This is a genomic window from Streptococcus downei MFe28, assembly GCF_900459175.1.
GTDB classification, from domain to species: Bacteria; Bacillota; Bacilli; order Lactobacillales; family Streptococcaceae; genus Streptococcus; species Streptococcus downei.
Genome location: NZ_UHFA01000002.1, coordinates 173,014 through 230,368, shown reverse-complemented (window position 1 = coordinate 230,368; position 57,355 = coordinate 173,014). Strand labels below are relative to the sequence as shown.

The window sequence follows — 57,355 nt, the reverse complement described above, 5'->3', positions numbered from 1 at the left end:
GAAAAATACGAGGTTGGGAGCCCTGTTGCCTCAACCTCATTTTAATGGCAGGTAAGGGCTCAAGCTTACCTGCTCGCCCCTAGGGCCCAAGCATAAACCCAGAAAGCCAATTAACAAATTTATAGGAGATGAAGACATGACCTTTGATAAAAAAGCTGTCGTCTATCAGATTTACCCCAAGTCCTACAAGGACACCACGGGAAATGGTATCGGCGATTTGAGGGGAATTATTGAAAAGCTTCCCTATCTAGCAGAATTGGGAATTGACATGATTTGGCTCAATCCCTTCTATCCCAGCCCCCAGCGCGATAATGGCTATGATATTTCCGACTACAAGGCGGTCAATCCTCTCTTTGGAAGCATGGCTGATTTTGAGGAATTAGTGGAAAAGGCTAAGTCCTATGGCATCGGCCTCATGTTGGACATGGTGCTCAACCACTGCTCGACCGAGCATCCTTGGTTTCAAAAGGCCCTAGCTGGAGACTCATACTACCAAGACTTCTTTATTCTGAGGGAGCAGCCGACCGACTGGATTTCTAAGTTTGGTGGCTCCGCTTGGGCTCCTTTTGGTACTACTGGAAAATACTACCTCCACCTCTTTGATAAGACCCAGGCCGACCTCGACTGGCGCAACCCCCATGTTCGGGAGGAACTCTTTCAGGTGGTCAATTTCTGGCGTGACAAAGGGGTCAAGGGCTTTCGCTTTGATGTCATCAACCTGATTGGCAAGGACCAAGTCCTAGAAGATTGCCCTGTCAATGATGGCAAGCCAGCCTATACCGACAAGCCCATCGTCCATGACTACCTGCAAATGCTCAATCAGGCTAGTTTCGGTCAGGACCCAGATGCCATGACAGTTGGAGAAATGAGCTCCACCACTATTGAAAATTGCCTGCTCTACTCGGGCCAAGATCGCCATGAATTGTCCATGACCTTCAATTTCCATCACCTCAAGGTGGACTATGAGGATGGGCAAAAATGGACCCTAGCCGACTTTGACTTTGACCAGCTCAAAAAGCTTTTCCACACCTGGGGAGAGAAGATGAGCCAAGGGGGCGGTTGGAATGCCCTTTTCTGGAACAACCATGATCAACCGCGGGCTCTCAATCGCTTTGTTGATGTCAAGAACTTCCGCAATGAAGGGGCCACTATGCTGGCAGCCTCTATCCATCTCTCACGGGGCACCCCCTATATCTATATGGGAGAGGAAATCGGCATGCTGGATCCCGACTACCAGTCCATGTCTGACTACGTCGATGTTGAAAGTCTCAATGCCTACCAGGAAATCCTAAGCCAGGGCAAAACTGACCAAGAGGCCTTTGCTATTATCAAGGCCAAATCGCGTGACAATGCTCGCACGCCTATGCAGTGGGATGCCAGTCCTAATGCTGGCTTTTCCTCAGCCCAACCCTGGCTCAAGGTCGGCAAAACCTACCAGTCTATCAATGTTCAAAAGGAAAAGATAGGGAAAATTTTCCCCTTCTATCAAAAATTAATCGCCCTGCGTAAGGAACTAGCCCTTATTTCAGAAGGGGACTACAAGTCAGCCTATCAGGACCATACCCAAGTCTATGCCTTTGAACGCCAGCTAGGCCAACAGAAGCTTCTGGTCCTCAATAATTTCTTTGCCCAGCCTACTAGCCTGGACCTGCCAGACGATTATCTCCAGGGTCGCATCCTCATCAGCAACTATCCAGAAGTCAAACTGACCAAGACTCTGACCCTAGAACCCTATCAAACCTTGGCTATTTTGGTGGATTAGAATTAGATTAGATAAAATTCCTAATGCTGGAAAGAAGAAGCAAGAATTATCTATTTATAATGATTCTAAGCAAGGTTTTTACACTCAATCGCTATTTATAATAATTCTAAATAAGCCTCCAACTAAATAAGGTAACTAATCACCTAAGTCTCTCTTGCTAGCCAATAGCTCCCTTAAGCATTGAGTCCTGCCTTATGTTCTCACTTCTATTATTTGGTCTCGGCCCAAGTCCAAGTAAAACGCAAAAAAATTTCATATATGCGAGAAGAAAGCAAAGAATTTTATAAATGCGAATATCAGCCCTTGGGGCTGTTTTTTGATACAATGGAGGCGTTGTAAAATAATAGTTAGAATAGAATCTAGGAAAGGCTACCTCTAAGAAACTCGTCTTCAAAATTTCCAAGGCCGACTTGACAGCATTTGAGAAGCCGAAAGTGTGAGGAATTTAGAGGTGCCCGAAAAATAAAAGAGAGGAGCAGACTATGGTACGTTTGCAAGATGATTTTTTTGAAGCTGTTAATGGGGAATGGGAGAAAACTGCGGTGATTCCTGATGACAAGCCCCGCACGGGTGGTTTTTCTGACCTATCCGATGAAATTGAGGAACTGATGTTGGCCACCACTGATGACTGGTTGGCGGGGAAGAATCTCCCCGAGGACCAAGTCTTAGCCAACTTTGTCAAGTTCCACAGACTGGTAGCTGACTATGATCAGCGTGACGAGCTGGGCGTGACTCCTGTCCAAGCCCTGATTAAGGAATATCAGGCTTATAGCTCTTTTGCGCAATTCGCTAAAGAAGCTGGCAAGCTAGAAATGCTAGGCAAGCCTAACCTCTTACCTTTTGGTGTTTCCCCTGACTTTATGGACGCTAGGACCAATGTCCTCTGGGCTCAGGCACCTAGCACCATCCTGCCAGATACAACCTACTATGCCCCAGATAATGAAAAGGGCAAGGAGCTTCTAGCCCTTTGGCGTAAGTGTCAAGAAGACCTCCTACCTAAATTTGGCTTTTCAGAGCAAGAAATCAGCGACCTGCTGGACAAAATATTAGACTTGGATGCCCAATTGGCCAAGTATGTCCTCTCTAATGAGGAGTCTTCTGAGTATGCCAAGCTCTACCATCCATACGCTTGGAGTGATTTCACCAAGTTGGTTCCAGAATTACCTTTGGACGACATTTTCAAAGATATTCTGGGTCAGGTTCCTGATAAGGTTATTGTCCCTGAGGAGCGTTTCTGGACCGACTTTGCCAAGGATTACTACAGTCAGGCTAACTGGCCAGCTCTTAAGGCTGTCCTAGTACGTTCGGCAGCCTTCTCCTATAATTCCTATTTAACGGATGAAATTCGGGTCATGTCAGGAGCCTTTGGTCGTGCCCTCTCAGGTACTCCACAGGCTATGGATAAAAAGAAGGCCGCTTATTACCTGGCTCAAGGCCCTTACAATCAAGCCATAGGCCTTTGGTATGCGGGCCAAAAATTCTCTCCAGAAGCCAAGAAGGATGTTGAGGCCAAGGTAGCCACCATGATTGAGGTCTACAAGGAGCGTCTGGCCAAGAATGATTGGCTACAAAAGGCGACGATTGACAAGGCCATCACCAAACTAAATGCCATTACCCCTCATATTGGTTATCCTGAGAAATTACCAGAGACCTACCAGAAGAAGGTTATCGATGAGAATCTGTCCCTTGTCGAAAATGCCCAAAAGCTAGCGCAAATCTCTATTGCCCATGCCTGGAGCAAGTGGAACCAACCGGTTGACCGCAGCGAGTGGCATATGCCTGCCCATATGGTCAATGCCTACTATGATCCCCAGCAGAACCAGATTGTCTTTCCAGCAGCCATTCTCCAGGCGCCATTCTATGCCTTGGAGCAAAGTTCCTCGGCCAACTATGGTGGTATCGGAGCTGTTATTGCCCATGAAATTTCCCATGCTTTTGACACCAATGGGGCTTCCTTTGATGAAAATGGTAGCCTGAAAAATTGGTGGACCGAAGCTGACTATGCCGCCTTCCGAGAGCGCACCGACAAGGTGGTTCAACAATTTGATGGCCTAGATTTTGCAGGCGGTAAAATTAACGGTAAGCTGACCGTCTCGGAAAATGTTGCAGACCTAGGTGGCCTGGCCTGTGCCTTAGAGGCAGCTAAGAAGGATGCTGACTTCTCAGCTGAGGACTACTTTATCAACTTTGCCACCATTTGGCGGATGAAGGCCCGTGAGGAATACCTGCAACTCCTGATTTCCATTGACGTGCATGCCCCTGGCAAGCTCCGCACCAATGTCCAAGTTGCTAACTTTGATGAATTCTTTGACACCTTTGCGGTCACAGAAGGCGATGGTATGTGGCGAGTACCAGAAGATCGCGTGATTATTTGGTAATTGACCTCAACTGCTTAAGTTGATATTAAGCGAGCTCCGCTATACTATAGTCAATCCTAAATAAACTTTTCTTTTTCATAATCTCCGAGAAGAGGTCCGGTAAAGCTGGGCCTCTTCTTTTTGTGATTAAGGATATAAACTTTCCCTGGCGAGACTCCGCTACGCCAGGATCCGTCAGTCTAAGCTCACTAGGTATCGCAGACTGTCGTATGATTTCATAATCTCCGAGAGGAGGTTCAGCCTAGCAGGACTTCTTCTTTTTTGAAGAATAACACTAATTAGTGCTATCCTAGAGGCAATCACCCCCTGAAGCTGGCCCAATACAAATTCGCATTGAAAGACTGTCTGTAAAACATGGAGGTGCTTCTCTATCAGAAAATGGTGCCTAGAAAAAGGCTCAGCCACCTAGCTGAGCCTTGTCTATTTGAAATAGGGATTATTGATTAAGTTCATCAACGATATCTTTTACCATTTTGTTGTAGCTGTCAATTCGAGGAAGCTTATACTGACTTTGCAGGCTAGCAAGGTCACTTGAGTTAGAAGCATCGTAGTGACTGCCATCAGAAAGATTGACTTGGTAGCTACCATTTTCATAGGTCGTTAAGGAAGAACCTGTTGCTGTCGTAATGAAGTAGGTCTCATCGCTGTAGGTCCTAGCTTCAGCACCATTCTTTCCCTTATAGGAATAGGTATTGTCTGTATAGGTTACCAGCGTGCTACCGTCTGAATAGGTGGCCTTGAAGCTACCATTTTCGGCGACCTCTACCTTGGTACCATCTTTAGTGGTGTATTGTCCCGGACTCGCTGTCACAATGGCTGTGGTCAAGGGAGTGCTGGCCACTTGCGATTCGCTTGAAGCAGAAGTTTCAAGGGTTTGCGAGCTGGATGGTTGAGAAGTCATCCCTAAAACGTTCATTTTCGCCCGATTGGGATTGATAATGACAGCTAATATAGTCGCTAGAGTGGCTAATAATGTCAAAACTGTTAATTTTTTCATAATCATAACCGTCCTTTAAGCTGTATTATAGCAGAGGAACAATCGAAAAACAAGTCTTTCCTCCAAAAAATTTAGTAAAATTTAAGGCGGAAAATCCAAAAATGAAACACCCAAAACAAGAGTCTGGGTGCTTCCAGAGAGGCGGTAGACGGATTTGAACCGACGATCAAGCTTTTGCAGAGCCGTGCCTTACCACTTGGCTATACCGCCTAATAACGAAGACTATTTTATCCTAAAAATATGACTTCGTCAAGTGGCTGATGGGAGCGAACCTAATTGTTCCTACCACCTCTGTTTGATTAATTTTTCTTCTCTTTGCTAACCCAGGTCCCTTCTCCTTGGTGGATGGCAGAGCTCAAATGATTTAAGGAAGTAATAACGGCCTTACGTTTGGGATTGTTTTCTGCGAAAAGGATGGCAGAAGAAACTTTAGGCAACATACTGCCAGCGGCGAATTGTCCCTGATCAATGTAAGTCATCAATTCATTAGTTGTTACGTCTTTTAGTTGGGTCTGATTAGGCTTATTATAATTGATATAAACGTAATCAACCCCCGTTAAAATAATCAGTAAATCGGCATCAATGAGGTCAGCCAAGGTCTGGCTGGCAAAATCCTTATCAATGACAGCCTCAATTCCTTGTAAATCTCCTTCATTATTGCGGACAACAGGGACGCCACCACCACCAGCTGCAATAGTAACGACTCCCTCCTCTAAGAGTTCTTCAATAATCGAACTCTCCCGAATAGAGATGGGTAGAGGAGACGGAACCACCTTGCGCCATCCTCGTCCAGCCTCCTCTTTAAAAGTGGCTCCACTTCGTAGGGCTTCTTCCTGGGCCTCGGTTTCTGATAGAAAGGGGCCGATAGGCTTACTAGGATTGGTAAAGGCAGGATCTTTGGCAGAGACCTCAACCTGTGTGACTAAAGCGGCTACCTTCTTGTTGATTTCTCTGCGATCTAATACGTTGTCCAAGGCATTTTGCAACCAATAGCCAATTGCCCCTTCGGTCATGGCCCCACAGGTATCCAAAGGCATGGCAGGGTTATTTTTAGAGTTTGCCGCCATCTGTTGCAAGAGTAAGTTGCCCACCTGAGGGCCGTTACCATGGGTTATGACCAGCTCATAGCCCTCCTCAATGAGGTCGGCAAGGTATTCCGCAGAGCTAGCTATTGCCTTTTGTTGTCCAAGTGCCGAGGCATCATCCCTTAGGATGGCATTACCGCCCAGAGCAATGACAGCTTTTTTTCTTTTCATAGCCTTTCTCCCCCATTTGAACTTTTGATAAATAGTGACTTGTAAGAATCAGACAGCGGGTTCCTGCTGGGTGATACAGTGGATATTTCCCCCACCATAAGCAACCTCTTCGGTTCTGACCCCAACAACCTTATAGTCTGGAAACATAGCCTGAACTTGCTGAACAGCCAAGTCATCGTTAGCGTCGCCGTATTGAGGCAGGATAATACCACCGTTGACAATGAGAAAGTTCATATAGGAGGCTATAGAAATTTCGCCTTCTTCACGTGGCAGAGTTCCTTCGACCAAGTCAATGGTATCAGCATCCTTGAGGTAGCAGGGTTCTTGGGTGACACAGAGCTTGTGGATTTTTAATTTCCTACCCTTGGCATCTCTTGCCTGACTGAGGGTGGCATAGGCTGCCTGAGCCTCCTTATAGAAGGGGTGAGTTTTATCCTCGGTGTAAATACAAACCACTTCACCAGGACGGATAAAGCAAGCGACATCATCAATGTGGCCATTGGTTTCGTAAGGGTCAATCCCGTCCTTGACCCAGATAATCTTTTCTAGGTTGAGGTGTTCTTTCAATTTATCTTCAATTTCTTCCTTGGTCATATCTGGATTACGACCAGGACTGAGTAGGCACATTTCTGTTGTGATGAGGGTTCCTTGACCATCAACGGTAATGGAGCCACCCTCTAACACGAAACCATTAGTTCGATAGGAATCCACACCTTCAATCTCGCAAATTTTTTGAGCCACTTGGTCGTCCTTGTCCCAAGGGAAATAGAGACCATCTACTAGGCCACCCCAAGCGTTGAAGGTCCAGTCGTTTGCTCGAATTTGACCTTGGTCATTAACGACAAAAGTAGGTCCAGAATCTCTTACCCAAGAGTCATCGCTAGCCATTTCAACAACCCTGATTTGACTGGGAAGTTGAGCTCTAGCATTTTGATATTGGCTAGGATTGACACACATAGTAACTGGTTCAAATTGACTGATAGCCGTGGCGACATTGACGAAGGATTTTTGAGCAGGCTTAGCTCCCCACCGCCAGTTGTCGGGTCGCTCTGGCCAGACCATCCAGATTTGTTTTTGTGGTTCGAATTCAGCTGGCATACGAAAGCCATCTTGCTTGGGTGTGCTATTTTCAATACGTTTTGCCATAATAGTCTCCTTTCGACTACTCATATTCAAAACTAACTACTTCTTAATTTTTTTAACTAGAATAATTCCCTCGCCGATAGCAATACAGATAATAGAACCGATAGTAATCGGAAGCTTGCCAGTCAATTCCTGGGCAGATAAGGGTAGGGCGGTGAAAACTAGAGAAATCAGGATAATCACCATTGGTAATAGGACTAAAAGCTTTAGGAAATTATCTTTACCACCAACCTTGAAGGGCCGGGGCGTGTCTGGGTCAATTTTTCTAAGCCTGTAAAAGGCTGGAAAGACAGGAACATAAGAGAGTAAGAACATAACCAGATTGAGAGAGAAGAATGCCCAGAACAAGTCTTGGTTAGGAAGAAAAGGAGCAATAACGACAACTAGACTGGCTACAACCCCATTCATAATGGCAGAGCCAATGGGCATCTGATTCTTTTGATTACGTTTGGCAAAGACTTTTGGCATATCCCCATTTTCGGCCGCATAGCAGGCCGTATTGTTGACCCCGAGGGACCAAGACAGCATATTACCAAAGAGGGTCAGCAAGAAGAGGAAGGCCATGGAAATAATGAACCAGCCTCCACTTGAATTTGTCAAGAGCTTAAAGCTGTCAATCATACCACTACTAGTTGAAATTTCCTTGGTGGGAACAGCAACGCCGATACCAAAAGCGGAGAAGATGTAGATGGCAGCGATGACCAAGCCACCAACGATAATAGCCTGAGGAATTTGTTTCTTAGGTTTCTCCATACCCTCAGCGAAGGTACAGATGACTTCAAATCCCAAAAGGTTAAAGATGATAACAGAGATAAATGAGAGGCTGTTAAGATCGAAGCTAGGCAACAAGGAGGACAAGGTCATCTTGTTGGCCATTCCCTTGGTCAGAGCAACATAGACCCCTAGACCACCAACAAGGAGGGCCAAAATCATCTTAATCACAGCAGATCCATTGAGAATCCAGATACTATCACTAACCGGATAAAAACTAATCCAAACGATAATCCAGATGAAAATCAGCTCAGTAATGATGCTAGCCAAGGTGGAGAAGTGGTAGCCCGTCATGGTTTCAATTAAAGTTGGGGTCATAACGGCTAGTGAGGCCAACCAAAGTGGGAAATTAATCCAATAGTACCCAGATACTCGAGAGCCCCATTTATGGCCAAAGGCCTTGGTCACCCAGTCGTAGATTCCTCCTTCACCGATATAGGTTGTGCCAAGTTCTGATGAAATCAATCCGTAAGGCAGTAAGAAAGCGATTAAGAGGAAAATCCACCAGAAGAACTGGGAGTTTCCGATGGCGGCAACAGGGGCAGCCGCCTCAGCTACAAATACGACACAAATAACAGATAAGACGGCACTAAATAAGCTAAATTTTTTCTTGCTTTCCATAGTTCTAGTCCTTCCAAAAATAGGGGAAAAGAGAAGGAGGAATAGGCAATGGTCACTCTCCCTTCTACCCCCAATCAAGCCTTTAAGAAGCGTTCAAGTTCGCTTTTGGCTTGAGCTTGTTTGTCCAAATCATAAGGGTTTTTATCGTCATAATCTCGCAGAAGATAAACGAGAATGCCACGAATTGACGTTAGTCGATTTCCGGCTTCGTCGAAGCAAATAGAGTTTAGACCGTCCATGACCTCATCGGTAACTTCCTCTCCTCGGGTAGCCGGCAGGCAGTGCATGAATTGACAGTTTGGACCAGCTTTTTTCATCATGGCTGCATCAACCTGATATTTAGGATAGAAAATCTTCAGGCGCTCTTCTTCGGAAAGTTCAGCCTCATAGAGGCCATACCAGACATCGGTGTAGAGGAAGTCAGCGCCAATAATAGCGTCTTCGTCGTCTGTAACGGTATACTTACCACCTGAAATAGCACAAATTTCGTCTAACTTAGCCTTGTGCCTATCATTGAGTTGGAAACCCTCTGGGCCGAAATGGACAAATTCCATACCCATCTTAGTAGTAATCAGACCTAAAGAGAAGCAAACCTGAGTTGCATCTCCAACAAAGACCACCTTACAATCTTCGAGTTTTTTACCTGCGGGTAGGTGCTCAATCATGGTGCAAAGGTCCCCTAACTCTTGAGTGGGGTGGTTATAGTCTGACATGCCGTTAATGACAGGAACGGAAGAAAACTTGGCAAGGTCTTCAACACTCTTGTGGCGCTCAACCCGAGACATGATAATATCGGTCAGGCGAGAAACCACTTGCGAGGTATCCTCAATGGTTTCATGACCACCCAACTGAATTTGTCCGGGAGCCAAATATTGTGCATGTCCCCCTAGCTGAGTCATAGCCGTTTCAAAGGAAACACGAGTCCTTGTAGACGATTGTTGAAAAATCATCGCCAAGGTCTTATTTTTCAACAACGGAGGATAGTAGCCATTCTTGATACAATCCTTGAGCTTAAGGGAGAGTTCAACGATATCTAGCAATTCTTCCTTGCTGTAGCTTTCGGTTGTAATGTAATCTCTTTTTTTAACCATCTGAAGAGACCTCCTATAGTTATTTTGTTTGTTAATCCCAGTCTAAACAAGATTGCAAGAGGTTACAATAAACCAACTGGCAACATTTGGTTATAAAAATGTAAACTTCTTCTAATCGCCTGGTTTTATTGGCTCTATATGATGAAAGTAAGAAAGAGTTTAGATAAGTTTAGACTCAGGGTTTAGAGGGTAAATGCAAAGGCGTGTGCTATACTAAACCTGAGATTAGGAGAGAAGATATGGCAATTTTAAATTATTTATACAACAGCCTTTTGCTGGTTTTCTATTCGGTGACCATGGCTCTGGCCTATAACTATGCCTACAAAGAAAAGAAAGAGTCCCAGGGTCAGTTTTTCTTTGTTCTAGGACTCTATCTGCTCTTTTTCATCTTTGATAATGTCATTGTCTCTCTTACTGAGGTTTTTACCAGTTTTGCGCATATCTATAACAAGGAGTCTATGGGAATGCCCTTGGTTAAAACCTTGATTTATACGGTCAATAATTTTTGCCAGCTCTGGCTATTAAGGCGCTTGGCAGGGAAAACCATTCACCCTTCACAATGGCTAATTTTGATTTTTATCACAAGCTGGATGGTCGTGATTCCTCTTTTTAGCAGTAGTGCCTTGGCGGTCTATCTCTATTACCTCCCCAATCAATTACTCCTACTTTATCTAGCTGGGCTGGCTTGGCATCAAAAAAAGAAACTGAAGAAAGCGCAGTCGCTGGTGTCCAAGTATTTAACCTGGATAGGCTTCATCTGTCTAATATTTGGGCTCCTGATTTTACTGGAGGATAGCTTCGTGATTTTCCGTGTTGATAGCTACCACTCCTTGAACGTCAAAATTCAAAATCGCAATTTTTCCCAAGATATTTTCAATCTCTGCGTCTGTCTACTAACCATTCGCTACTTCCTGCTGGACTATCCCAAGAAAAAACTGCGAAATGAAAAGACTAACAGCCTGTTAGCAAGAAAAGAAGAGGCTTTTTTCAGTCATTACCGATTGACTCAAAGGGAGTGTGAGATTTGTCAGCTCTTGCTTGAACATAAGAATAATCAAGAGATTGCGGACACCCTCTTCCTCTCCATCGGGACGGTCAAAGCTCATATTCATAATATCTATTTCAAGATGGCCATCCACCAGCGGGATGAAATTTATGTCCTTTTTGACAACTTTAAAAGCACCAGTCATTCATTGTAGGAAAGACTCATAGTAGTGAGTATCTTTCTGGCCTGAACAAAATATTAATCAAGGCCTTCAAATGTCTTGCGAAAGCTGAAATAGAGTATTATAATGAACCATCACTATTTTTAGGAGTTTAATAATGCTTGAACGATTAAAAGCCCTCTTTATTGGGAGTCCTCTGATTTCTACTAGTGAGGGGGATGATAGTCATCTCCTGTCTAAAAGGCAGGCCCTAGCCATGCTGTCTAGCGATGCTTTATCTTCAATTGCCTATGGACCAGAGCAGGTTATTCTGATTTTAGCAGCAATTTCTCCATTGGCGATTTGGTGGTCTCTGCCAATTGGACTTATGGTCTTGGTGCTTTTAGCCAGCCTGACCATCTCCTATCAACAAGTTATTCACGCTTATCCCAAGGGAGGAGGAGCCTATGTCGTCTCATCAGAAAATCTTTCCCCCAGCTGGGGCCTGATTGCCGGAGGTAGCTTACTGGTCGACTACATGCTGACGGTGGCTGTCTCAGTATCCTCTGGTGCTGATGCGATAACGTCGGCTTTTCCTGCTATTAAAGAGCACAATTTAGCCCTTTCGATAGCTTTGGTTTTGGTTCTAATGGTGATGAACCTCAGAGGGCTAAGAGAATCAGCTAAATCCTTGATGATTCCAGTCTATCTCTTTATTATCAGTATTTTGTTTTTGCTAATTTATGGTGCCTATCAGATTATAACGGGACATCTCCCTTATACGGCAACTGCCCATATTGGACAAAGTGTCTCGGGAGTAAGCATTATTCTCCTGCTTAGGGCTTTTACAAGTGGTTCAGCCTCTTTAACAGGTGTTGAAGCCATTTCTAATGCTGTTCCTTTTTTCAAGAATCCAAAGGAGAAAAATGCTTCAACAACCTTGAGTTTAATGTCTTTAATTTTGGGTTTGATGTTTGCTGGTATTAGTCTTCTAAACTTCTGGCTGGGGATTCTACCTTCCCACCACGTAACAGTTCTAGCTCAGATTGCCAGAAGAGTGTATGGCAACTCGGCCTTGGGTAATGCTCTCTTTTATATTTTTCAGTTAGCGACAGCTTTTATCCTTGCCGTTGCCGCAAACACAGGTTTTTCCGCCTTCCCTATGCTCTCTTTTAATATGGCAAAAAATAAATATATGCCCCATCTGTTTATGGAAAAAGGAGCCCGCCTCGGTTATTCTAATGGGATAATTACTCTGGCCTTGGGGGCTATTGCCTTGCTTTTTATCTTTGATGGTTCTACCGAGCGACTAATTCCCCTCTACACTATCGGTGTTTTTATTCCTTTCGCTTTATCACAAACCGGAATGGTGATTCATTGGAAACGAACCTTAAAACAAGGCTACCTGTGTCATTCTTTGGCAAATATTCTAGGGGCTCTTATCTGTTACGGTATTGTGCTCATTTTGCTGGTTTTTCGGTTGGGAGATATCTGGCCCTTTTTCCCAATTATTGTTGCCTTGTTAGTTCTCTTTAATACCATTAAACGACACTACACCAATGTTGCCATGCAACTGCGGATAACAGATGAGGTGAAGGCCATTCCGTCCTATCAAGGGAATACTGCTTTGGTACTTGTTGGTAATATGACTCAGGCTAGTATCCCTGCTATCAATTATGCCAGCAGCATTGGACAAAAGGTTTTAGCCATGCATGTAGCGACCTTGGAAACTAAGGAGAAGGACGAAGAGCTGGAGGAGGAATTTAAACGCTATTTCCCCGATGTCCCTTTAGTGATGATAGATTCTGATTATCGCGATATTGTTAAGCCAACAACCCTATTTGTTCAAAAAATGTTAGAAGAAACAAAGAAAAATGAGCATACTTTGACAGTAGTGATTCCTAAGTTTATTCCTAAACATGGCTGGCAGAACATCCTCCATAACCAAATGAGTCTTCGTTTGCGGGCAAGTCTGCGTTGGCATGAGGATATTGTCATTGCGACCTATTCCTATCACTTAAAGAAATAAGCACTGAGTCGGCTTTTCGCAAAATCATCTGACCATGGCAGACGCTTGCAAAATTTAGGGATTTCTGCTATCATAAAAAGGTCGCAGTTTGCGATAATACTCATCTTGGACGAATCGTGGGTCTGTTGCCCCAAGGGGTTGATCGGCGAGTTGAAATCTGAGAGAGGAAAAAAACAAAAGGAGAAACTACTCATGTCAGTAATTTCAATGAAACAATTACTTGAGGCTGGTGTTCACTTTGGACACCAAACTCGTCGCTGGAACCCTAAGATGGCCAAGTACATCTTTACCGAACGTAACGGGATCCACGTTATCGACCTGCAACAAACGGTTAAGTTGGCTGATCAAGCTTACGAATTCGTTCGTGATGCTGCTGCTAACGATGCTGTTATCCTCTTTGTCGGTACTAAGAAACAAGCTGCTGAAGCTATCGCTGAAGAAGCTACTCGTGCTGGTCAATTCTACATCAACCACCGTTGGTTGGGTGGTACCCTTACTAACTGGGATACTATCCAAAAGCGTATCCGTCGTTTGAAAGAAATCAAACAAATGGAAGCTGACGGTACTTTCGAAGTCCTTCCTAAGAAGGAAGTTGCCCTGCTTAACAAGCAACGTGCTCGTCTTGAAAAATTCTTGGGCGGTATCGAAGATATGCCACGGATTCCAGACGTTATGTACGTTGTTGACCCACATAAGGAACAAATTGCTGTTAAGGAAGCTAAGAAACTTGGCATCCCAGTTGTGGCTATGGTTGATACCAACACTGACCCAGATGATATTGATGTTATCATCCCAGCCAACGATGACGCTATCCGTGCCGTTAAGTTGATTACTTCTAAATTGGCTGACGCTATCATCGAAGGTAAACAAGGGGAAGACAAGGCTGTCGAAGAAGAACTGGCAGAAGCTGCTTCAACGGAATCCCTTGAAGAATTGGTAGAAGTTGTCGAAGGCGACAACAAGTAAGGAGAACGTTAAAAAATCCGTAGGAAAATAGGGAACGGACCTAAGTGTCAAAGAGACACTAGGAAGTTCATCTTTTTCGCTAGGATTTTAGTTCGACTACAATTATTAGGAAATAATAGGTAGAGGTTAGCACTATAAATGGTAAACTTTTGCCTATCCCTACTAAAAGTAAATAAGTGTAAAACCACGAAAGGGGCGGGGCCTAGCCCTCGTCCCTTTCTTTCATCATATAAATTTTGGAGGAAGAAAACTCATGGCAGAAATTACAGCTAAGCTGGTTAAAGAATTGCGTGAAAAATCAGGTGCAGGCGTTATGGACGCTAAAAAAGCCTTGGTTGAAACTGATGGTGACATGGACAAGGCCATCGAATTGCTTCGTGAAAAAGGTATGGCTAAGGCAGCTAAGAAGGCTGACCGTGTCGCTGCTGAAGGTTTGACTGGCGTTTATGTTGCTGGGAATGTGGCAGCCGTTGTTGAAGTCAATGCTGAAACAGACTTCGTTGCTAAGAACGCCCAATTCGTTGAATTGGTTAACGAAACAGCCAAAGTCATCGCTGAAAACAAGCCAGCTAACAATGAAGAAGCTCTTGTTCTAACCATGCCTACAGGAGAAACTTTGGAAGCTGCTTATGTCAATGCGACAGCAACTATCGGCGAAAAGATTTCCTTCCGTCGTTTCCAAGTTTTGGAAAAAACAGACGCTCAACACTTCGGTGCTTACCAACACAACGGTGGCCGCATCGGTGTTATCTCTGTTGTTGAAGGTGGCGACGAAGCCTTGGCAAAACAAATCTCAATGCACATCGCTGCAATGAGTCCAAAAGTTTTGTCTTACAAGGAATTGGACGAGCAATTCATCCATGACGAATTGGCTCAAATGAACCACAAGATCGAACAAGATAACGAAAGCCGTGCTATGGTTAACAAACCAGCCCTGCCATTCTTGAAGTATGGATCTAAGGGCCAACTGACTGACGAAGTTTTGGCACAAGCTGAAGAAGACATCAAGGCTGAACTCAAGGCTGAAGGCAAACCAGAAAAAATCTGGGACAAGATTATCCCAGGTAAGATGGACCGCTTCAAGTTGGACAACACCAAGGTTGACCAAGAATATACCCTTCTGGCTCAAGTTTACATCATGGACGACAGCAAGACCGTTGAAGCCTACCTTGAATCTGTCAATGCTAAGGTTGTTGACTTTGCCCGCTTCGAAGTTGGTGAGGGAATTGAAAAAGCCACAAATGACTTTGAAAACGAAGTAGCCGCAACCATGGCTGCAGCCTTGAATAAGTAAGGGAGTGGGATAGAAGGGATTTGACTTTGTCAAAACCTTCCTTCCCCCTCCACTCTTTAATTTCAAGGTGTCAGGCTAAAACAGTCCACCGGACTGTTTTACCACCCCCGCAAGGCCGACTAGGCTTCTGCTGTGCCACGAAGTGGTGCAAAGAGGCCAATCAGCTACTGCGCCTAGCAGATGTACACCAGTTCCGCATGGGGCTGGTGTTTTTCTTTTTCCACGGGGTTGTAGGCGAACTCAATTCCTAGTTATTGTGCAGCTTAATCCTAATCTAATAACTTTTAATCCATGTTCAGTTGCGACAAGACTGGGTTTCAAGCCTAGTCTTTTTTAGTGCTCTGTCAAAGACTTTTGACAGAAAAAAAGTCTAAGTCAAAAGAATTTGATAGACAGCAAGATAAGAAACTGAGAAAATAGAATCAGAAAGAGAGGTAATGATGGCGGTAGGTCAACAATTACAATCGGCACGGTTGCTTAGCGACTTGACTCAAGAAGAGGTAGCTGACAGCCTTGGAGTATCGCGACAGACAGTGTCAAACTGGGAAAGGGGAAAAACCTATCCTGATATAGTCAGCTTGATAGCCCTGAGCAATCTTTATCATTTGAGCCTGGATCAACTGGTTAAGGGGGATGAAGCCATGGTGAAACATCTCGAAAAAACGACTGATTTAGTGACCAGTAACCGAAACTTAATCTGGTTACTAGGTCTTTATTTGCTCCTATTTTTCGGACTCCTATTTTTAGCTTTAATTTTTAAACATGATTATCTAATTATTCTGGCCGTCCTGATCCTACTCTTAGGAATGGGAGCTATCTTTTATCAAATTATTAGAATGATTTAGGGGGTGATTTTATGTTTAGTGGTCATATGTGGGTAATTATCGGGGCAGCTATCTTTTTACTAGGTTTTGTCAGCTTCAATATTCAACTTTACCAATTGATAAAATTGGATGCCCAGGCCAGAGGTATGGACCATCCTGAAATCTGGGTGCTATCGGCGTCTGGTCGGGGTGGCATTGTTGGCCTTCACCATTATTTTGTTCAACGTAGGGACTATCCAGCACCAAGGAGTCAAGAATTGGCCGAGCTTCAAAAGAAAAAGAGACTAGCCTTACTCTATTTAATTATCGGCTTGCTTGGGGGATTACTGATGACTATCGCTTCCCTGCCTAGCAAGGGATAAGGACCTTACCGCCACTTCGCTGGTATGTGATGGACTAGATGCCAAAGCATTAAATCCATCATCACAAATCAGCCACTGCGTCAATGTGTGTGATGTTGAAAAAGTAGCGAGGCTAGCACTTTTTAATTGTTTCAAGCTCTTCTTATGACGGGACGTTTTGCTAGTATTAGCTAGAACTGAAGGGCTTATCATATTTTCTGATAGGTTGGTTTGTCCAGTAGATAATGCTGGCAGACAAAGTTGGCTAGGGGAGAAGTCCACTCTTGGTGTCTGCTCCTTATTGAGTATTAGGTGATTTAGCGCTTAGAACGTATGCCTTCTTTGATTTTAGCTTTCAAAATTTCGCCTTTTAGGGTATAATAGTCAAAGTTAGTCAAAGATAAGGAAGGGTAGTTTATGCCTGTAAGAAATACTTCGGACAATATCGAAGAATATATCAAGAATATTTTGGCCCAGTCGGGTATTGTGGAGCTCAAGCGCTCCCATCTGGCGGACTCATTTGATGTGGTGCCCAGCCAGATTAACTATGTCATCAAGACTCGATTTACTGAGAGTCGGGGCTATGTGGTAGAAAGTAAGCGAGGAGGTGGCGGCTATATCCGCATTGCCAAGGTCACTTTTTCTGACAAACACCACCTGCTCAATGCCCTGGCAGGCTCAATCGGTGAAGCCATCAGTGGTCAGGTCTTTGATGACCTCATTCAACAGCTCTATGATCAAGATATTATTAGTGAGCGTGAGGGCAATATCATCCTGGCCTCATCCTCCGATGAGGTTCTGGGAGAAGATGCTCCTGGTATTCGTGCCCGCATGCTGAAAAAGATTATTCAACGCCTCGATAGAAAAGGAAATCCAGATGACTGATTATTCCCTGAAAATGCAAGAAATATTTAGCCGTGCCCAATATCAGGCGGCCCGCTACCAGAGTCAATTTTTGGAAAGTTGGCACCTGCTCTTGGCCATGGTGGACACCGATGAGACAGTGGCTCATCTGGCACTTATGGACTTTGCGGATAAGATTGATTTGGATGAGTATGAGGATGCGGCCATGCTGGTCATTCGCCGTAAGCCTCTCAAAAGGGCTAAGAGCCAAGAGATTTTGCCGGCTTCAAGGGCACTAGAGAGAATCTTAACCTATGCGGCTCGTATTGCTGAAGCTGTCAAGGCCCCTCAGGTCGGTAGCGAACACGTTCTCCTCTCCATGATGTTTGGTCGGGATAATTTGGCGGCTCGCATTTTGGAGCAGGTCGGTTTTCATTTTCAAGATGAGGGCAAGGATAATCTTCGATTGATTGACCTACGCAAAGTTATTGAGCGCTACTCAGGTTTTTCCAAGGAAGATGTCAAGGCTATTTTTGACTTGGCCAAGCCCAAGAAGTCTGGCAATGGCAACTTTAACAATATGATGGCAGGCCCTCAGCCAACGGCAGGAGACCTGGCTGACTTCACCCGAGACCTGACGGATCTAGCGGCTCAAGGACAACTGGAGACTGTGGTTGGTCGTGACGAGGAAATTACTCGCATGCTACAAATTCTTAGCCGCAAGACTAAGAATAATCCTGTCTTGGTCGGTGATGCCGGTGTTGGTAAGACGGCTCTAGCCTACGGCCTAGCCCAGAGGATTGTCCAAGGAGAAGTTCCATACGAACTGGCCGATTTCCGAGTTTTGGAATTGGATATGATGTCGGTGGTAGCTGGCACCCGTTTCCGGGGAGACTTTGAAGAGCGGATGAACCAAATCATTGCGGATATCGAGGCCGATGGCCATATCATTCTCTTTGTTGACGAGGTTCACACCATCATGGGTTCTGGCAGCGGGATTGATAGCACCCTGGATGCCGCCAATATTCTTAAGCCAGCCCTTTCTAGAGGGACCCTCCACATGATTGGAGCGACAACCCAGGAGGAGTATTCCAAGCATATTGAGAAGGATGCAGCCCTCTCCCGTCGCTTTGCTAGGGTTTTGATTGAAGAACCGACAGTTGATGCTGCCTACCAGATTCTCTTGGGACTCAAGGAAAGCTATGAGAGCTACCACAATGTCACCATCTCTGACCAGGCAGTCTTAACGGCCGTCAAATCAGCCCACCGCTATTTGACCAGCAAGAACTTGCCGGATTCGGCCATTGACCTGCTGGATGAGGCCAGTGCTATGGTGCAAAATACGGTCAAGCGTTCCCTGCCAACCTTCCTCAGCTCTGCTGACCAGGCCCTCTTGTCAGGAAATCTAGGAGCGGTTGCGGATCTGCTTCAGGAAGAGGATCAGCAAAAGGTTCGCCAGCCTGTCGCTGTCAAGGAAGAGGATATTCTCAGGACCCTCAGCAAACTCTCAGGCATTCCTCTTGAGAAGATGACCCAGGCTGATAATCAACGCTACCTCAATCTAGAAAAAGAACTCCACAAGCGCGTGATTGGCCAGGATGATGCCGTTTCAGCGGTTTCTCGTGCCATTCGGCGCAACCAATCAGGTATCCGAACAGGCAAGCGACCAATTGGTTCCTTCATGTTCCTAGGGCCAACTGGGGTTGGTAAAACCGAGTTAGCCAAGGCCCTTGCTGAACTCCTCTTTGATGATGAGTCGGCCCTGATTCGTTTTGATATGTCTGAGTACATGGAAAAATTCGCGGCTAGTCGCCTCAACGGAGCCCCTCCAGGTTATGTGGGCTACGAAGAAGGCGGTGAGTTGACCGAGAAGGTTCGCAACAAGCCTTATTCGGTTCTCCTCTTTGATGAGGTGGAAAAGGCCCACCCTGACATCTTCAATGTCCTTCTCCAAGTCTTGGATGACGGGGTCTTGACTGATAGTCGTGGGCGCAAGGTTGATTTTTCCAATACCATCATCATCATGACTAGCAACTTAGGGGCAACTGCCCTGCGCGATGATAAGACGGTTGGTTTTGGCGCCAAGGCCATCAGTCAGGATTATCAGGCCATGCAGAGTCGGATTATGGAAGAGCTCAAGAAGGCCTATCGACCTGAATTCATCAATCGGATTGATGAGAAGATTGTCTTCCATAGTCTGACACCTGACCATATGCGTCAAGTTGTCAAGCTGATGGTGAAGCCTCTCGAAGCTAGCCTAGCTGAAAAGGAAATCAGCCTCAAGGTTCAACCAGCTGCCCTCAAGCTTTTGGCAGAGCAGGGATATGACCCAGAAATGGGAGCTCGCCCCTTGCGCCGAACCATTCAAACTGAAGTTGAAGACAGATTGTCCGAATTGCTCCTGTCAGGCCAATTAAAGGCCGATTCCAAACTAAAAATTGGCAGCCACAAGGGCAGTCTGAAATTTACCATTGATGACTAGAAAAAATGGGAGTGGGACTCAATCATGATTTCGGAGAAATCAATTTCCCCTTGCTCTCTAGTTTTAAGGCTTCAAGAGAGTTGATACAGTAGTCGCTATTTTGCGAACTACTGTCCCCTCCTTACTAAGTTCCCCATTCAAACTCGACAAGAGTTTGAATGGGACCTGTCGTAGGCTGTCTAGTCCACTGGACTAGACACTCCCGCCTCCGCACAGTTGACTTGGACCTATCCCTTGCCAAGCAAGGGATAAGGATATTACCGCCGTTTCACTGGCATGTGAGTGACCAAACACTAAAGTGTCAAGTCGCTCATCACAAATCAACTACGGGGTCAAACTGTTTGATGTTGAAAAAGTAAGGAGGTTAGGACCTTTTGCCCCAGCCTCATGATGAAATAAGCGAACACTGGAGAATTCTGCAGGACAGAAGAGACTCTAGTATTCGCTTTTTGTTTTATCTTTTCGTTGAGCTTATACTCAATAAATTTCAAAAGTTATATTTTGATGTTTCTTTAGGTAGTACGGACGGAAGTAAACTCCTTATAAAGATACAAAGCCGTCACCCCCCAAAAAGGAAAATAGAAAATCGGGCGATAGAGCATTGAGGCCCTATCGCCCGATTCTCTATTTCAACAGTGGTGTAGGGGAGTTTCATTCCTAAGATTGAGCCCAAGTCTCAAAAATCCCATTATAAGTAACGTCAAAGCTACCACTTATAATACCACTACGGCGAAAGTATCAGGATAAGCTCGTTTCTTTTACGTAATATTACGAAAAAGTTATGTATTTGATTATATTGCTAGGTTTGATTTTACTTAGTATTAATAGCAAGGCAGTACTTATTAGCTCGTCTAAAATAACAATTAGAAAGTAAGGAAGCCTGATTATGAATTAAAAATTCTATTCAGGGACTCCAAATTACGATTTTTTAATAAATCCTCCTGAAGAGCCTTTGAGGTTGTGAAATCTAAAAGTTTTTCGTAAATGTATTCTAGAGACTTAATATCCTCTGGTCGGATTGCTAATAAAAAAACAAATTTTATTGGGGTCTGATTCCAATTGATTCCTTTTGGAATAATTGCCACAGAGATTATGCTTTTTTTTGTTGCACCTCATTTTACAACGGGGCCCTTTGAATAATTAAGAAAAATTGGAGGAAACTAATATGTTAATTAATATGGAACAAATGCTAGCGATTGTTAAAGAAAACAAGTTTGCTGTTGGTGCCTATAACATTTCTAATTTGGAGCTGGATCGGATTGTCATTGAACAATGTGAGGAAGATAATGCCCCTGCCATTATTGAAGTCCACCCTACTGAAGTTTTCTACTGTAAGGATGATTTCTTCGCCTATGTCTTGCAACGGATTAAAAATAGTAAGGTTCCTTTTGTCCTTCACCTAGATCACGGTGATAACTTGGATAGTGTTGCTAGAGCAATTCACAATGGCTTTAGTTCAGTAATGATTGATGGCTCACTTCTGTCATGGGATGAAAATGTAGATATCACAAGAAAAACCGTTGAAATGTGCCATAGAGTTGGTGTTAGCGTTGAAGGTGAGTTAGGGACAATCGGTCAGACAGGGACAGCTGTTGAAGATGGTCTGAAGAATGGTATTTACACTAAGCTAGAAGATGCCAAACGCTTTGTTGAAGAAACAGGAGTAGATACCCTAGCTTTTGGTATTGGTACAGCTCACGGTATTTATCCAAAGAATGTTACCCCTGAGATCCGGATTGACATCCTGAAAGATATTATTGGGCAAGTCGATGTTCCTCTGGTTCTCCATGGCGGTTTTTCAAATCCTGATGAACAGATTGCCGAAGCTGTTAAGAATGGTATCTCAAAGGTTAATATTTCATCTGACTTCAAGCACGCCTTTTTCGATAAGGTTAGGGAAGTTTTGGCGAACGACCAAGGATGGGACCCAAACAATCTATTCCCAGTTTGTATTGAAGAAGGAAAGAAGGTCGTCCATCATAAAAATCAACTATTGATGCCCTCGGTAAGGCTCCTCTCTATAATGAACTGTCACCATGGAGGGTGGAATTTCTATAAATAAGCCTAGTCTATGTAGTTATTAGCTTGGTAAATAGTGTATCGTAATAACTAAAAGGCCAGTCCAATTGCTTATTGGGCTGGCCTTTTCAACTTCAGTTTCCTTTTTCTACCTCAGCAAACTCCAGCCGATAAGGACAAGATGAAGGGCGACAATAAAGAGAAGCACCCCGCCATGCAGGCGACACTTGAAATAAAGATAACCGATGAATTCCCGAATGTAGGCATTGAGAGAAAAATAGAATTTGGTCTTTGCTCCATAACCGATACAAGGAATTCCTAAGTCACGAGCTATCAGTAGAGCTCGAAATAGATGATAATAGTTGGTCACAATGGCCAGATTGGCCTTATTTGCCATTAAGTGGCTGGAAAATTGCAGGTTTTCTCTGGTATTTTTGGATCTATCTTCAATGATAATGTCTTTTTCTGGGACACCTTGAGAGAGAGCATACTTGGCCATGGCCTGACCTTCGGCAATCAATTCATCCTTGCCTTGACCACCAGACAATATTAGACGACAATCAGGGTGTTTTTGATAAATCTCAATCCCCTTTTTGATGCGACTGGCTAACAAGGGGGTGACCTTATCCCCCATGAGGCCACTTCCTAGCACTAACACATAATCTATGGGCCTCTTGAACCAGTGAATCAGGTTTAAAAAGCTAGAGATGGTATAGGCACTGATGAGGAGGATGAGATAGATGACCATGGTCGTCACCAGGGATAAGAGGCCGGTGACCAGACTATTTTCCTTATAATGGCTGGCAATCATCTGGAAAAGGTAGGGGAAGGCTAGCAGACCCAGACCAATTCCCAGAGAGAGGAGATTCTTAAGAGCATGTCCCTCGCGTTTAATCAGTTGAATCCCCTTGACCAAGAGGGTGATGATGAGGATGCTTGGTCCAGCCAAGAGAGGAAGGATGACTAGAAAAATGGCTAAGGATAGCAAGAATTTGAGAATTCTCAGGTCGAATTGATTAGCCAAATAGAAGAGGGTGGCTCCTAGAAAAAGGAGGGCCAAAACGAAATAAATTCCTAATAATAGGGTTCTGGGCTCTCTGTAATAGGTCAGTCCGAGGAGGACGAGGAAAAAGATGGTCAATAAAACTAGGGGCAAAATCGTCATATAAGATCCAATCTAGGCCTTAGATTTAGAAAGATAATAGAGGTAGGCCAAGGCGACATAGGCCACGATGAGTGAGGCTAGTCCAATCTCAAAATTACTCAGGCTTACTAGCCAGCCTTCTGTCAACTGCAATCTCATTAAACTCAATTTGAGGGCTGTTGCCGTGCTGACACTGGGGAAGGTGAAGGCAGAAAAGCCAGGGACAAACCAGGTTTTGAGATGACGAGCAAGATAAAGAAAACTCCCCCAATAAAATCCCTGTGATAGCAAGAGCAATAGTAGCAAAAAAGCAGGATGACCACTAGGATAGAGCTGCAAAAAAGCTAAGAGCATCAGAGAACTTGGGGCCGCCATGATAGCTATATTAGGCAGTTCCTGCTCTCTTAAGGGCCATTTAGCTAGCCGATAGAATAAGGCAAGCATCAGTATCAGATAGGCTAGGAAGGTCAAGTAAAAAATCACCTGCCCCAGAAGGACCTGTCCAACTAGTCTGGCCGTTATAGAGGCAGCGGCGGGGCCAACATAGATAACGAACCAACCTGGATAAACCTGCTCCCAGCTCGCTTGTTTTTTAGCTCGGATGCTAAAAAGAATTAAGAAAGTTAGGTGACCCAGTAAACCGAGAGCCCAGATACTAAGCAGATAAGGCTTTGCCAGGGGAAGGACCAAGGGCGAGAGCATCATGGCCATGAAATAGGTCGGAAAAGTCGAGGCAGCTAAGAGGCTGGTCAATTGTTTTTGACAGTCTTTTTTATTGAGTAAGAAATAGCCAGTCAAGACTAACCACAATCCTAGACAGAGCAAGAGAAGTGAGTAACCCACCGGACGATTGACAAATTTTGTTATCAAATTGGTCAGGGCAGTCAAGCCCAATAAGAGCCCCGTTAAAGCCAATGGTAGTCTTCTTTTCATAATTATCCTTCCCACATGGTCCAGTCAAGTATTCTCTATGTTGGAATTCTGTCAAAGATTTCCTTGACCTGGTCTAGGGTTTCAGCACGAGCAACAGCTCCCCGGATCTTGGCAGCCCCAGAGGTTCCTCGCAGGTAGTAAGGAGCTAGGCCACGGAATTCTCTCACAGCAATCTTTTCGCCTTTGAGATCCACCAGACGGCTGAGATGGTCATAAGCAATCTCAAGTTTCCTAGCAAAGGTCAGATCTGGCAAAATTTCCCCGCTTTCAAAGAAATGGTTGATTTGGGTGAAGAGGTAGGGATTATTGAGAGCGCCACGGCCAATCATGACCGCATCGCAACCGACCTCTTCAATCATAAACCTAGCATCCTCAACGGTCTTGATGTCCCCGTTACCGATAAAGGGAATGGTTTTGATAGCCTGGGCTACCTGGGCCAGGGTTTCGTGGTCGCAGTGGCCTGTGTACATCTGTTCTCTGGTTCGTCCGTGCATGGTCAGAGCCGATACACCGGCTTCCTCAGCCGCTAGGGCATTTTCCACAGCCAGAGAACTGTCCGCCCAGCCGGTCCGCATTTTAACGGTCAGAGGAATATTGAGGACAGATTTAACAGTTTTTATCACCTGATAAATCTTGTCAGGGTCCTTGAGCCACATGGCACCAGCTTCATTTTTGACAATCTTATTGACGGGACAACCCATATTGATGTCCACCAGGTCAGTCTTGGTATTGGCCTGGATAAACTCAGCTGCCCGAGCCAGACTATCACCATCATTACCAAAAAGCTGGATAGAAACAGGGTGTTCCCCTTCATCAATGTGGAGCATATGGAGGGTCTTTTCGTTATTGTAGAGGATACCCTTGTCTGAAACCATCTCCATAACAGCCAGACCTGCACCAAATTCCTTGGCGATGGTCCGAAAGGCTGAATTGGTTACCCCAGCCATGGGAGCCAATACTGTGCGGTGGGGAATCTCAACATCCCCAATCATGAAGGCCGAATTACGCTTGGTCATCAATAATTTCCTCCAGATCTTTTTCATCAAAGTTGTAGGTCTTACCACAGAATTGGCAGGTGATTTGAGCACCATGATCCTCATCCTTCATGGCCTGCAATTCTTCTTTAGCCAGGCTAGCTAGGGCAGATTGGAAACGCTCCTTGCTACAGTCACAGGCGAAGCTTAATTCCTCTTCGGCCAAAATCTTGTAGGGCTCATTGCCATAAATGGCATCAATCAAGGCTTGGGTGTGGTTGTCGGATTCTAGGAGACTAGAGAGGGCGGGCATTTCCTGAATACGCTTCTCAAAGCGAGCAATCTCTTCTTCCTTGGCATCAGGTAAAACCTGGAGCATGAAACCTCCAGCGACCTCAACCTTATCATTCTCATCGAGGAGGACATTGAGCCCCACAGCTGATGGGGTCTGCTCGCTCTCAGTCAGAAAGTAGGCGAAGTCTTCCCCAATTTCTCCAGAAACTAGAGGTGTCGTTGAGGTATAAGGGTGACCGGTTCCGTAGTCAACGATAGAGACAAATTGGCCTTGCCCCATGAAGGGCCCAACCAGCACCTCACCAGTAGCGGTCTTTTTAATATCAACCCCTGGATTCTGGATGTAGCCCTTGACATGGCCAGCTGTATCCGCAACAGAAATAATATGGCCAAAGGAGCTGTTGCCAATAATCTTGAGCGTTACCTTGGCATCACCCTTTTGGTTGGCGGTTAGAATTTGATTGGCAATCAGGGCCCGACCTAGGGCCACAGTTGAGGACGATAGGGTCTGGTGTTTTTCTTGGGCAGTCCGAACGGTTTGGGTGCTATCCAAGATATAGGCCCGAAAGGAGCCAGAACTTGCAATTGTTTTAATCAGTTTATCCATAATGCCCTTATTATAGCATAAAACTAGGCTCAAAAGGGTAGCCCCGCTACTCGCTCAAGACTTGCAAAAGCAAGTCCATCAAGCTTTCAAGCCTAGGCAGATCCGTCTGAACCTAAGCAATTTTTACCCAAGCCTGGCAGTTGCTAGGTCAGTTGAATAGTAATCCTGCTTAAGTGAATTCTGAAAGTGGCATTCAATTAAAGACCCTTCTTTTCCTGTCTACCTAAGTTTTCTTGCCTGCCCCCTTAAAATCTGGTATAGTAATGTCTATAGATATTTGGAGGGTTATTAACTTATGCAATTTACTGGTATTTTTATCCTACTCATTCTTCTTGGAGGAATGATGTTTATGTCTTCACGGACACAAAAGAAACAAAAGCAAGCCCGTGATGAAATGCAGACCAAGTTGGTCAGGGGAGCGGAAGTCGAAACTATAAGTGGTCTGATTGCTACCGTTGATGAGGTTGACCAAGCCAACAATCGCATCGTTCTCGATGTTGAAGGAGTCTACCTTACATTTGACCTACAACGCTCAATCATGAGGGTCATCTCCTCACCAGCATCAGCTTCCAACGAAGCAGCAACCTCTTCTGACTCAGCTGATAAGGAAGAAGGCAACAGCCAAGAAGACCAGTCAGCTATTGAAGAATAGACTTACAACTCAGGAGCCTTTGCGCTAGGCCCCACTCTTTATACCTAGCAAGGCCTGCAGGAGGGTAACAGAAAACAGAGCTCAACTAGCTGGTTGGGCTTTTATACTAGGTTAATACTCTTCGAAAATCAAAATTTACCGTCGTTAACTCACCTTGCCGTACTTGCTGAGGAAAGCGAAGCTTTCCCTATTTCCAACCTCACAAAAGGTCTGGGGGACCTTTTGAGCTATCTTCAGTTCGTGTGATGCCTCACAAAGTTGGTCGATTTTACCAACTTTGTGAGGTTAGTAAGGGAGCTAGGCAATCGCTATGGGGATTGCCGTTTGACATCAGTCACTTTAGAAACTCGATGTCATTGCTCCTTGCCTCGGCTAATTTCGATTTTCATTGAGTATAAATTCAAAACCTGAAAATCTGGAAAGAAAGGCGATGCCAAACATTCGGTTTTATCAACGACGGCCGAAGTGAGTTTTATCTGATATTTTCGCTAAGGATTAGGCATAAAAACTATCTCATTAACAGGCTGTTTACATCCTTTTTGTTGCTACTCTCCAGACCGTACTCTTGGTTGGAAATTTTATCTTCTGGATTAGCCTAGCTCAGGTCGCAACTAAAAGTGCATTCTCCCTTAATTTATGGTAAAATTTTAAGAGTATGGCTATATTTAAATTCAAGAAAAATCAAGAGACGCCAAGTCTGGAAAAAATCCCTAAACACATTGGGATTATTATGGATGGCAATGGTCGCTGGGCCAAGGAACGGCTGCAACCCCGCGTCATGGGCCACAAGGCTGGTATGGATGCCCTGCAAAGGGTGACCATCAAGGCTTCTGAGCTGGGGGTCAAGGTTCTGACGGTCTATGCCTTTTCCACAGAAAATTGGTCACGGCCTGCCGATGAGGTCAAATTCATCATGAACCTACCTGTCGAATTTTTCGACAAATATGTCCCTGAGCTCCACAAAAACAATGTCCGTGTCCAGGTCATGGGCGATACCAGCAAGTTACCCCAGGCAACCTTTGATGCTATGGAGCGGGCCTGTGCCAAGACCAAGCACAATTCTGGTCTGGTCTTAAACTTTGCCCTCAACTATGGTGGTCGAGCAGAGATAGCCGCGGCAGTTCAGGCTCTGGCTCAGGAAGTTAAAGATGGGGAGTTAGACCCGACAGCTATTGACGAAGACCTGATTGCCGACCGCTTGATGACCAAGAACCTACCTTATTTGTACCGTGACCCAGATTTGATTATCCGAACTAGCGGCGAGTTGCGGCTGAGCAACTTTCTGCCCTGGCAGGCAGCCTATAGCGAATTTTACTTTACCAAGGTGCTCTGGCCAGATTTCAATGAAGACGAATTGGTCCAAGCCATTGCTGAATTTAACCACCGCCAGAGACGCTTCGGTGGTGTCTAAGAGGAGACAAGTATGCGTGAACGTGTGATTTACGGAGGGATTGCTGGTGCTATCTTCCTAGTCTTTTTATGGCTGGGTCACCTGCCCTTTCAATTATTCGTCGGAGTTTTGGCCATGATTGCCATCTCTGAGCTTTTTAAGATGAAGGGCCTAGAAATCTTTTCTTTTGAAGGAGTTCTGGCCATGTTGGCAGCCTTTGTGCTGACGGTTCCTATGGGGACCTATCTGACCTTCCTGCCCTTGGATGCCAGCTGGACCTGTTTTGGTCTCATCAGCTTTATGCTTTTGGCCGGAACAGTTTTTAACAGCGACACCTATTCCTTTGACGATGCGGTCTTCCCCATTGCCTCGGCGGTCTATATTGGCTTTGGTTTCCAAAATCTGGTCAATGCCCGCTTGGATAGCATCAATAAGGTTCTCTTTGCCATCTTTATTGTTTGGGCAACGGACATTGGCGCCTATATGATTGGTCGCCAGTTTGGCCAGAACAAGCTCATGCCCAAGGTTTCACCCAATAAAACCATTGAAGGCAGTCTAGGAGGAGTCCTCTCGGCTCTGATTGTCTCTCTAATTTTCATGTTGGTGGACAAATCTGTTTACAGCCCTAAATCCTTCCTCGTTACCATGATTTTGGTGGTTGTCTTTAGTATCTTTGCCCAATTTGGTGATTTGGTAGAAAGTTCCATCAAGCGTCATTTTGGCGTTAAAGACTCAGGAAAATTGATTCCAGGGCATGGTGGTATCTTGGACCGCTTCGATAGTATGATTTTTGTCTTTCCCATCATGCACTTCTTTGGCCTATTCTAGATCGTAAAACTAGGCACCATGATTTGCCTTGGGGTTACAGAAAAAAGCCAATCAGAGCAAGACTTATCGGTAAAATGAGGCTAGAGCTCAAATGGAGCCTAGTCTTCCCTAATATAGAGGTTATCAATGCTTTTAAACATTATTATCTTTATCATCGTTTTCGGTATCATCGTGACGGTGCATGAATATGGTCACTTTTATTTTGCCAAGAAATCAGGTATCCTGGTTCGTGAATTTGCCATCGGTATGGGGCCAAAAATCTTTGCCCATATCGGACAGGATGGCACGGCCTATACCATCCGCATGCTCCCCTTGGGTGGCTATGTTCGGCTGGCTGGCTGGGGCGATGACAAGACCGAAATCAAGACAGGGACCCCTGTCAGCCTGAGCCTGAATGAGAAAGGTCTAGTCAGTCGTATTAACCTGTCAGACAAGCAGCTGGATAATGACAGCCTACCCATGAATGTGACCGCCTATGATTTGGAAGACCAGTTGCAAATCACAGGTCTGGTGCTAGATGAGACTAAGACCTACTCGGTTGACCACGATGCTACCATTGTTGAGGAGGACGGGACAGAAATTCGGATTGCACCGCTTGATGTCCAGTATCAAAATGCTAGTGTTTGGGGTCGGATGATTACCAACTTTGCTGGCCCCATGAATAATTTTATTCTGGGGACCCTGGTGCTCATCCTCATGGTCTTTATGCAGGGAGGAACGCCCAATCCTGATACCAATGCTATTCGCGTTGCAGATGGTGGTCCTGCCCAGACGGCAGGCCTCAAGACTGGCGATAGGATTTTAAGCATTGGCAAGCAGAAGGTCGAAAATTGGGAAGACCTGACAGATGCGGTTGCCAGCTCAACCAAGGATTTGAAAAAAGATGGGCAACTTCAGCTAACCATCCAGACTAAATCCAAGCAAACCAAGCAAATTCAAGTAAAGCCCAAAAAGTCTAACGGGGCCTACATTATCGGCGTTCAACAGTCCTTAAAGACCGACTTTTGGAGCAAGCTGGTTGGTGGCTTCAAGCTAGCCCTGACCGCCATGACCCAACTCATTCGGGCTATCGGTAATTTAATTCTCCATTTCAGTCTCAATAAACTTGGTGGACCAGTAGCCATGTACCAAATGGTTGGCCAAGCGGCCCAGTCAGGCCTTGTTGATATTCTCTTTTTGACAGGTATGCTGTCTATGAATCTGGGTGTGGTCAATCTTTTTCCTATCCCAGCCCTTGATGGTGGGAAAATTCTCATCAATATCATTGAGGCTATTCGTCGCAAGCCCCTCAAGCAAGAAACAGAAACCTACATCACCCTCGTTGGTGTAGCTATTATGCTGGTGCTCATGGTTGCCGTTACTTGGAATGACATCATGCGAGCCTTCTTCTAAGAAGTACCAGTTGCTCTATATCTATTAAGTTGAAAGGAAGGCCCTGCCTCTTAGCGGGGCCAAATAAAATCATGAAACAATCTCAAATGTTGATCCCAACCTTAAGGGAAATGCCAAGCGATGCCCAGGTTATCAGTCATGCCCTAATGGTCAGGGCTGGTTATGTCCGCCAGGTGACTGCTGGTGTTTACTCTTACTTGCCTCTAGCCAATCGGGTTATCGAAAAATTCAAGACCATCATGCGCGAGGAGTTTGATAAGATTGGGGCGGTTGAAATGCTGGCCCCAGCTCTTTTGACGGCTGACCTCTGGAAGGAATCTGGCCGTTACGAGACCTATGGAGACGACCTCTATAAGCTTAAAAACCGTGACCAGGCTGAATTTATCTTGGGCCCAACCCATGAAGAAACCTTCACAGCTCTAGTGCGCGACTCCATTAAGTCCTATAAGCAGTTGCCCATGAACCTCTACCAAATTCAGGCCAAGTACCGCGACGAAAAACGTCCCCGCAATGGCCTTTTGCGGACCCGTGAATTCATCATGAAGGATGGCTACAGCTTCCACGCTAATTATGACAGTCTGGATGAGGCTTATGAGGCCTATCGCCAGGCTTATGAAGCCATCTTTACCCGTGCAGGCCTTGATTTCAAGGGCATCATTGGTGACGGAGGAGCTATGGGGGGTAAGGATAGCCAAGAATTTATGGCCGTAACCCCTGACCGAACAGACTTGGATCACTGGGTCGTCCTAGATAAATCCATCAGTTCACTAGACGAAATTCCTGAAGATGTCCTAGCGCAAATCAAGGATGAGCTCAATAAGTGGTTGGTTTCTGGAGAAGACACCATTGCCTACTCTGACCAATCTGGCTATGCGGCCAACCTTGAGATGGCCACCAGCCTTTACAAGCCAAGCCAAGCGGCCACTACCCAGGAAGAGTTGACCAAGGTCTCAACACCCGATTGCAAGACCATTGATGACGTATCAGCCTTTCTCAATGTTGATGAAGGCCAAACCATCAAGACCTTGTTCTTTATGGCAGATGACCAGCCAGTCGTGGCCCTCTTGGTCGGGAATGACCAGGTCAATGATGTCAAACTTAAAAATTATCTGGGGGCCGATTTCCTTGAGCCGGCTAATGAGGACCAGGCTAAGGAAGTCTTCGGAGCTAATTTCGGTTCCCTAGGCCCAGTTGGCCTGCCACAAGAAGTGACCATCATTGCTGACCGCAAGGTCCAAGATGTGGCTAATGCCGTTGCCGGTGCCAACCAAGATGGCTACCACTTAACTGGTGTCAACCCTGGCCGTGACTTCTCTCCCAAGGACTATGTTGATATTCGGGAAGTCAAGGAAGGCGAGCCTTCACCAGACGGTCAAGGGACCCTCAAGTTTGCCCGTGGGATTGAAATCGGTCATATCTTTAAATTGGGGACTCGCTATTCTGATAGTATGGGCGCCAATATCCTTGATGAGAATGGCCGCTCTATCCCTATCATTATGGGTTGCTATGGTATTGGTGTCAGCCGCATTCTCTCAGCTGTCATCGAGCAACACGCCCGCCTCTTTGTCAATAAGACCCCTAAGGGTGCCTACCGCTTTAGCTGGGGGATCAATTTCCCTAAAGAATTGGCGCCATTTGATGTTCACCTGATTACAGTCAACACCAAGGACCAAGTCGCACAAGACCTGACAGCCAACTTAGAAAGTCAATTAGTGAAGGCCGGTTACCAAGTCCTAACCGACGACCGCAATGAACGAGTCGGCTCAAAATTCTCGGATAGCGACCTGATTGGCCTGCCAATCCGTGTTACTGTTGGTAAGAAGGCTGCCGAAGGCATCGTCGAAGTCAAAATCAAGGCAACTGGCGATACTATCGAGGTTAATGCGCAAAATCTCTTAGAAACCCTAACGATTTTGACCAAGGAAGCCTAAACATATTGAAAACTGTCACCGCAATGCGATGGCAGTTTTTTAAAGGACTTACTGAAGCATACTTTTCGAAAATCAAAATTTACCGTCGTTAACTCACCTTTCCGTACTTACTGAGGAAAGCGATGCTTTCTGCATCTCCAACCTCAAAAGGTCTCCCAGACCTTTTGAGCTGTCTTCAGTTCGTGCGACACAGAGCAAAGTTGGCCGATTTCATCAACTTTGTGAGGTTAGTAAGGGATCTAGGTAATCGCTATGGAGATTGCCGTTAGCTAACAAGCCACAAAAGTGGCTGATAGCTTTGTTCCTTACCTCGGGTTTTTCGATTTTCATTGAGTATTAGAAGAAAGAGCTACTTTTCCAAGCAGATTTGTTATAATTAACCTAATAGAAAAGAAGGTGATTCTATGAAATTAACAACTTTAGGTTGCTGGGGAGCCTACCCCTACCAGGACGGTGGGACAACCTCCTATCTGGTGACCGGTCATGACGGTTTTCAACTGCTCATGGATGCAGGGAGCCGAGCTGTGACCGAGCTGGAAAAGGAAATCAGTCCGCTGGATTTGGATGCGGTCATCATCAGTCACTACCATCCCGACCATGTGGCTGATTTGGGCGTGCTGCGTCATTATTTTCAACTCTACCCCAAGCATCTTTGGGAACCTAAGGTCTTGCCAATCTACGGCCACGACGAGGATAGCTATGAATTTGCCAAATTGACCATGGCTGGCGTTTCCCGAGGTCAGGCCTATGACGTGGCTGGAACCCAGCAAATCGGTCCCTTTGACATCAGCTTTATCAAGACAGTTCACCCAGTGCCCTGTTATGCCTTCCGGATATTAGAAAGAGAAACTGATCAAGTACTAGTTTTCACTGGTGATACGGGTTATTTCGATGGTCTAGCTGATTTTGCCAAGGAGGCCGACCTCTTCCTAGCCGATGTTTATCTTTATGAAGGTAATGAAAATCATCCAGCCCACCTGACTTCTAAAGAAGCTGGCCAAATTGCCCAAGAGGCGGCGGTTAAGAAACTCGTGCTGACTCATGTTCCCCCTCTGCCACCTCAAGGAATTGATTCAGATCATCATTTGGAAATTCTTCGCGAACAAACCCAAGGTTATGCCGGAGCTATTCCCGTAGAATTGGCCCAACCCCACAAATCTTGGAATCTGGGAGCTAACTGATGGCGGACTTCACTCACGACCAAAAAAAAGCCTTCATGCAGGAAGCCCTCAAGGAAGCCCAAAAATCCTTGGCCAAGGAAGAAATTCCCATCGGCTGTGTCATCGTTAAGGACGGCCAGATTATTGGCCGAGGCCACAATGCACGTGAGGAGCTCAACCAAGCTATCATGCACGCTGAGATCATGGCTATCAATCAGGCCAATCAGACTGAAGGCAACTGGCGGCTTTTGGACAGTGCCCTCTTTGTCACCATTGAACCCTGTGTCATGTGCAGTGGAGCCATTGGCCTAGCTCGCATTCCCCAGGTCATCTACGGAGCCCCCAATCAAAAATTTGGGGCAGCCGGTAGTCTCTATGACATTCTGACCGACCAGCGACTCAACCACCGTGTCCAAGTCGAGACTGGCATCTTAGAGGCCGACTGTGCCAAAATCATGCAAGATTTTTTCCGAAATCGGAGGAAGCAAAAATGAAGCAAAAAAAGAACCACATCATAATTGCAAGTTGCTTCTTGCTTTTAAGTTTTCTATTTGCCCTATTTTTAGTCAAAAATATCCCTTTTCAAACCTGGGCCTTTGAGCGTCATCAGAATTTGCTGAGCTGGTATATCCGCCCTGTTCTGATTGTTCCAATCATGTATTTTTCTTACAAGAGACAGATTGTCGGCGTAACAGCCAGCATTTTTGCGCTCTTGACCAGCATGATTTGGTTTCCAGTGCCGAGCGAAACGCCTGCCTTGGTGAGGGAGTTTTTGACCGATGAGCGCCAGTTTTTGCAAGCGACTTGGGGCGTGAAAGAATATCTCTTCGCCTTTCTCGTCGTCAGCTTTTTTGTCCTTATCGTGCGGGCAACCTGGCTGCATAGCTGGAAGTTGGTCGGCTTGATTTTGATTGCGACGGCCTTTTTGAAAATGATTTGGTCTTACTTAGATAGCGGCAATGCGGGCTTGACTATTGCTTTACCTGCAATGCTGGGTTTGATTATTTGCCTGCTCGTTGTGGCTTTTTTGAAAAGGGAAAAGTAAGGCTTGGCTTCTTTTTCATTTTATGTTATAATAGCGGCGGAGCAACGGTTCTGCGTGAAGTGGGTCAGGGGAGGAATCCAGCAGCCCTAAGCGAGTGTGGATTGTGTGCTCTTTTTGCGTATAGAAAATAAACCCTATGAAATCAAGGTTTCTCAGGGGTTTATTTATCGCAAATACTAAAAAGGTGCAAAAATTTTACAAATTTAGATGATTAAGTTTATTAGTAATGTCTTTTTCCATTCTTCTTGTTGACGGCAATGGCTCAAAAATTGATTCTGACAGGATAGCGTGTTTGACAGTGTATGTTGATGAGTGATACAATACAGGTATAAGGATAGATGAGGTGATTGTCATGTCAACAATAGCATTTCGGGTTGATGATAAATTAAAAAAGGAAGCAACTGAGCTTTATAAGGAGTTAGGACTGGATATGACCACGGCAATTAAGTTGTTCTTAACTCAGAGCGTTAAAACTCGGAGTATTCCCTTTGAAATTAAGGATCAGACTTTTGATGATTTGCTGAATCAGAAACTAGCTGATTTGATTTTGGAAAATGCAGAAGCCGTTAAGGATATTGATTTAGACAAGCCTGAAGATAGAGCCTTTTTATTTGATGAAGATTTCTCTGAGTATGAGGATTCGTACCATGAGGCTTGAAGAATATGAGATAGCTTTAGCTAGGGTTGTTTTTCATGATAAAAGTGGGTCAAAAATTCGTCCAATTTTAGTCATTCGGCATAGTGATAATGCGGTTTTTGCATTATCAGTAACTAGTCAATATCAGTCTAAGTCAGTCTCGATTAGGCAGAAGTATTTTAGAATTCTAGATTGGGTAGAAGCAGGTTTGAAGAAGCCTTCCTGGGTTGATACGATTACTGTTTTGAAGTTTCGGGCTAACACCTTAAAAGATTTACGAGTGATTGGTGAATTGACCCAGCGTGATAAAATTCGGTTTGTAAAATTTTATAAGGAGGCTTTTAAAGAGAAAGACTCTTAGTATTGTGGCTTTAGGAGTAGAGACCCTAGTTTGGTAGCCAGCATCCATAGATTTTTAGGAACCAATGCCAGTGTGACTTTTGTCAGTTTTCTGAAAAGGCCCGAGATGTTTCCGAACTACTATTAGAAGAGGGGAAGGATAGTTATGACAGATAAGGAGTTAGAAAATTTGCTTGTGACGAAACTTGAGGGGGAGAAAATTGATTTTTCCAATCTAAGTGATCTTGCTGAATTTTTCGATGAAGATTTTCCAGAATATAGGGATATTGATGTGACGGGTAGTTGATGGCTTGCGACGATATAGTATTTTTGTAGCTAATTATCCAATCGATGATGGGGCTAGAATAATTGAATAATAAGAAAAAGCGACTAGATTTGAGCCGTTTTTTATTGCGCTTGTATGTGTTATAATAATTGGGCAATGCTTACCTCAAGCAAATTTTTGCTAGGGAGGGGTGTTCTGCTAATGAGCCAATCCTTGGAGCTCTTACTCGCTATTGTAGTCAATGTAGTATCTGGCCTATTGCTTTATGACATTGACAAGTGGCTGGATGACAAGGACAAATAGTATTGTCAGCCTACAACACCCGTTAATCTTTTAAAGAACGTAAAAAAATCCCTCAACTACAGCAATAGTTGGGGGATTTGGTGTTCTAATGGACCAATCCTTAGCATCTATATTATAATGTCTGAGATTTAGTTTGCCAAATATACCGTTTTAATTAGTTTTGGATTGTATCATTCAAAAGCGATCATGACCTGGTGGGGGAAGCTGACGGTGTAGAATTACTTTAGCCCTTATACTCTTCAAAAATCAAAATTATCCATCGTTAACTCACTTTGCCGTAACTGCTGGAGAGCGGGACAAAAATCGTGATTTCGGAGAAATCGATTTTGTCGTCCCGCCTCCGCACAGTTGATTAGGATGGCCGTTATCACTTGTCTAGCAAGGGATAAGGACCTCCAATCAACCACTGCGTCAAGATGTTTGATAGTAAAAAAGTAAGGAGTTAAGGACTTTTGTCCCTAACTCTATTTCCAACCTCGGTCCCCCAGACCTTTTGAGCTACCTGCAGTTCATGCGATGCGGAGCAAAGTTGGTCGATTTCACCAACTTTGTGAGGTTAGTAAGGGAGCTAGGCAATCGCTATGGAGATTGCCGTTTGACATCAGTCACTTTAGTGACTTGATGTCATTGCTCCTTGCCTCGGCTATTTTTGATTTTTATTGAGTATTACTTCCCTCCAGACTGTTCATTCTCTAAGATAGGCCTGTTACTGGGATTGATTGTTACTGGCTTTTGCTTCTTAAGCTTACCATCAAGGGAATTTTGTCCCCAAAAGTGAAGTTGTCAACAAGCTTATCTCCAGTAGCTATCAATACTCGTCTCCTTTATTTTACACGCTTGTTACCGTTTTCCCGATTTCACTAAAAAGGTTGAAAAATCACCCATAAAAGAGTAAACTATATAGGAATATTGTTTAAAAAGGGAGTACCATAATGGGACATATTAAATTTGATTATTCAAAAGTACTAGATAAGTTTGTTGCTGCTCATGAAATTGACTTTATGCAGGCACAGGTTTCTAGTGCAGATGAAATGCTACGTAAAGGAACAGGTCAAGGTTCAGATTTCCTGGGCTGGCTTGATCTACCAGAAAATTACGATAAGGAAGAATTTGCCCGCATTCAAAAGGCAGCCGCTAAGATTCAATCAGACAGCCAGGTCCTCGTTGTTATTGGTATCGGAGGTTCTTACCTCGGTGCCCGTGCCGCTATTGATTTCTTGAATAGTGCTTTTGTTAATTTAGAAGCGAGCGACAAGCGTCAGGCTCCGCAAATTCTTTATGCTGGGAACTCGATTTCATCATCGTACCTGTCAGACTTGGTTGACTATGTTCAAGACAAGGACTTCTCCGTTAACGTTATTTCTAAGTCAGGAACAACAACTGAACCAGCCATCGCCTTTCGTGTCTTCAAGGAACTCTTGGTTAAGAAGTATGGTCAAGAGGAAGCTAACAAGCGTATCTATGCTACAACAGACCGTGTCAAAGGGGCTGTCAAGGTTGAAGCAGATGCCAATGGTTGGGAAACCTTCGTCATTCCCGATAATGTCGGTGGTCGTTTCTCAGTTCTGACAGCTGTTGGTCTCTTGCCAATTGCGGCTTCAGGAGCAGATATTACCAAGTTGATGGAGGGGGCTAACGCTGCTCGCCAAAACTACACTTCTGACAAGATTGCTGAAAACGAAGCCTACCAATATGCAGCTATCCGTAACATCCTCTACCGAAAAGGTTATGTGACAGAAATCCTGGCCAACTATGAACCATCTCTCCAATACTTCGGTGAATGGTGGAAGCAATTAGCTGGTGAATCTGAAGGTAAGGACCAAAAAGGCATCTACCCAACCTCAGCTAACTTCTCAACCGACCTCCACTCGCTGGGACAATTTATCCAAGAAGGTTACCGTAACCTCTTTGAAACTGTTGTTCGTGTTGATAAGCCACGCAAGAATATTACTATCCCAGAACTTACGGAAGACTTGGATGGACTTGGTTACTTGCAAGGTAAGGATGTTGACTTTGTCAATAAGAAGGCTACTGATGGTGTCCTTCTAGCTCACACTGATGGTGGCGTTCCTAATACCTTCGTCACGATTCCAGAGCAAGATGAGTTTACGCTTGGTTACCTCATCTACTTCTTTGAATTGGCCATCGGTCTTTCAGGTTACCTCAATGCCGTTAATCCATTTAACCAACCAGGTGTTGAAGCCTACAAAAAGAACATGTTTGCCCTTCTTGGTAAGCCAGGCTTTGAAGAACTTTCAGCTGAGTTGAATGCACGCTTGTAATCATAAAATCTAGAGAAGACGGCTCGCCAATGGCGGGTCTGTTTTTCTCTAGCTCTTAATAAAGCAAGCCAGAATGGCGAAGCTGAATTTAGAGCTATTGATGCAGTTAGAGCGGTAGCGATAACTACGTTCCTGAATTTCTTAGCGAAATGAGGTAGCAATGCCAAAGTTGAGCTTAGGCACATTGACCCAGTTAGAGCGGTAGCGAGAACTAGGTTCCTAAATTTTCTTAATGAAGCGAACCAGAATAGGAAGCTGAATTCAGAGCTATCATGCGGTTTGAGCAGAAGCGAAAACTACCTTTCACAAATCATTTAATGATATTGACATAATTTAGAAACATTTATATACTAGGTGATGTAAGAAGACTTATCAAGATGGGAGAGAATTTAGCATGGCTAAGAAAAAAATTGGAAAGATAGATATCGTTAACAAGGCCTTGAACATCATCCCGGATACTACGGAAATATTATCAGATACCATAAAAAGCACGACCCCCTTGGTTGAAAAGGCTATGGATAGGCGTTTTGAGAGTCAACAACAGCTAGTTGATCTACCTAATTTAATTGATTTAAACATATCAGAAGCCAAAGAAACACTAGAAGAACTTGGATTTAAGGTTGTTACCATTGCTGCAAAGGCAGATAAGAAGTTCAGTAAAAACAAGGCAGAAGGATTAGTAAAAATGGAGCCCAAGCCAGGAAGAGTAAGGCAGGGGATTGTTGTTAAATTATATTATGTGACGGAAGAAATCGTAGAAGAAAGCAAGAATTTACGTAGTAATACTCCTAATATAAAAAGCCTGATTAAAAGTCTTCCTAAGCGAAATCCAAAAATTAGCAAAGAGGAGTAGATTTTTCCTGACATAAGAAAAGTTCCCAGTGATTTTCACTAGGGAACTTTTTCGCTCCTAGTATTCCTTCATCGTATGCCGTTTTCCTGCAGCAATAGCATCGCTCTCTTTCATCTGAACAACACGGCTTTTGTTAGTATTGGCGGGCATATTATCCATTGAGTACCAATAAACGTCAGCCGTCCCATCACGGGCAACATAGACTATGCGGTCTTGCTCTTGAGGAGTTCCGCCTTCGTCAGGAGTTTGAGGGGCAGGTTGGGGTTGGCTAGATGGTTCAGATTGTACAGCAGAGGAACTTTCTTCTGTTGAAGTGGTTGAAGACGGTTGCGTTTGTTCGGAACTTTTTGAGACTTCAGTTGTCGATGAAGAACTATTAGACGATGTAGATACTTGTTCGGTTGTTTGGGTCGTTGAATGACTACTTGAAGTCGAATCACTACTACAAGCGCTAAAAGTAATGATGGCAAATAAGCCAAATAGAATATAAATGATTTTCTTCATAGAATTCTCTCCCAATAGATTGCGAAAACGTTTACAACAACATTATACAAACTTTGGCAGTGGGGTGCAAGAGGAATTTTAAAATTTACAGAAAAATCTTAGACTTTTTATGACTAATAAAAAGCCACCTCGAAGACTCAGCTTCAGGGTGGTTTATAATCATTTTAAGAGTTCATGATTGAATTGGACAACCTCTTATTTTCCTTCTTTCCCAGCCAATTCTTGACCCAGGTGGATGATGTAGTCCTTGAGATCATCCTTGACTTGGGGATGTTGGAGGGCATAATCGATAGAGGTCTTCATAAAGCCGAACTTGTCACCGACATCGTAGCGTTTCCCAGTAAACTCCCGAGCGAAGACCCTTTGGGTCTTGTTGAGGGTATCAATGGCATCGGTCAGTTGAACTTCATTGCCGGCTCCTGGCTTTTGTGTTTCTAGAATTTCAAAAATTTCTGGGGTCAGGAGGTAGCGACCAATGATGGCCAAATCACTCGGAGCATCTTGGGGATCTGGCTTTTCCACAAAGGTTTCTACAGAGTAGAGGCCGTCATGGCCTTCGCCTTGAGGAGCGATAACACCATAGGCAGAGACCTCATCGTGAGGTACAGGCATTACAGCAATGGTAGAAGCGTGCGTTTCCTTGTAGTCATTGATGAGCTGCTGAGTCAAAGGAACAGCCTTGTCATCGGTAATATCCATCAGGTCATCGCCCAGCATGACGACAAAGGGCTCATTGCCGACAAAGGCCTTAGCTTGCAAAACAGCATCTCCCAAGCCACGAGGGTGACTTTGGCGGATAAAGTGGAGATTGATGGCAGTTGTATCATTGACCAGCTTGAGCAGGTCGGTTTTGCCCTTTTGCTCCAAATTGTATTCCAATTCGAAGTTGGAGTCGAAGTGGTCTTCGATCGAGCGTTTTGCCTTACCGGTCACGACTAAGATGTCTTCAATCCCTGACTTGAGAGCTTCTTCAACGATGAATTGGATTGTTGGTTTATCCACAATAGGCAACATCTCCTTGGCCAGAGCCTTGGTAGCTGGCAAGAAGCGGGTTCCCAAACCGGCTGCTGGAATAACGGCTTTTCTAACTTTAGTCATAGCGTCTTTCATTTCCTTCTTATTTATTCTATAAATCAGTCAGTTCCTATTATACAGGAGCTGACTGTTTTCTTCAACGAGCTTATTTCTCTTCTTCCTGCCACTCGTTTTCTGAGCGGAGTTCATTGGACATCATATTGAGGATGGATTCCTTAACGTTGGCTCCCTCATAGATGGACTTGTAAATGGCGGTTGTGATTGGCATATAAACACCTAGTTGTTGAGCCAGTTCATAGGCCACCTTGGTGGTTGAAATGCCTTCAATAACCATGCCCATATTGCGTTCCACATCTTCCAGCTTTTCTCCCCGGCCCAAGGCATCTCCAGCCCGCCAGTTACGAGAGTGGATAGAGGTTCCTGTCACAATCAAGTCGCCAACACCTGATAGTCCACTGTAGGTCAGTGGGTTAGCTCCCATTTTTACTCCCAGACGGGTAATTTCTGCCAGACCACGAGTAATAACGGCAGCCTTGGCATTGTCACCATAGCCCATACCGTGCAGAGCTCCGGCCCCAACTGCAATGATATTTTTCAAAGCGCCAGCTGTTTCTACGCCGATAACATCTTGGTTGGTGTAGAGGCGGAAGTAGTGATTGCTAAAGAGGGATTGGACATATTTTGCAGCCGTCAGGTCCTTAGAAGCCGCCGTAATCAGGGTAATGTCACGAACAATGGTTTCTTCGGCATGACTGGGTCCAGAAACGACCACGATATCGCTGCGCAAATCAACAGGAATCTCTTCTTCCAAAACGGTGGAGAGGCGCTCATGAGTTCCTGGCTCCAAGCCCTTGGAAGCGTGCATGATGATAACCTTGTGGTCAAGAATTTCAGCCACCTGCTTGGCTACCAAACGTGTCACCTTGGTTGGCACAACGAAGAGAATGGCGTCAATACCAGCCAGGGTCTGTCCCAAATCCTTATAGGCCTTAATTGTGTCATCCAGCACCACATCCTTGAAATAGCGGGTATTGGTGTGTTTGTCATTGATTTCATCAATTTGTTCAGGGATATTTCCCCAAATGCGGACCTCGTGCCCGTTGTCATTAAGAACCTGAGCCAGGGCAGTCCCCCAAGAACCCGGTCCCAAAACAGCAACCTTTTGTTTTGTCATAATAGGTCTCCATATCACATAATATCGTTTTCATTATATCATAAATTGAAGATACAAAGGGCGTCAAAAAGGCGTATGATTTTAGGAACTGGCCGAACCCCCCTGGTTTTTCAGGACAGTTATCTAAATCACTAGACTTTTGGCCCGCGTTCAGTTCAGCAAGATGTGATCGAGCAAAGTCAAATCAAAGAGCTTGGGACAAAACCACATCCAAGCTCTTTTCGGAAGCCAAATAGGAAAATGAGAGAAAATCCTGATTTTCATCATTTTATGATTTGACACAGCCTTTAGGGCGTGCGCGAATGAATAGTTTCGCAATTTAGTAAGCCTACTACACGACAATAAAACAACTAAAGGTATTGCTTTATCTGAGCTGGTCAGGGATAGAGGAAACTGCGAAAATGTTTTTTGTAGCCACCTTATACTCTTCAAAAATCAGAACTATCCATCGTTAACTCACTTTGCCGTACTTACTGAGGAAAGCAAAGCTTTCCCTATTTCCAACCTCAAAAGGTTTCCCAGACCTTTTGAACTGTCTTCAGTTCGTGCGACGCGGAGCAAAGTTGGTCGATTTAACCAACTTTGTGAGGTTAGTAAGGGAGCTAGGCAATCTCTATAGCGATTGCCGTTTGACATCAGTCACTTTAGTGACTTGATGTCATTGCTCCTTGCCTCGGCTAAATTCGATTTTTATTGAGTATTAATAAAACTTTATTGAAATTACCGACTGACTTTATCCGCAGTATCTTGGTATTGACCATTATCTTAGTGTATAATAGAAAACAGTAAAAATGGATGTGAGGTTAATCATGGCAAAAATTCGTGGCTTTGAGCTGGTCAGCTCCTATGACAATCCAGACCTTCTCCCCAAGCGAGAGACAGCTCATGCGGCTGGTTATGATTTGAAGGTAGCGGAGGCTATCCAAATTGGGCCTGGAGAAATTGTCCTTGTACCAACTGGTGTCAAGGCCTATATGCAGCCAGGAGAGGTTCTCTACCTCTACGACCGCTCTTCTAATCCCCGCAAGAAAGGCTTGGTTCTGATTAATTCGGTTGGCGTTATTGATGGTGACTACTACGGCAATCCCAACAACGAGGGCCATATCTTTGCCCAAATGCAAAATATTACGAATAAACAGGTGAGCTTAGAAGTTGGTGACCGGATTGTCCAGGCTGTCTTTGCCCCTTACTTGGTGGCGGATGGTGACCAGGCGACGGGAACTCGCACGGGCGGTTTTGGCTCTACAGGGAAATAGGTGAGAGAAATGGCAGACTATCTATTGGTCATTGATATGCAGGATGATTATGTCGGTCCAGGCAAGCTTCATTCTGACCCAGCCCTGGTTCAGGCGGTCAATGCTAAGATTAAGACCTACTCTCCAGATAGGGTTATCTATATTGTCAATCGCTTTTTCTGGGAGTTTGGCCGTCAGGGAAAAAAGCTGATTGGCCCCATGCTAAAGGCTTCCAATCAGGTCTTTGAAAAAAATCGAGCCTCCTGCTTCACCAATCCTGAGCTCTTAAAATTTTTAAGGGCCCATCAGGCTCGCTCCCTTGAATTTATTGGTGTGGATGGCAATTGCTGTGTTAAGCATTCGGTGCTGGCCTCAGCCAAGTTGGGTTTTCAGACGACCGCAGACCTATCCGCCATTGGCGTTTCTTGGAAGAAGCTTTTCCAAAAGACCAAGAAAAAATGGGCAGCAGCCGATGTTACCATTATAGGAAGGCAAGGATAAAATGAGAGGTTAGAAAGACTAGTCTCTCAATTTTCAAAACTTGGCCGTCAAGTAGTAGTGGCCTGAGCTGGTCTTCTTATCCAAGTCTCTTATACTCTTTAAAGTTCAAAACTTGCTATTTTTAGCTCTAGCAAAGACATAGCTCGTTAAAAGGTTTAGTTTTTTAGCTGATGACGGAAAGATAAAATGATACTTTTGCCAAAGTGGTATTCTAAGCAACAAGCACAGTTGTTGCTTAGAACGGATTTTTCGAGACCTAGGCTCGAAAAATAGCAATGAAACTCCGTCAGGAGGTTGCTTGCGTTCGCACTTTTTTAGAAAGTATCAAAATTGAAAATTTTGATGTTGAATGAGTATTAAACCAATCATGGAAGAAAAGGAGTTTTATTATCGCTAAGCAAAAATCAACCTTTGTCTGTCAGGAATGTGGCTACAATTCGCCCAAGTACCTAGGCCGTTGTCCCAACTGTGGCTCCTGGTCCTCCTTCGTCGAGGAAAAGGAAGTCGAAGAAGTCAAGAATGCCAGGGTTTCTTTGACAGGTGAAAAAACCGAGCCAACCAAATTAAAGGATGTCTCTTCCGTTGATTACACCAGAACTAAAACCGATATGGATGAGTTTAACCGTGTTCTTGGCGGCGGTGTCGTGCCAGGCAGTCTGGTCCTTATCGGTGGGGATCCCGGTATTGGGAAATCCACCCTACTCCTGCAAGTCTCCACCCAGCTGGCTAATAAGGGAATGGTCCTCTATGTTTCTGGGGAAGAATCTGCCGAGCAAATCAAGCTTCGTAGCGAGCGACTAGGTGATTTTGACAATGAGTTCTATATCTACGCGGAGACCAATATGCAAAATATCCGCACGGAGATTGAGCGCCTGCAGCCGGATTTTCTGATTATCGACTCCATCCAGACGGTCATGAGCCCTGAAATTACCAGTGTTCAAGGGTCAGTTTCCCAAGTGCGGGAAGTGACGGCTGAGCTCATGCAGCTGGCCAAGAGTAATAACATTGCTACCTTTATCGTCGGGCACGTGACCAAGGAAGGGACCCTAGCTGGTCCGCGGATGTTGGAGCACATGGTGGATACAGTTCTCTATTTTGAAGGGGAACGCCACCATACCTTTCGAATTTTGCGGGCGGTCAAAAATCGTTTCGGTTCCACCAATGAAATCGGGATTTTTGAGATGCAAACAGGTGGTCTTGTCGAGGTCCACAATCCCAGCCAACTTTTCTTAGAAGAACGCCTGGATGGGGCAACAGGCTCGGCCATTGTTGTCACCATGGAGGGGACCCGGCCGATTTTGGCAGAGGTGCAGGCCCTGGTTACGCCGACCGTCTTTGGTAATGCCAAGCGGACTACGACAGGTTTAGATTTCAATCGGGTCAGCCTGATTATGGCCGTCTTGGAGAAGCGCTGTGGCCTGCTCCTGCAGAATCAGGATGCCTATCTCAAGTCGGCTGGTGGAGTCAAACTAGATGAGCCAGCTATTGACCTAGCGGTGGCAGTTGCCATAGCCTCCTCCTACAAGGAAGCACCGACCAATGCTCAGGATGCCTTTATCGGGGAAATCGGCCTGACAGGGGAAATTCGTCGGGTCAATCGGATTGAACAACGCCTCAATGAGGCTGCCAAGCTGGGCTTCACTAGGATTTATGTCCCTAAGAATGCCCTCCACGGCATTGAGATCCCTAAAAGCATTGATGTTATCGGAGTTTCAACAATCGGGGAAGTATTAAAAAAAGTATTTCAAGTTAAGGATGAGAGTCGAAATAGTTTAAACTCCGTAAATAGTTAAGGCAAATGTTGTCAACAAGAGGTAGCAATATAACTATCGTAAAAGCTGAGAGAAAGTTTCAGCTTTTTTTTGCTGTCAACTAACTTGACAAGACTGTCAACTTAAGGCAAATTACGCTAACCGCTCAAGTTTAAATTTCTCAAAGAAAGGCTGTGGTATCAGTATGTAACAAAAGACTTGCTTGGCTTTCATTCCCTTTTTAAGTAGACTGAAAGTGTCAAGGGAGCCCCTTACCCAATTTAATTGTATCTATTTAGAAAGAAGGATCTACCTATGCAAAAAAGAATGAAATTGTGGTATATTGCCCAATACCTTGTTTTTATAGCAATTTTAACCTTTGCCAATCTAATGGCTGAGACCATGAAGAATCTTCCGATATCGCTGGTCCTTGGCTTTATTATGCTGACAGGAGTGACTCTAACCCTGCTAGAAAAGGAGCCTACCAAGCCCGTTTTAGTCTTTCGCTGGTTTGAAGCTCTAGCTTACCCTGTCAGCTTAAGTCTAGTCTCTAGTTTTTTGAGCCAAAAAATAGAGAGTATTCCTTTTGCTCTGTTTTTGGCCATCTATCTTTTGGTAACAGCCTTACCAGTTCTTTATAGCCTGCTACCAATCTTCAAGTCTGTTATCAACCGAATCCTATTTAGCGTTCAGTGGTTTTTTATAGGAGGGGTGCCATCAATAGCACCGCGCCTAAAAGTTCCCCACCCTCTTTTACGTCCTCTCTTCACCAGTGGCTTCTGGGGAAGTCTAGCTGCGGCTGTTTTTGCCCTTGCTTTAATGAGAAGTTTAGGATTTAGTTTTTATGACTGGAAACCTACAAGGAAACTGTCAGTTCTCACACTCAGTTTTATAGGGATCTTTGCTGTTTATTTTACCCTCTTCAATGCTTTTTCTATAGATAATAATTGGCTGGATACTCTGTTTGTTTTTGATTTTAGTAATTTTAAACCGACTCCCTATTTATTTTGGACAGCAGTGAGGGCGGGAGTTTTTGAAGAGATTCTCTGCCGCTACATCTTTCTCTTATCCTTCCTTTATATTTGGCGTCATCAGAAATATCAAATTAATCTAGCTATTTTAGTCAGTTCAGCTATCTTTGGTCTGCTTCATATCACTAATCTCATGGGAGGTCAGGATTTGATAGCGACTCTGAGTCAAGTTATTTTTGCGATTTTAATAGGATTCCTGCTCTCTAGTATCTATCTCTATACAGGGAAACTATGGACAGTCATTCTCTTCCATATTCTCATTGATGTTTTTGCCTTTTCAAGCACGGGCTCTAGCATGATGGAAGCCATGTCTATTAATGATTTCTTCACCCCTTACAATATTTACATGTCCCTTTTTCTTCTGCTATTTTCTGTTTGGATGCTGACAGGGAAACGTAAAAATATTATCCGTACCAATGTGCAACATTTGTTTGAACAGAAAAAATCCGATCCTAGCTGAAAAGTTCGCTCCTGACTCATCAATGGAATGAGGGCAGTCAGCAAGCAAAATGACATTGACACTGCCCTGTAAAAATGATAATTTTGGTCTACACAAAGAGTCTAAAGGAGCTAAGATGAAAATAGGAGAGCGTTTGAGACAGGCTAGAATCAATGCGGGCCTTACCCAAGAAGATGTCTCTAAGGAATTATTTGTCACCAGACAGACCGTGTCACGCTGGGAACAAGAGAAGAATCTTCCCAATCTTTATGTCTTACAGGACTTAAGTAAGCTTTATGAGGTTGAGGTAGCATATTTTTTGACAAAAGAAGTAGAAAATCAGACAGAAAAGAAAAGTCAAATAAATTTTTATGCGCTGTTTGGTGTCATTTGTTTTAATGTTTTTTTTGCCAGTTTCGCCTACCTCGTCATGTTGGCCTTTCTGTTTACTCTTTGGATTGCGGCTGTTTTCTTTATCTGCATCCCAATGATAACAGCCCTTTTGGACTTAAGATCTCAAGGTCAAATTAAATTTCATTTTTTTATAGCAAATAAGGAGTTTAACCCAGGGCACCCTTACTTCAATGCTTTTCTATTCGCAATGACAGGCTTAATTTTGTTGCCCCTCCTCTTTTTGCTTACCAGAAAAATCTTTCGACTTACCAAGCGATATGTCCGTTATAATATCAAAAGTATCCGCACTAGTATCAGATACTAGAACTGTAAACTATAGTGGAGACTTAATTGAGGAACAACTTTTTGGTCATGAGTAATCGAGAAGATTTTGCTTAGAGTTTTATATATGATTTACTAAGACTGCTGTGTTTGCGGGTAAAGGCTGAACAAATTGATTAGTCTGAAAAAATCAATAGTAACTGTGCGGAGGTGGGAAAGAAATGGCTTGAAAATAGACCAATTCTTCTACGCAAGGCTTTAGGTAACCAGTGCCACCTAAGAGTTAGTAAGTGAGGTAACCAGTTCGCTCTAGAGATTGCCGTTTCATCTCCCTCCCTCGAACCTTGAAATTAGGGAGGGAGATGAATTGATTGCTTCGAAATCATGATTTGTCTCACTTTTATATAAGTGAATGTCAGGCAAGCACCTTGTCCGCACCAGCCATTTTTTCTTTATGAGCATATGTTATAATGGGTGTATGAAACGAAGACAAGAACATGATGATATCGTCTATGGGCTTCACGCCACGGTTGAAGCCCTAGAGGCCAATACGGGCAATAAGCTCTATATTCAAGATGACCTTAAAGGCAAGAATGTCGATAAAATCAAGGCACTAGCGGCTCAGAAAAAAGTAGCCATCTCTTGGATCCCCAAGAAAAGCTTGTCCGAGATGACCCAGGGAGCCGTCCATCAAGGCTTTGTCCTAAGGGTTTCTGAATTTGCCTACAGCGATTTGGCGGCCATTTTGGCTCAGGCAGACCAGGAAGATAATCCCCTGATTTTGATTTTGGATGGTCTGACCGATCCCCACAATTTAGGGTCCATCTTAAGGACGGCTGATGCGACGGGCGTAGCTGGTATTATTATCCCCAAGCACCGAGCTGTCGGGGTCACCCCAGTCGTTGCCAAGACCTCAACGGGAGCGGTGGAACATGTCCCCATCGCTCGAGTGACCAACCTCAGCCAGACCTTGGACAAGCTAAAAGAGGCTGGTTATTGGATTTTCGGTACCGATATGGACGGCACTCCAAGCCACAAGTGGAATACAGCTGGCAAATTGGCTCTCATTATTGGTAATGAAGGTAGGGGAATTTCTGCCAACCTCAAAAAACAGGTGGATGAAATGATTACCATTCCCATGACTGGTCACGTGCAGAGCCTCAACGCCAGCGTGGCAGCAGCTGTCCTCATGTATGAGGTCTTTCGCCATAAGCTCTAAGTGGATTTGATTTAGTCGGTTGGAAACAGTCGGTCAGATGAAACTGAACCAAATAAGACGACTTCCTCGTACATAGCCTTCTGAACTTTTGGTCTTGAGCTAGCCGAGCTCAGCTTCCTGGCTTGATAAGATGAGTTCTTCTATCCTTAAGCATAGGCCACTTGCTGGTCTTTTATACTCAAATGAAAAAGTCGTAGCTGATTGCCTATGATTTAAGGGATGCGTTTCTTGCGGTTTACTGCGCAAGTCCCCGTGATTTTCCCCAAGGAGTCCTGCTATGAAAAAGAAAATTCTTCTGGTTGATGGTTACAATATGATTGCCTTTTGGCAGGAAACCTATCAGCTCTTCAAGACCAACCAGCTCGATGCAGCTAGAAATATCCTCCTGCGAAAACTCAGCCACTATGCCAGTTTTGAGGATTTGGAGATTATCTGTGTCTTTGATGCTCAGTATGTTCCAGGTAGCCGTCAAAAGTATGAGGATTATGCCTTAACCGTTGTCTTCACCCAGGAAGATGAGACAGCAGACTCCTATATTGAGCGAACAGCTGCCGAGCTCAACAGTCCCCTCAACCGGGTTGAAGTGGCTACTAGTGACCTCAATGAGCAATGGACGGTCTTTTCCCAAGGGGCCTTACGGGTTTCTGCCCGGGAGCTGGAGGAGCGGGTCAATGTGGTTAAGTCAGATTTGGACAAGATGTCTAAAAATATTGACCTCTACACGCCCCGTCTGTGCTCACTTGATGATGAGCAACTCGACCAACTTCGCTCCTATCTGGAAGATCTTTAAGGAGCTCTCCCCAAAATCGAAAGTTCAAGCTAATCAGCTTTCTGATCCTAGATAGAAACGTTTTAACCCCTTTGGGAGCCTCGTAAGTGAGTTGAGCCAACAAGGCCTTTTACCCCTTAAAGGTCAGTCCGTCCAGACTCTTACTTATAAGGATAAAATCATTTACAAATAGCTCAAAGTCGGTTATGCTAGTCTTTGGAGAGAGAAGCATCATCATAATTCTTTGACAGTCAAACGATTTCTCTGCTTGGGATTATTTTTGTTTGTCAAGGATTTCTAGAAAAATGGAGGTTGGCATGACATTTAAAATCATTACAGATTCGACTGCCGATTTAGACGAAAACTGGGCCCAGACCCAGGATATTGATATTCTCGGATTAACCATTACCTTAAACGATAAAACCTACCCCACGGCCGGTCCCGACAGGATGACTAGCGAGACCCTTTTGCAGGCCATGAAAGAGGGTGGAAAGCCGACGACCAGTCAGGTCAATGTTGGCCAATTTGAGGCCAGTTTTAAAAAATATGCTCAAGAAGGACGACCAATTCTCTATCTGGCCTTTTCATCGGTCCTTTCGGGGACCTATCAGTCCAGCCAGATTGCCAGGGATTTGGTCCTAGAAGACTACCCAGAGGCCATTATTGAGATTATTGATACAAGGGCAGCGGCTGGTGGCGAGGGTTACCTTTCCATCTTGGCGGCTCAGATGCGAGATCAGGGGGCTAGCTTAGAGGAAGTCAAGGCCAAGATTCTTGATATTCTACCACGCCTGCGGACCTTCTTTTTGGTGGATGATCTCTATCACCTCATGAGAGGAGGCCGTCTATCTAAGAGCTCTGCCCTGATTGGTAGTTTGGTCAATATCAAGCCCCTACTCTGGTTGGATGCCGAGGGTAAACTGGTTCCTCTGGCTAAATTACGAGGGCGCAAGAAGGGTATGAAGGAAATGCTGACCCAGGCTACAAGGGATGTGGAAAACAGCACAGCCATTGTGGCCTATGCCAATGACCAGGCTAGTGCTCAAGACCTCAAGGCCAAATTGTTGGAGAATCCCGCTATTTCGGAGGTTCTCATCCTACCGCTGGGGCCTGTTATCTCAGCCCATGTTGGCCCTAACACCCTGGCTATTTTCACCATTGGCCATGAGCCACGCTAAATTACTCTGTGCTAGGACTGATAAGCTGGTCTCATCATTAGCTCTGCCCTTTTTTACTGCCCCATGGCAGGTTAATCAATGATATAAATTCCCAGCTCTTGAAGGTAACCTTCAGGAGTTTATTTTTGCTTTTCAAGAAAATGGTCTTGATGAAGCCAGCTGGCTGTGTTACCATGGTACAAAATATTTAATACTCTTCAAAAATCAAAACTATCCCACGGATAAAGTCACTCTATAGTTTTTAATTAGAGTGACTACGAAAACTACGATTGTAGTTTTCTATATCCCTGACTAATTTCATAAAAACTGTAATATTGACAGTTTTTACTCCATGTCGCATCGTTAACTCACTTTGCCGTACCTGCTGAGGAAAGCAGAGCTTTCACTATTTCCAACCTCAAAAGGTCTCCCAGACCTTTTGAGCTATCTGCAGTTCGTTGCCTTGCCTATTTTTGATTTTTATTGAGTATGAAACTTCACTCTAGGAAAGGAAGTTAAGATGAAATTATTTTTAGAAAAGCTCAAATGGCTTGGTCTAGCCGTCGGCTTCTTTCTGGCAGAACAGCTTGGTAGTATGATTCTCTACTTTAGTTCGGGCGTCCAGATGTCAATCAAATATGGTAGTAAAGCCCAGGAAAAAATCAGGGCTGGGCAAATTCTACCACCAGGTCCACTTGGTATTACTTTCGCCATACTGGTGTCCTTGGTGATTCTAGTCTCAGTAGTCTGGCTCCTCTACCATTATGGCTTTATCAAGAAAGTTCAACCAAATTGGAAGATTTTAATCTTTGGTGTTCTTTTTGCCTACCTTCTTATCTATGGTTTGGATAATATTGGAAGCTGGTTAATGAGTCTTCAGGACAAGTCCGATACCTCTAACCAGAAGGCCCTAGAAAGCTTGGTTCATCTTTTCCCAGCTTACTTTATGTTTATCGACTTGGTTATTCTTGCCCCCATTATTGAAGAGCTCATTTTTCGTGGTTTTATCCAGCAAAAATTCTTCAAAAAACCTTGGCTGGGCTATCTCATGAGTTGTCTGCTTTTCAGCCTAGTCCACACACCTGATAGTTGGGGGGCCTTCTTTACTTATGCTTCCATGGGAGCAGTTATCGGCTTCTTTGCCTTTAAATTTAAACGCTTGGAATATGGTATTGCCCTCCATGTCCTTAATAACTTTATTGCCTTCTTGTCAATATACCAAATGATTGGTTAGCCTTATACTCATTGAAAATCAAAACTATCCCTTGTTGACTTCGACTGGCCGTACTTCTGGGGGAAAACTGCGTTTTCCTCATAGTTCAGTCTTCAACAGTCTAGTGGACTGTTGAAGCTGCCTACGTCTCGTCGCCTAGGCTAGATTGATTTTCTTCGAGTATTGGTAGGCAAAACTCATAGAATTTATTTTAGAAAAATTCAAATAGCTGTTCTTGTCTTTTCTCTTGCTGGGCTGCATTTTGACAAGTATCTTGTTTGGCCTCTTTCATGTTCTTAAAACCTGAGGAGAAGCCCTAATCTACATCGGCGGAGGCTTTATTTGTAGTTTCTTTGCCTATCACTATAACGTTTAGAATATGGACTGGCTCTCCCTACTTTAGTCGATATAATCGCTCTTTTAGGATTTTCTCAGCTTTTCAGCTAAGAAATTTTAGCTGGCAGAGCTATTAGATTTGACAGTTCAACTTTTTGATTGCGAAAGGAATATTATGCAAAAAGTATTAGACAAACTTTCTTGGCTTCTCTTGGCCTTCTTTATCTTTTATCTGGATTTCAGTCTTCAAGGAGTCCTGCTGGTTAGAAAGAATCTCCGCCACATTGAGGCGGATGTGATGGCCAGTCTCGGCTTTATTCTTGTTACCATCTTCATCGTTCTCCTGCTACGCCTGCTTAAGGAACCCCTCTCCTTGAAACCCCTAGCCACCACAAAATTTGCCCTCTATTTTACAGCCTTTCCTGCTGTCATGGTCATCAATGCTATCGGTGGGCTTGTGCGCACTCTTTTAAGCAACGCAACCACCAGTGCCAATCAGTCCGCCCTCAATAATTTGGGCATGCCCTTTTATTTGTACTTCATTATGGCTGTGGTGTTTGCTCCCATTGTTGAAGAAACTATTTTCCGTAAATGCCTTCTGGAGAAGGTTTTTGGCTTTGATGGCTGGGTCAAATGGGTTGGCTGGATTGTAACCGGCCTCCTCTTTGGCTATATCCACCTCTACACAAATCTTAGTGATATTGGTGGCTGGATTTCTTATGGAGGAATGGGCTTGGTTTTTGGCTTTGTTGCTATGCAATCCAGGCGTGTTGAATACAGTATAGCTATTCACATGATAATGAATGCCTTTGTTGTTCTGATAAGCCTGCTGCAATAGCTTGCGTAAGGGTTGGGAAAGATGAAGACTTGTGACCGCCTTTTCTAACCTGCTAAGAGTTAAAAATCCCGTTCTGGGAGTGAGACAGACGCCCATGAGGGCCGAGCCCTCACCCGCAAAAGCATAAAAGAAAGACGAAAAGCCCTCATTTCTGGGGGCTTTTCTAGCTATAAAAAGGAAAATTTCTGATAGCTTGTTTACCAGATACTTGAAGAAAATCAAAAGCAGCCTAGGCGACGAGACACAGGCAGCTTCAACAGTCCAGTGGACTGTTGAAGACTGAACTATGAGGAAAACGCAGTTCTTCCCCAGAAGTACGGCCAGTCGAAGTCAACAAGAGATAGTTTTGATTTTCAATGAGTATTAGAGTTCCTTGGCCCGAGCAATCGTGGTATCAATACTGGAAATGACAGAAGCACTCAAGCCAGTCTTTTCTAAATCGACCAAGCCTGCGATGGTTGTACCGCCAGGACTGGAAATCTTATCAATCAAGTCGTGGGGGCTATCCTTTCCTTGGCTGAGATTCTGGGCACTTGCAAGGACAGTTTGCGTCACAATATCCAGAGCTTGGCTTTTAGGCAGACCGTGTTTGACACCAGCCAAAGCTAAGGCCTCTATGAAGAGGTAAATATAGGCTGGGCCTGAACCAGTCAAAGCTGTAAAACTATCAAAATCCTTCTCAGCAATATCAAAGGTCGAACCGAAACTGTCAGTGATGGTCTTAGCCAAGTCCAAGAGTTGGTCATCCACATGCTGATTCCTACAGATGGCTGTAGTGCTTTGTAAAATTTGAGCATTGATGTTAGGCATGATCCGAATCAGGGGGAGGCTGGAGTTGGTCATCCCAGCTAAACGCTCTAGACTGACTCCAGCTGCCATGGATATAATGGGCTGATGGAAGTCCAATTGTTCAAGAACGGCAGGCAAAACTTGAGGTTTCACACCCAAGACAACTAAGTCAGCCTCAGCGACCAGATCACTTTGTTTAGCCAAAGCCCTGACACTCAGGTTTTCAGCCTGACGGGCTGTTTTTTCGGGATCATGTCCCGCCACTAAAATCTCAAAATCCGTTTTTTCTAGGCCCTTGATGATGGCTGTCGCCATCTTTCCTAGGCCGATAAATCCAATTTTCATAGCTGTTTAACCAAGACCTCGCAAGTTTGCCGCTGAACAGGCGGCTAGGCCGGCGAAGTTCCTTTCTTTAATAGTTTTTGATGAGGTCGACCGTTGAGCGGTCCAGTTTTTTGAGGATGGCTTGCAAGAAGGCCTGAGCTTGATAGAAGTCATCCATGTTATAGAGGGTTTGGTGCGAATGAATATAACGGGCACAGACACCAATGGTGGTCGAAGGCACTCCGCTGTTTTGCAGATGAGCAGCCCCAGCATCTGTTCCTCCCTTGGCTGCATAATACTGGTACTTGATGCCAGCTTCTTCGGCCGTTGTTAGGAGGAAGTCTCGCATATTGGCCAGCATGACATGACCGGGGTCGTAAAAGCGAAGTAGGGTACCATCGCCGATTTTGCCCTGATCACCGTAAACATCGCCAGCAGGCGAACAATCGACCGCAAAGAAGAGTTCAGGGTCGAATTTGGTCGTGGAGACCTGAGCCCCTCGCAGACCGACCTCCTCTTGGACATTAGCACCAGCAATCAGGGTGCTACCCAGTTGTTGGTCTTTCAGATTTTCCAGAAGCTGGGTGACCATGAGAATGCCAAAGCGATTATCCCAGGCCTTGCTGATGACATTTTTCTGGTTGGCCGTTAGGACGGCCTGACTATCAGGAACAATGATGTCCCCTGGTCTGATGCCAAAGCTTTCAGCTTCAGCTTTATCCCCAAAACCACCGTCAAAAATAATATCAGCGACGTTTGGCAGGCTGGCTTGTCCATTTTGCCCCCGCAGGAAGTGCGGGGGTACCGAGCCTGAAATAAGGGGCAGGTTCTGGCCTGAATGAGTTATCAAGTTAAAGCGTTGCGAAGAGAGGACTAGCGGATTCCAACCTCCGATAGCCACTGCCCGCAGGGTACCGTCTTCCTTAATCTCGCTAACCATAAAGCCAACTTCATCCATGTGGGCTGCCACCATGATCCTAGGAGCATTGGGGGCTGAACTTTCCTTGATACCAAAGAGGCCTCCCAGTCCATCGGTTTCAATTCTGTCAACATTTGGGGTAATAGCCTGACGCAGATAGTCTCTCACCTGACTTTCATGGCCGGCTAAGCCCTTAAGACTGGTTACTTCCTGGATTTTACTAAATAAGTCTGTCATTCCATCCTCCCTTTCTTAGTCTTATTTTAGCATAAAGTTGATCAGTTGACTGTCCTCCTTTAATTCTGCCAATCGCCAAAGTCCCCTATTTATGATAAAATGAAAGGCATGAAACATAAGAAACTAGTCTTGGCAACGGCTTTGGCAGGCCTAGCTGGCCTGAGTGCCTTAGGTTATGGCCTGCAAGAAAAATTGGCCGACCGCAGGCAGGCCAGAGCCCTAGCGGAAATCAGGGAATATTTCAGTCAGATGGGGGACATTCAGGTCCTCTACATTAAGGATTACGAGAGCCAGGGGTCCAGCTTTTCAGGCGGTCTTGTCTTTGAAGATGGCCGAGTCCTTGATTTTGCTTACGACGCCGGTGATATTTTCTACAGTGAGGGTAGCGAAGATGCTTAAACCAGAAACTTATGAAGAATTAGCCACTTATTTAGAGCAAGAAGGCCGTTTTGTCTTCTTATTTACAGCGGACTGGTGTCCCGATTGTCAATTTCTCTATCCATTTTTGCCTGACCTAGAAGCTGATAATCCAAGTTTTACCTTTGTTCAGGTAGATCGAGATGGCTTTATGCCCCTGGCCCAGAAGTGGAATATTTTTGGCATTCCCAGTCTGATTGTCGTGGAAAATGGTCGGGAAATTGGCCGACTGGTCAATAAACTCCGCAAGACCAAGGAAGAAATTAATAATTTTTTAGCAGGATTACAATAAAAAGAAGGAAGTCGCATACCCATGATTTTTGCCTATAACAAAGAACAAGTCGGAGATGTCCTCATGGTCATCCTCCAAGATACCAAACCAATTGCTCGCCAAGTTGAGCGTAAGGGCAAGGTTGCCCGTGTCTATGCTGAAAAAGACGGACATACCCTAGCTTGGAATATTTTTGAGGCCTCCAGCTTGATGAAGCTATCTGGTGATGGACAAGTTTTCCCAAGTCCAAAGGATCTGGAAGTTCTCAATCAGGAATTAGCCAAGGAAGACTTCGAAGAAAAACTAGAAGCAACGCCAACCCCAGTGTTTCTTGTCGGTCAAATCAAGGAGATGAAAGCTCATCCAGACAGCGACCACCTCAATATTTGTCAGGTCGCCATTAACCCTGACAAAACCGTCCAAATCGTGGCGGGGGCTCCCAATGCAGCTGTCGGTCTCAAGACCATCGTAGCCTTGCCAGGGGCCATGATGCCTAATGGCAGCCTAATTTTCCCAGGCAAGCTTCGCGGCGTTAATAGCTACGGCATGATGTGTGCTCCCCGTGAATTGGCCCTGCCCAATGCCCCGCAAAAACGTGGCATCATCGAGTTAGACGACACCGCCGTCGTCGGTGAAGCTTTCGATCCAGCCAAACATTGGCAGAGGTAAAGTTTTAGTCAGTAATTGTTATAATAGACGACATTGATGTCACCTGACATCGATGTCGCTTTTTTTTACGGCAAAACTATCTTATGATATAAACATAGCGACGGACAAAGATAGTTGGTTGCTAATCATTTTAGAATGAAATTTGAAAGAAAGGAGAAATAAAATGAAAGATGAAAATAAATTGCTTGAAGAGCTTGAAATTGACATTTTGGAATTAGATGATGTAGAAGGTGCTCCAGCAACAGCTGCATCAAGTGGCAGTGGTGGTTCCAGTACCTGTGGTTCAACCTCGTGTTCATCATGCTCATCTAGCTGTGCCTAACCCATCGTACAGTTCCTAAAAAGAAAGGAGAAATAAAATGAAAGATGAAAATAAATTGCTTGAAGAGCTTGAAATTGACATTTTGGAATTAGATGATGTAGAAGGCGTTCCAGCAACAGCTGCAACAAGTGGCAGCGGTGGTTCCAGTACCTGTGGTTCAACCTCGTGTTCATCATGTTCGTCCAGTTGTGCATAAATAGGAAGTTTGTATTGAATAAACAGAATTATATGGTTACTAACAATCCTGTATAATTCTGTTTGTTTTTTAAGTGATAAGGAATATTAAATAGATGGGAAACTTAAAATATGTTGTCCAAGAAAACAGTGTGTTAGTATCTTACCTTGGGAGAAAAAGAAGAATAGCTTTACCTAAACATCACTCAGTAGAGAATTTGATTCACTTTATTTGTGTAAACACAGACAAGGTGTTTGGAATAAATCAAGGTCAAACAGAACAATTTTCAACATATAAGAATGGTAGACAAATATTTAGAATTTCTAAGAAAAACGAAAAGTCA

General features: G+C 44.6%; 56 protein-coding genes, 1 tRNA gene and 1 other RNA gene (1 of these 58 cut by a window edge). 42 read left to right on the top strand and 16 right to left on the bottom strand.

From position 1 onward, the window contains the following. Window positions 1-136 precede the first annotated feature (136 nt). The gene (gene treC, locus DYE66_RS01095) at window positions 137-1,762 is read left to right on the top strand and encodes an alpha,alpha-phosphotrehalase (protein ID WP_002996095.1); all 1,626 of its coding nucleotides are present in this window, start codon (window positions 137-139) and stop codon (window positions 1,760-1,762) included. Window positions 1,763-2,244: 482 nt separating this feature from the next. After that, on the top strand, window positions 2,245-4,140 hold the full coding sequence (locus tag DYE66_RS01090; protein WP_002996052.1) for a M13 family metallopeptidase: 1,896 nt from the start codon (window positions 2,245-2,247) through the stop codon (window positions 4,138-4,140). A gap of 436 nt (window positions 4,141-4,576) precedes the next feature. Here DYE66_RS01090 and DYE66_RS01085 read toward each other — a convergent pair whose 3' ends face one another. The 6 genes from DYE66_RS01085 to ptcA all read right to left on the bottom strand — a co-directional run bounded on the left by DYE66_RS01085 (window position 4,577) and on the right by ptcA (window position 10,019). Beyond that, window positions 4,577-5,143 (bottom strand): hypothetical protein, encoded by a 567-nt coding sequence (locus DYE66_RS01085; protein ID WP_002996074.1) that lies wholly within the window; start codon window positions 5,141-5,143, stop codon window positions 4,577-4,579. A gap of 133 nt (window positions 5,144-5,276) precedes the next feature. Then, window positions 5,277-5,347: transfer RNA gene (locus tag DYE66_RS01080), tRNA-Cys, on the bottom strand. An 89-nt stretch (window positions 5,348-5,436) separates the two neighbouring features. Beyond that, window positions 5,437-6,393 (bottom strand): carbamate kinase, encoded by a 957-nt coding sequence (arcC, locus tag DYE66_RS01075; RefSeq protein ID WP_002996157.1) that lies wholly within the window; start codon window positions 6,391-6,393, stop codon window positions 5,437-5,439. A gap of 48 nt (window positions 6,394-6,441) precedes the next feature. After that, entirely contained in the window at window positions 6,442-7,539 is a 1,098-nt protein-coding gene (gene aguA / locus DYE66_RS01070) for an agmatine deiminase (protein ID WP_002996175.1), read from the bottom strand. 36 nt (window positions 7,540-7,575) lie between these two features. After that, the gene (locus tag DYE66_RS01065) at window positions 7,576-8,928 is read right to left on the bottom strand and encodes an APC family permease (protein WP_002996228.1); all 1,353 of its coding nucleotides are present in this window, start codon (window positions 8,926-8,928) and stop codon (window positions 7,576-7,578) included. Window positions 8,929-9,002: 74 nt separating this feature from the next. Beyond that, window positions 9,003-10,019 carry a putrescine carbamoyltransferase gene (ptcA, locus tag DYE66_RS01060; RefSeq protein ID WP_002996223.1) on the bottom strand — a complete coding sequence of 339 codons (1,017 nt, stop codon included), beginning with the start codon at window positions 10,017-10,019 and terminating at the stop codon, window positions 9,003-9,005. Window positions 10,020-10,258: 239 nt separating this feature from the next. Between ptcA and DYE66_RS01055 the strand changes: the two genes are divergently transcribed. From DYE66_RS01055 to DYE66_RS01010, 9 genes are all read left to right on the top strand, one after another. Then, the gene (locus DYE66_RS01055; protein ID WP_002996275.1) at window positions 10,259-11,218 is read left to right on the top strand and encodes a helix-turn-helix domain-containing protein; all 960 of its coding nucleotides are present in this window, start codon (window positions 10,259-10,261) and stop codon (window positions 11,216-11,218) included. 124 nt (window positions 11,219-11,342) lie between these two features. Next, window positions 11,343-13,193, top strand: coding sequence for an APC family permease (locus tag DYE66_RS01050; RefSeq protein ID WP_002996064.1), 1,851 nt, complete (start codon window positions 11,343-11,345; stop codon window positions 13,191-13,193). A gap of 192 nt (window positions 13,194-13,385) precedes the next feature. After that, window positions 13,386-14,159 carry a 30S ribosomal protein S2 gene (gene rpsB, locus DYE66_RS01045; RefSeq protein ID WP_002959771.1) on the top strand — a complete coding sequence of 258 codons (774 nt, stop codon included), beginning with the start codon at window positions 13,386-13,388 and terminating at the stop codon, window positions 14,157-14,159. 253 nt (window positions 14,160-14,412) lie between these two features. After that, a complete protein-coding gene (tsf, locus tag DYE66_RS01040; protein WP_002996215.1) occupies window positions 14,413-15,453 on the top strand; it encodes a translation elongation factor Ts in 1,041 nt (346 codons plus the stop codon). A 440-nt stretch (window positions 15,454-15,893) separates the two neighbouring features. Continuing rightward, window positions 15,894-16,298, top strand: a complete 405-nt coding sequence (locus DYE66_RS01035; protein ID WP_044123691.1) for a helix-turn-helix domain-containing protein — start codon at window positions 15,894-15,896, stop codon at window positions 16,296-16,298. 11 nt (window positions 16,299-16,309) lie between these two features. Continuing rightward, window positions 16,310-16,639 carry a hypothetical protein gene (locus tag DYE66_RS01030; protein WP_002996285.1) on the top strand — a complete coding sequence of 110 codons (330 nt, stop codon included), beginning with the start codon at window positions 16,310-16,312 and terminating at the stop codon, window positions 16,637-16,639. A gap of 396 nt (window positions 16,640-17,035) precedes the next feature. After that, window positions 17,036-17,503 carry a CtsR family transcriptional regulator gene (locus tag DYE66_RS01020; protein WP_002996270.1) on the top strand — a complete coding sequence of 156 codons (468 nt, stop codon included), beginning with the start codon at window positions 17,036-17,038 and terminating at the stop codon, window positions 17,501-17,503. Then, entirely contained in the window at window positions 17,496-19,943 is a 2,448-nt protein-coding gene (locus tag DYE66_RS01015; protein ID WP_002996186.1) for an ATP-dependent Clp protease ATP-binding subunit, read from the top strand. Before DYE66_RS01020 ends, DYE66_RS01015 begins: the two co-directional genes overlap by 8 nt. Window positions 19,944-20,317: 374 nt before the next feature. Continuing rightward, a complete protein-coding gene (locus DYE66_RS01010) occupies window positions 20,318-20,548 on the top strand; it encodes a hypothetical protein (RefSeq protein ID WP_044123669.1) in 231 nt (76 codons plus the stop codon). Window positions 20,549-20,827: 279 nt separating this feature from the next. Here the strand turns inward: DYE66_RS01010 and DYE66_RS01005 are convergent, their stop codons facing one another. Next, a complete protein-coding gene (locus DYE66_RS01005) occupies window positions 20,828-21,037 on the bottom strand; it encodes a PTS sugar transporter subunit IIA (protein ID WP_141565668.1) in 210 nt (69 codons plus the stop codon). Between the two features lie 71 nt (window positions 21,038-21,108). Between DYE66_RS01005 and DYE66_RS01000 the strand changes: the two genes are divergently transcribed. Then, window positions 21,109-22,005 carry a ketose-bisphosphate aldolase gene (locus DYE66_RS01000; RefSeq protein WP_002996104.1) on the top strand — a complete coding sequence of 299 codons (897 nt, stop codon included), beginning with the start codon at window positions 21,109-21,111 and terminating at the stop codon, window positions 22,003-22,005. A gap of 105 nt (window positions 22,006-22,110) precedes the next feature. Here the strand turns inward: DYE66_RS01000 and DYE66_RS00995 are convergent, their stop codons facing one another. Genes DYE66_RS00995 through hslO form a run of 4 tightly spaced genes read right to left on the bottom strand, consistent with a single transcriptional unit; the run spans window position 22,111 to window position 25,914 of the window. Beyond that, a complete protein-coding gene (locus DYE66_RS00995) occupies window positions 22,111-23,127 on the bottom strand; it encodes a YdcF family protein (protein WP_002996143.1) in 1,017 nt (338 codons plus the stop codon). Window positions 23,128-23,139: 12 nt separating this feature from the next. Then, window positions 23,140-24,039: a TDT family transporter gene (locus DYE66_RS00990; protein WP_002996338.1), complete on the bottom strand. Its 900-nt coding sequence runs from the start codon at window positions 24,037-24,039 to the stop codon at window positions 23,140-23,142. Window positions 24,040-24,074: 35 nt separating this feature from the next. Further along, complete coding sequence (gene dusB / locus DYE66_RS00985; protein ID WP_002996151.1) at window positions 24,075-25,055, bottom strand: tRNA dihydrouridine synthase DusB; 981 nt, start codon at window positions 25,053-25,055, stop codon at window positions 24,075-24,077. Further along, window positions 25,042-25,914: an Hsp33 family molecular chaperone HslO gene (gene hslO / locus DYE66_RS00980; protein WP_002996332.1), complete on the bottom strand. Its 873-nt coding sequence runs from the start codon at window positions 25,912-25,914 to the stop codon at window positions 25,042-25,044. The genes dusB and hslO overlap by 14 nt, the downstream gene beginning before the upstream one ends. Before the next feature lie 295 nt (window positions 25,915-26,209). Here hslO and yajC point away from each other — a divergent pair, with 295 nt between their 5' ends. From yajC to DYE66_RS00915, 14 genes are all read left to right on the top strand, one after another. Further along, window positions 26,210-26,566 (top strand): preprotein translocase subunit YajC, encoded by a 357-nt coding sequence (gene yajC / locus DYE66_RS00975; RefSeq protein ID WP_002996341.1) that lies wholly within the window; start codon window positions 26,210-26,212, stop codon window positions 26,564-26,566. 655 nt (window positions 26,567-27,221) lie between these two features. Further along, window positions 27,222-27,977: an undecaprenyl pyrophosphate synthase gene (locus DYE66_RS00970; protein WP_002996137.1), complete on the top strand. Its 756-nt coding sequence runs from the start codon at window positions 27,222-27,224 to the stop codon at window positions 27,975-27,977. 12 nt (window positions 27,978-27,989) lie between these two features. Next, window positions 27,990-28,784: a phosphatidate cytidylyltransferase gene (locus tag DYE66_RS00965; protein ID WP_002996303.1), complete on the top strand. Its 795-nt coding sequence runs from the start codon at window positions 27,990-27,992 to the stop codon at window positions 28,782-28,784. A gap of 126 nt (window positions 28,785-28,910) precedes the next feature. Further along, entirely contained in the window at window positions 28,911-30,176 is a 1,266-nt protein-coding gene (gene rseP, locus DYE66_RS00960) for an RIP metalloprotease RseP (RefSeq protein ID WP_002996166.1), read from the top strand. A gap of 71 nt (window positions 30,177-30,247) precedes the next feature. Beyond that, the gene (locus DYE66_RS00955) at window positions 30,248-32,107 is read left to right on the top strand and encodes a proline--tRNA ligase (RefSeq protein ID WP_044123663.1); all 1,860 of its coding nucleotides are present in this window, start codon (window positions 30,248-30,250) and stop codon (window positions 32,105-32,107) included. Window positions 32,108-32,511: 404 nt separating this feature from the next. Next, window positions 32,512-33,288, top strand: coding sequence for an MBL fold metallo-hydrolase (locus tag DYE66_RS00950; RefSeq protein WP_115324796.1), 777 nt, complete (start codon window positions 32,512-32,514; stop codon window positions 33,286-33,288). Continuing rightward, a complete protein-coding gene (tadA, locus tag DYE66_RS00945) occupies window positions 33,288-33,761 on the top strand; it encodes a tRNA adenosine(34) deaminase TadA (protein WP_115324794.1) in 474 nt (157 codons plus the stop codon). Before DYE66_RS00950 ends, tadA begins: the two co-directional genes overlap by 1 nt. Then, entirely contained in the window at window positions 33,758-34,312 is a 555-nt protein-coding gene (locus DYE66_RS00940; protein WP_019788720.1) for a hypothetical protein, read from the top strand. Before tadA ends, DYE66_RS00940 begins: the two co-directional genes overlap by 4 nt. 28 nt (window positions 34,313-34,340) lie before the next feature. Beyond that, window positions 34,341-34,438: signal recognition particle sRNA small type (gene ffs, locus DYE66_RS00935), an RNA gene on the top strand. A gap of 226 nt (window positions 34,439-34,664) precedes the next feature. Continuing rightward, window positions 34,665-34,970 (top strand): type II toxin-antitoxin system RelB/DinJ family antitoxin, encoded by a 306-nt coding sequence (locus DYE66_RS00930; protein ID WP_002998638.1) that lies wholly within the window; start codon window positions 34,665-34,667, stop codon window positions 34,968-34,970. Further along, on the top strand, window positions 34,960-35,310 hold the full coding sequence (locus DYE66_RS00925; RefSeq protein ID WP_115324792.1) for a hypothetical protein: 351 nt from the start codon (window positions 34,960-34,962) through the stop codon (window positions 35,308-35,310). The genes DYE66_RS00930 and DYE66_RS00925 overlap by 11 nt, the downstream gene beginning before the upstream one ends. 144 nt (window positions 35,311-35,454) lie before the next feature. Further along, window positions 35,455-35,595 (top strand): hypothetical protein, encoded by a 141-nt coding sequence (locus tag DYE66_RS10800; RefSeq protein ID WP_002998700.1) that lies wholly within the window; start codon window positions 35,455-35,457, stop codon window positions 35,593-35,595. Between the two features lie 1,214 nt (window positions 35,596-36,809). Further along, window positions 36,810-38,159 (top strand): glucose-6-phosphate isomerase, encoded by a 1,350-nt coding sequence (locus tag DYE66_RS00920; protein ID WP_002998928.1) that lies wholly within the window; start codon window positions 36,810-36,812, stop codon window positions 38,157-38,159. Between the two features lie 394 nt (window positions 38,160-38,553). After that, complete coding sequence (locus tag DYE66_RS00915) at window positions 38,554-39,012, top strand: PASTA domain-containing protein (protein ID WP_115324790.1); 459 nt, start codon at window positions 38,554-38,556, stop codon at window positions 39,010-39,012. 57 nt (window positions 39,013-39,069) lie between these two features. Here DYE66_RS00915 and DYE66_RS00910 read toward each other — a convergent pair whose 3' ends face one another. The 3 genes from DYE66_RS00910 to DYE66_RS00900 form a co-directional block, all read right to left on the bottom strand. Next, entirely contained in the window at window positions 39,070-39,516 is a 447-nt protein-coding gene (locus tag DYE66_RS00910; protein WP_115324788.1) for a hypothetical protein, read from the bottom strand. A 195-nt stretch (window positions 39,517-39,711) separates the two neighbouring features. After that, window positions 39,712-40,614 (bottom strand): UTP--glucose-1-phosphate uridylyltransferase GalU, encoded by a 903-nt coding sequence (galU, locus tag DYE66_RS00905; protein WP_002998597.1) that lies wholly within the window; start codon window positions 40,612-40,614, stop codon window positions 39,712-39,714. An 82-nt stretch (window positions 40,615-40,696) separates the two neighbouring features. Next, on the bottom strand, window positions 40,697-41,725 hold the full coding sequence (locus DYE66_RS00900) for an NAD(P)H-dependent glycerol-3-phosphate dehydrogenase (RefSeq protein ID WP_115324786.1): 1,029 nt from the start codon (window positions 41,723-41,725) through the stop codon (window positions 40,697-40,699). An 809-nt stretch (window positions 41,726-42,534) separates the two neighbouring features. Between DYE66_RS00900 and DYE66_RS00895 the strand changes: the two genes are divergently transcribed. The 10 genes from DYE66_RS00895 (at window position 42,535) to DYE66_RS00850 (ending at window position 52,889) form a co-directional block, all read left to right on the top strand. After that, on the top strand, window positions 42,535-42,981 hold the full coding sequence (locus DYE66_RS00895; RefSeq protein ID WP_002998986.1) for a dUTP diphosphatase: 447 nt from the start codon (window positions 42,535-42,537) through the stop codon (window positions 42,979-42,981). 9 nt (window positions 42,982-42,990) lie between these two features. After that, window positions 42,991-43,461: a cysteine hydrolase family protein gene (locus DYE66_RS00890; RefSeq protein WP_002998764.1), complete on the top strand. Its 471-nt coding sequence runs from the start codon at window positions 42,991-42,993 to the stop codon at window positions 43,459-43,461. Window positions 43,462-43,850: 389 nt separating this feature from the next. After that, on the top strand, window positions 43,851-45,254 hold the full coding sequence (radA, locus tag DYE66_RS00885) for a DNA repair protein RadA (protein WP_115324784.1): 1,404 nt from the start codon (window positions 43,851-43,853) through the stop codon (window positions 45,252-45,254). 273 nt (window positions 45,255-45,527) lie between these two features. Then, window positions 45,528-46,703 (top strand): CPBP family intramembrane glutamic endopeptidase, encoded by a 1,176-nt coding sequence (locus DYE66_RS00880; protein ID WP_115324782.1) that lies wholly within the window; start codon window positions 45,528-45,530, stop codon window positions 46,701-46,703. Window positions 46,704-46,752: 49 nt separating this feature from the next. Then, the gene (locus DYE66_RS00875; RefSeq protein WP_241208449.1) at window positions 46,753-47,400 is read left to right on the top strand and encodes a helix-turn-helix domain-containing protein; all 648 of its coding nucleotides are present in this window, start codon (window positions 46,753-46,755) and stop codon (window positions 47,398-47,400) included. Window positions 47,401-47,835: 435 nt separating this feature from the next. Continuing rightward, entirely contained in the window at window positions 47,836-48,576 is a 741-nt protein-coding gene (gene rlmB, locus DYE66_RS00870; RefSeq protein ID WP_002998827.1) for a 23S rRNA (guanosine(2251)-2'-O)-methyltransferase RlmB, read from the top strand. Between the two features lie 277 nt (window positions 48,577-48,853). Then, entirely contained in the window at window positions 48,854-49,366 is a 513-nt protein-coding gene (locus DYE66_RS00865) for an NYN domain-containing protein (protein WP_002998604.1), read from the top strand. Window positions 49,367-49,662: 296 nt separating this feature from the next. Beyond that, a complete protein-coding gene (locus tag DYE66_RS00860) occupies window positions 49,663-50,523 on the top strand; it encodes a DegV family protein (protein ID WP_002998845.1) in 861 nt (286 codons plus the stop codon). 499 nt (window positions 50,524-51,022) lie between these two features. Next, window positions 51,023-51,736, top strand: coding sequence for a CPBP family intramembrane glutamic endopeptidase (locus DYE66_RS00855; RefSeq protein ID WP_002998583.1), 714 nt, complete (start codon window positions 51,023-51,025; stop codon window positions 51,734-51,736). 490 nt (window positions 51,737-52,226) lie between these two features. Further along, complete coding sequence (locus DYE66_RS00850) at window positions 52,227-52,889, top strand: CPBP family intramembrane glutamic endopeptidase (RefSeq protein WP_002998859.1); 663 nt, start codon at window positions 52,227-52,229, stop codon at window positions 52,887-52,889. Window positions 52,890-53,252: 363 nt separating this feature from the next. On the opposite strand, the gene proC is transcribed toward DYE66_RS00850, so the two are convergent. Continuing rightward, window positions 53,253-54,023: a pyrroline-5-carboxylate reductase gene (gene proC / locus DYE66_RS00845; RefSeq protein WP_002998697.1), complete on the bottom strand. Its 771-nt coding sequence runs from the start codon at window positions 54,021-54,023 to the stop codon at window positions 53,253-53,255. Between the two features lie 67 nt (window positions 54,024-54,090). Then, a complete protein-coding gene (pepA, locus tag DYE66_RS00840; protein ID WP_002998596.1) occupies window positions 54,091-55,158 on the bottom strand; it encodes a glutamyl aminopeptidase in 1,068 nt (355 codons plus the stop codon). Between the two features lie 108 nt (window positions 55,159-55,266). Between pepA and DYE66_RS00835 the strand changes: the two genes are divergently transcribed. The 6 genes from DYE66_RS00835 to DYE66_RS00810 all read left to right on the top strand — a co-directional run. Continuing rightward, window positions 55,267-55,557: a DUF4651 domain-containing protein gene (locus DYE66_RS00835; RefSeq protein WP_002998726.1), complete on the top strand. Its 291-nt coding sequence runs from the start codon at window positions 55,267-55,269 to the stop codon at window positions 55,555-55,557. Then, the gene (locus DYE66_RS00830) at window positions 55,550-55,867 is read left to right on the top strand and encodes a thioredoxin family protein (RefSeq protein ID WP_002998886.1); all 318 of its coding nucleotides are present in this window, start codon (window positions 55,550-55,552) and stop codon (window positions 55,865-55,867) included. The genes DYE66_RS00835 and DYE66_RS00830 overlap by 8 nt, the downstream gene beginning before the upstream one ends. Window positions 55,868-55,888: 21 nt before the next feature. After that, entirely contained in the window at window positions 55,889-56,515 is a 627-nt protein-coding gene (gene ytpR / locus DYE66_RS00825) for a YtpR family tRNA-binding protein (protein WP_002998923.1), read from the top strand. Window positions 56,516-56,678: 163 nt separating this feature from the next. Continuing rightward, complete coding sequence (locus DYE66_RS00820) at window positions 56,679-56,837, top strand: thiazolylpeptide-type bacteriocin (protein ID WP_002998758.1); 159 nt, start codon at window positions 56,679-56,681, stop codon at window positions 56,835-56,837. Window positions 56,838-56,874: 37 nt separating this feature from the next. Further along, window positions 56,875-57,033 carry a thiazolylpeptide-type bacteriocin gene (locus DYE66_RS00815; protein ID WP_002998588.1) on the top strand — a complete coding sequence of 53 codons (159 nt, stop codon included), beginning with the start codon at window positions 56,875-56,877 and terminating at the stop codon, window positions 57,031-57,033. Window positions 57,034-57,127: 94 nt separating this feature from the next. Further along, on the top strand, window positions 57,128-57,355 hold the beginning of the coding sequence (locus DYE66_RS00810; protein ID WP_002998687.1) for a hypothetical protein. It continues 549 nt past the right edge of the window; the window shows 228 of its 777 coding nt (coding positions 1-228); its start codon is at window positions 57,128-57,130; the stop codon falls past the right edge of the window.

Bases quoted from the DNA above. Each gene is read 5' to 3' on its own strand.
- treC (WP_002996095.1), top strand. From the start codon at position 137: ATGACCTTTGATAAAAAAGCTGTCGTCTATCAGATTTACCCCAAGTCC.
- DYE66_RS01090 (WP_002996052.1), top strand. From the start codon at position 2,245: ATGGTACGTTTGCAAGATGATTTTTTTGAAGCTGTTAATGGGGAATGG.
- DYE66_RS01085 (WP_002996074.1), bottom strand. From the start codon at position 5,143: ATGATTATGAAAAAATTAACAGTTTTGACATTATTAGCCACTCTAGCG.
- arcC (WP_002996157.1), bottom strand. From the start codon at position 6,393: ATGAAAAGAAAAAAAGCTGTCATTGCTCTGGGCGGTAATGCCATCCTA.
- aguA (WP_002996175.1), bottom strand. From the start codon at position 7,539: ATGGCAAAACGTATTGAAAATAGCACACCCAAGCAAGATGGCTTTCGT.
- DYE66_RS01065 (WP_002996228.1), bottom strand. From the start codon at position 8,928: ATGGAAAGCAAGAAAAAATTTAGCTTATTTAGTGCCGTCTTATCTGTT.
- ptcA (WP_002996223.1), bottom strand. From the start codon at position 10,019: ATGGTTAAAAAAAGAGATTACATTACAACCGAAAGCTACAGCAAGGAA.
- DYE66_RS01055 (WP_002996275.1), top strand. From the start codon at position 10,259: ATGGCAATTTTAAATTATTTATACAACAGCCTTTTGCTGGTTTTCTAT.
- DYE66_RS01050 (WP_002996064.1), top strand. From the start codon at position 11,343: ATGCTTGAACGATTAAAAGCCCTCTTTATTGGGAGTCCTCTGATTTCT.
- rpsB (WP_002959771.1), top strand. From the start codon at position 13,386: ATGTCAGTAATTTCAATGAAACAATTACTTGAGGCTGGTGTTCACTTT.
- tsf (WP_002996215.1), top strand. From the start codon at position 14,413: ATGGCAGAAATTACAGCTAAGCTGGTTAAAGAATTGCGTGAAAAATCA.
- DYE66_RS01035 (WP_044123691.1), top strand. From the start codon at position 15,894: ATGGCGGTAGGTCAACAATTACAATCGGCACGGTTGCTTAGCGACTTG.
- DYE66_RS01030 (WP_002996285.1), top strand. From the start codon at position 16,310: ATGTTTAGTGGTCATATGTGGGTAATTATCGGGGCAGCTATCTTTTTA.
- DYE66_RS01020 (WP_002996270.1), top strand. From the start codon at position 17,036: ATGCCTGTAAGAAATACTTCGGACAATATCGAAGAATATATCAAGAAT.
- DYE66_RS01015 (WP_002996186.1), top strand. From the start codon at position 17,496: ATGACTGATTATTCCCTGAAAATGCAAGAAATATTTAGCCGTGCCCAA.
- DYE66_RS01000 (WP_002996104.1), top strand. From the start codon at position 21,109: ATGTTAATTAATATGGAACAAATGCTAGCGATTGTTAAAGAAAACAAG.
- DYE66_RS00995 (WP_002996143.1), bottom strand. From the start codon at position 23,127: ATGACGATTTTGCCCCTAGTTTTATTGACCATCTTTTTCCTCGTCCTC.
- DYE66_RS00990 (WP_002996338.1), bottom strand. From the start codon at position 24,039: ATGAAAAGAAGACTACCATTGGCTTTAACGGGGCTCTTATTGGGCTTG.
- dusB (WP_002996151.1), bottom strand. From the start codon at position 25,055: ATGACCAAGCGTAATTCGGCCTTCATGATTGGGGATGTTGAGATTCCC.
- hslO (WP_002996332.1), bottom strand. From the start codon at position 25,914: ATGGATAAACTGATTAAAACAATTGCAAGTTCTGGCTCCTTTCGGGCC.
- yajC (WP_002996341.1), top strand. From the start codon at position 26,210: ATGCAATTTACTGGTATTTTTATCCTACTCATTCTTCTTGGAGGAATG.
- DYE66_RS00970 (WP_002996137.1), top strand. From the start codon at position 27,222: ATGGCTATATTTAAATTCAAGAAAAATCAAGAGACGCCAAGTCTGGAA.
- DYE66_RS00965 (WP_002996303.1), top strand. From the start codon at position 27,990: ATGCGTGAACGTGTGATTTACGGAGGGATTGCTGGTGCTATCTTCCTA.
- rseP (WP_002996166.1), top strand. From the start codon at position 28,911: ATGCTTTTAAACATTATTATCTTTATCATCGTTTTCGGTATCATCGTG.
- DYE66_RS00955 (WP_044123663.1), top strand. From the start codon at position 30,248: ATGAAACAATCTCAAATGTTGATCCCAACCTTAAGGGAAATGCCAAGC.
- DYE66_RS00950 (WP_115324796.1), top strand. From the start codon at position 32,512: ATGAAATTAACAACTTTAGGTTGCTGGGGAGCCTACCCCTACCAGGAC.
- tadA (WP_115324794.1), top strand. From the start codon at position 33,288: ATGGCGGACTTCACTCACGACCAAAAAAAAGCCTTCATGCAGGAAGCC.
- DYE66_RS00940 (WP_019788720.1), top strand. From the start codon at position 33,758: ATGAAGCAAAAAAAGAACCACATCATAATTGCAAGTTGCTTCTTGCTT.
- DYE66_RS00930 (WP_002998638.1), top strand. From the start codon at position 34,665: ATGTCAACAATAGCATTTCGGGTTGATGATAAATTAAAAAAGGAAGCA.
- DYE66_RS00925 (WP_115324792.1), top strand. From the start codon at position 34,960: ATGAGGCTTGAAGAATATGAGATAGCTTTAGCTAGGGTTGTTTTTCAT.
- DYE66_RS10800 (WP_002998700.1), top strand. From the start codon at position 35,455: ATGACAGATAAGGAGTTAGAAAATTTGCTTGTGACGAAACTTGAGGGG.
- DYE66_RS00920 (WP_002998928.1), top strand. From the start codon at position 36,810: ATGGGACATATTAAATTTGATTATTCAAAAGTACTAGATAAGTTTGTT.
- DYE66_RS00915 (WP_115324790.1), top strand. From the start codon at position 38,554: ATGGCTAAGAAAAAAATTGGAAAGATAGATATCGTTAACAAGGCCTTG.
- DYE66_RS00910 (WP_115324788.1), bottom strand. From the start codon at position 39,516: ATGAAGAAAATCATTTATATTCTATTTGGCTTATTTGCCATCATTACT.
- galU (WP_002998597.1), bottom strand. From the start codon at position 40,614: ATGACTAAAGTTAGAAAAGCCGTTATTCCAGCAGCCGGTTTGGGAACC.
- DYE66_RS00900 (WP_115324786.1), bottom strand. From the start codon at position 41,725: ATGACAAAACAAAAGGTTGCTGTTTTGGGACCGGGTTCTTGGGGGACT.
- DYE66_RS00895 (WP_002998986.1), top strand. From the start codon at position 42,535: ATGGCAAAAATTCGTGGCTTTGAGCTGGTCAGCTCCTATGACAATCCA.
- DYE66_RS00890 (WP_002998764.1), top strand. From the start codon at position 42,991: ATGGCAGACTATCTATTGGTCATTGATATGCAGGATGATTATGTCGGT.
- DYE66_RS00880 (WP_115324782.1), top strand. From the start codon at position 45,528: ATGCAAAAAAGAATGAAATTGTGGTATATTGCCCAATACCTTGTTTTT.
- DYE66_RS00875 (WP_241208449.1), top strand. From the start codon at position 46,753: ATGACATTGACACTGCCCTGTAAAAATGATAATTTTGGTCTACACAAA.
- rlmB (WP_002998827.1), top strand. From the start codon at position 47,836: ATGAAACGAAGACAAGAACATGATGATATCGTCTATGGGCTTCACGCC.
- DYE66_RS00865 (WP_002998604.1), top strand. From the start codon at position 48,854: ATGAAAAAGAAAATTCTTCTGGTTGATGGTTACAATATGATTGCCTTT.
- DYE66_RS00860 (WP_002998845.1), top strand. From the start codon at position 49,663: ATGACATTTAAAATCATTACAGATTCGACTGCCGATTTAGACGAAAAC.
- DYE66_RS00855 (WP_002998583.1), top strand. From the start codon at position 51,023: ATGAAATTATTTTTAGAAAAGCTCAAATGGCTTGGTCTAGCCGTCGGC.
- DYE66_RS00850 (WP_002998859.1), top strand. From the start codon at position 52,227: ATGCAAAAAGTATTAGACAAACTTTCTTGGCTTCTCTTGGCCTTCTTT.
- proC (WP_002998697.1), bottom strand. From the start codon at position 54,023: ATGAAAATTGGATTTATCGGCCTAGGAAAGATGGCGACAGCCATCATC.
- pepA (WP_002998596.1), bottom strand. From the start codon at position 55,158: ATGACAGACTTATTTAGTAAAATCCAGGAAGTAACCAGTCTTAAGGGC.
- DYE66_RS00835 (WP_002998726.1), top strand. From the start codon at position 55,267: ATGAAACATAAGAAACTAGTCTTGGCAACGGCTTTGGCAGGCCTAGCT.
- DYE66_RS00830 (WP_002998886.1), top strand. From the start codon at position 55,550: ATGCTTAAACCAGAAACTTATGAAGAATTAGCCACTTATTTAGAGCAA.
- ytpR (WP_002998923.1), top strand. From the start codon at position 55,889: ATGATTTTTGCCTATAACAAAGAACAAGTCGGAGATGTCCTCATGGTC.
- DYE66_RS00820 (WP_002998758.1), top strand. From the start codon at position 56,679: ATGAAAGATGAAAATAAATTGCTTGAAGAGCTTGAAATTGACATTTTG.
- DYE66_RS00815 (WP_002998588.1), top strand. From the start codon at position 56,875: ATGAAAGATGAAAATAAATTGCTTGAAGAGCTTGAAATTGACATTTTG.